The following is a 55,744-nucleotide window of genomic DNA, read 5'->3' as shown; positions in this document are numbered from 1 at the left end:
CAGCCCCGGATCGGGGTCGCAACACGCCTCACAGTTGGGAGTCGCGAGCGACCGCATCTGGGTCGGAGCCGCCGACAACGACCCTGTCTCCTACGCGCCCAATCCGATCGAGGATCTGAAGGGCAACTTCAATCAGCGGTGGTTCGGTACCGACCCGGCGAGCGGCGACTTCGGAGCCCACCGATTCGACGTCGCAGACGGTCCCGCCAACAGCTTCTCATCGCACTCGAACTACCTGGATCCGAGCGGCGGAAACTCGCTGTACAACATCGGTCAGATCGTGGCCGGCCACCCGGACAAGACGAGAGCACAGGTGCCGAGATGACCCACTGGCGCCGGATCTCGCTCCTGCTCGCGGCGACTCTCGCCACCGCCTGCCACTCCTCCGGTGCACCCGGGAACCCGACTGCGAAAGCGACTGCCGTGCTGAGCCCGTACGAAGCGAAGGCCAAGCTCCAAGGCATGCTTGACGACACATTCGAGGCCATCGTTCCGGACATGAAGTTCCGAGAAGGCTGGCCGAGCGTCACGGAGAACGATCAGCCTCCCGGTACCGCCAATGTCGCCCTCGATCGCTACGTCATGACGCGGGTCTCGGCCGCCAAGTACGGAGCGCTCCTCGGCGTGGTCGAACGCCACTGGAAGGCACGGGGCTACGTCATCGAGAGCGTAAACGCCGACCCGACGATGCCCGCCATCTTCGCCCAGTCCGCTGACGGCTCGTCACTCAGTCTCCGAGTGGGATATCCCGGCAACATCACCATCGGAGCCGACGTCAATCCCATCAATTCAACCGGCAATCCATTCGGCCCCCAGCCGCCCCAGCCCACCCTCCCCAACGGCAATCCCGACATCCTCCCCACCATCGACGACCCCTTCTGGTCCCACTAACCCCCCGCCCTCAACCTCGCCCGCACCAGCGCCAGATACGGATCCCGCGGTGCGGGCAGTCCCGGGCAGACGTCCCAGTGGACGACCCGGCAGCGGGCCTCCGAACCGGTCTCCGGAGGGTGGACCACCGTGCCCAACCGGTCCAGTTGCCAGCGGCGGGTGCGGGGAACGCTGTCCACTGGATGCTCCCCGGGGTCGAGCATGATCCAGCGGCCGCGCTCGGTGAGGTGCCAGGTGGCCTCGCTGCGGCAGCGGCGGCAGCGGCCGACGGACTCGTACCCCACGGCCAGCGCCCGGCCCCGGTTGGCCAGGAAGCGCTCGACCGCGAGCACCGCCTCCCGTACCGGCACCGGCTCGCGCACCTCCCGACCGGCCGCCGGCACCCGCACCACGCACAGCCCGCACAGCACGGCCCGCGCCCCCAGGTGCCAACTCCCGCCGGCCCGCCCGCACCACCAGCAGGCCGTGAATGCCTCGCTCCGCTCCTGACCACCCATCACTCCGCCCTCACCGGCGGGCGCCGGCCTCCTCCGGCGACAGCCCGCCCGGACGATGTAACGACGGGTCGAACACAAACGACACGGCCGGCCCATGAGCGTGCCGGCACAGACGACAGTCGGGGCCGTCCACCGAAGGGTGAACGGCCCCGACTGACATCACCTCACCCTTGCGGGTCGCGGTACGGGTTGTCAGCGGGAGGCGGCGGCACCTGGTACTGCGGCGGCCCGGGCTGGGGGTAGGGCTGATGCTGCACGGGCTGCTGGGACGGCATCGACTGGCCGTACTGGGGGGGCTGGAACGGATACGGCTCCGCAGCGGGCGGCAGCGGTACGGCCTTCTTGCGGCGTGCCAGGAAGAAGACGGCACCGCCGATGACCACGACCGCCAGCACCGCACCACCGATGATCATCGGCAGATTCGACGAACCGGAGGTCGAGGAGGCCGACTTCGCCGGTGCCGGAGCAGCGCTGCCAGAGGCGGCAGAGGAGGGCGCGCCCGAAAGCGGAGCAGGTGACTGGGCGGCCGGGCCCGAAGGCGATGCGGACGGGGAGATACCAGTGACCTTCGAACCACCGGCGAAGTCCGACGCGGGAGGCGTGACACTGATCCCCGCCTGCACCAACGGGTTGACGTCAGCCGGGCCGGGGTCACCGGTGTAGCGGACCGCCGTGCGGACGCTGATGTTGCCGTAGCCGATGAAGTTGCTGTGGCTGGAGCCGTCGTTCGGCTTGTTGGCGGTGCTGATCAGCACCCGAAGGACCTGGTTGCCGGTCCAGGTGGGGTGTTCCGAGAAGAGGATGGCCGCTGCTGCGGAGACCATGGCCGTGGAGTCGGAGGTTCCATGGGTCTGGCAGTACCCGGAGGGACCGGTGCAGGCGTTCACCACATCCGCTCCCGGCGCAGCGAGAGCGACATACGGGCCGTTCTCCGACTCCACGGTGCTCTGCCCACTCTGGTTGTGAGCCGCAATCGCCATCACACCGGCCGCATCGGCCGGATACATGACCGGATTGCCTTCCTGCCCGCTGTTACCGGCGCCTGCAACGATCAGACTTCCGTGGCTGATCGCGTAGTTGACGGCGTTCTGCAGCGCGGCGACATCAGTCGGCGAGATGTCGAAGCTGCGGATGGCCTGGGAGATGTTGATGACCTTGGCGCCCTGGTCAGCCGCATAGGTGATGGCCTGATCGAGTTGCTTCAGATAGTCCGGCGACGAAATCTGCGTTTTGGCATCCGAGGTCGCGTTCACCTTGATCGGAAGGATCCGTGCGCCGGAGGCCAGCCCGATCACGCCATTGCCGCTGAAGCCCTTGCCCGAACCAGCGATGATGCTCGCCATACCCGTGCCGTGCCCGTCAGGGTCGGTGTCGGCTCCACCGGGCAAGCCGCTGAAGTCCTTGCCCGGCAGGAGCTGACCGACCAGATCGGGGTGGTCGGCTTTCACCCCGGTGTCGATCACTGCGACAGTCACGCCCTTGCCGTTGGCCACCTGCCAGACATCGGACATGTGCAAGGCATCGAGGTACCACTCGCCCTGTCGCGGATTGTCCAGTGCCTGCGCCGCGGGAGCGAACACGCCGCCCAAGGACAGGCCCACCGCGAGCAGAGCCGCCGTGGTCAGCGCTCGCATCCTCGCGCCGGTTCGCCGCATCACGCTCTCCTCCATCGCCATGGCTCCCCCGAACAGAGCTGCCCGGCCGCTGGGGCTGGCCCAGTGGCCGGGCAGAAGGTCCGGTCCCTACTCAATCACGTCCGGATTGCTCTGCGGAGTTCCCTCCGTCCACGTCTCCTCGTCCTCGACGAGGTAGTCCGCGCGGTTGCGACGGTCCTTGCTGCGCTTCCGCGCCGAACCGAGGCCGCCGCCGGGCATCATGCCGCCGCCGTCGCCCTCGGCTGCTCGGGCCTCGGCAGAGGCCGCCCGGGCCTCGGCGGAGGCCGACTTGCCCAGACCGCTGCCGCCCTGGGTGAACTCGCCCTCGGCCACCGGACCGCGCCGGCCGCCGACCTCGCCGCCGGGCTTCGAGACCAGGCCCCGGCCGCGGCCGACGCCACCGCCGGCACCGCGGCCTCCGAGGCCACCGCCACCGCCGCCACCGGGCATGCCGCCCTGCGCGTAGCCACCACCGCCGCCTCGGCCCTCGGCGGCCGCAGCCTCCTCGGCACCGATCGCGTGGGCGCCCAGCTGGCTGCGGCCCGACACGGCGCCAGGCCGGCTCGCGCCGCCGGTGATCCCGTCCTCGGCGGGCAGGCCGCCGAAACGGCCACCGCCGCGGGAGCCGCCGTAACCGCCCTCGGACCCGCCGACACCGCCGCCGCCCTTGACCCCGCCGAAGGAGGTGCCGCCGGACCTGCCGTACGGGCTACCACCGTAGGAGCTGCCGGGCAGGCCACCGGGGTAGCCGCCGGGCGGCGTGCCCGGACCGCTTCCACCGGGCCCGCTGTACGGACCGCCGCCGCCCGGCAGCGTGCTGGTCGGGCCGCCCGGGCCCGGCAGCGTCGGCGCGGGCGGGTTGGTGCTGTCCAGCCCCGTGCTGGGCGGCGCCACCGGAGTCGGGGTGGGCGTCGGAGTCGGGTTCACCGGAGAAGGAACCGGCGTCGGGGTGGGCGTGGGCGTAGGCGTCGGGGTAGGAGTGGGCGTCGGCCTGGGGGACGGCGGGCCGGGAGGCGGGGTGGGCGACGGCGGGGGCGGGTCGACCGGTGTCGGTCGAGTGATCATCCGGGGCGGGGGGACGGTGGTCTTCCCACCGCCGGTGCCACCACCGGACGGGCCGGCGGAGCCGCCAGAACCACCGCCGAAGTTCAGGTCGCTGCCGCCATAGACGGTCTTCGGCGGCGGCCCCATCACATCCGTCGGGCTCGGCGGGAAGAGCGGCGGCGTCTGCCCCTGGATCGTCTGCGAGGACGACTGGTACGCCTGCGACAGCTTCACCATCGCGTCGACGGCTTCGTTCTTCGCGTTGGTGATCACGGTCTGCGCCTGGTCGGCCTGAGTGCGGGTCACCCAGTTGGGGTCGACCGCGGCCCTCGCCGCGTCCTCCTGGGCACTCATGTAGTCCGCGTTCTGGGCCTTGCGGCGCGCGACGATGTTCATCTGGTCCGTCGGCACGGTGGGCATCGCCCGCGCCGTGCCGAGCGCGTCGCCGGCCTGCATGATCTGCGTCGAGGTGGTGGACGCGTAGGTGCTCAGGCTGCTGGTCGCGTCCGACACCTGCTTCAGCCAGGTGCGGAAGCTGTCGGCCGCCGGGCCGGTCCACTCCAGGGACTGCGAGTGCGAGGCCAGCGCGCGGCTGATGTCGCCCAGTGTGGTGGCCGCGCTGTCCAGGGAACCGCCGCGGACCGAGAGCGAGCTCGGGTCGGCGTTCTTCACCATGTCGAACAGCTGCTCGTGCGGCAAGCCGTCGAAGTAGGAGTACAGATCGTCTGTCCTTGGCGTGGGCACTAGCTTCTCCCCGTTTCAGTACGCTGCCCGGTCCGATCCTCGGTCCTGCTCATCCGGTGGTGCTGCCGCTTCCGGTCTGGTTCGCGCTGGAGACAGCGCTGGGCGAGTCGCCGTTGGACGAGACGGAAGTCGGCCCCGCCGGCGGCTGGACCGCACCCGTCGAGCTCACCCCGGCGGTGTACTGGGTGTTCGTCTGGTTGTGGATCTGCCACAGGTTCTGGCGCTGCGTGTCATCAACGTTCTGGTAGCCGTTGATGTTGATGTTCATCGCGATGCTCATCGCCTCGATCTGGTTCGAGAGCGTCTGCGAGAGCGCCTGCAGGTTCTGGTGCGCCAGCGAGTAGGCCGAGTGCAGGTCGTCGGCGGAGCTGAAACCGCTGCCGACCCACGCCGGGTCCACGCTCTGCCGGCTGACCGTCGTCGGCGCCGCCTGCGAGTTCCCCAGGTCGACGAGCATCCCGTCGACCTTCTTCTTGAAGTCGCCCAGCGTCTCCATCTCGACCGCGAGGTTCTGCGTGCCCACCTCGCCGGCGAGTTGCCGCATCTCGTAGATGTTCTTGGCCGCCAGTGCGCCGTACTCGCCCGGAATCGCGTTCATCGAACTGCACCTCCCCCGTGCACAGGCCGGCCTGTGCCGCCGTGCCACACCACGTCATCAACGTCGAAGTCCCGTTACGTGCGCCGGCCGCCCGGTTACGGACAGCCAGTAGTCGCCGGTTCACATCCTAGCGACCGCCCCTGTCGCTCCGGCAGACCCCTTGGTGCGCTTGGCCGTTATCGGTACGGAGTTGTCACGTACGGCCCGAGGGCCCGTAACACCGGGCCATCAGAATGGGGGCAGAGATCAGCAAACGGGGCGGTGTGGCAGCGTTGACCGAGGTGACGAGCAGCGAATCCCCCTGGTGGGCCCGGGCCGTGCGGCCCGCGCGGCCGGCGTTTCCCGGGGTGCTGGTGGCCCGGGCGGCGGTCGGGATGGCGGTGCCGCTCTGCGCGGGGCTGGCGGCGGGGCGGCTGGATCTCGGGGTGTACGCGGGGCTGGGGGCGATGCACGCCACCCTGAGCGACCGGACCGAGCCCGCCCGGCGGCGGGTGCTGCGGATCGGGGCGGCGGTGGGCGCCTCGGCGCTGGGGATGCTGGTCGGCGGGGCGGTGCTGCGCTGGGGGCTGCCGACGGCGGTGGCGGTGCTGGTGTTCACGGCGGTGGGGTTCGTCTCCGGGGCGCTGAGCGCGGCCGGGCCGCGCGGGTCGGCGGCCGGGATGCTGCTGCTGGTGTCGGCGACGCTGGGCGCGGGGATGGCGCCGCCGGACCCGTGGTGGGCGGCGGGGCCGATGGTGCTGGCGGGCGCGGCGGTGGTGCTGCTGCTCGGAATCCCGCTCCCCAGAACGGCCCGCACGGCGTCCGACCCCCGCCGGCGCGCGGTGGCCGAGGTGTACCGGGCGCTCGGCGGGCTGCTCCGCGAGCTGGGCACCGATCAGGGCCCGGCGGCCCGGCGGCGGCTGACGCAGCAGTTGAACCTGCTGCAGGACCAGCTGCCCGCACCCCGCCCGGGCGTCCGCGAGCCGGCCGGCACGGCCGAGCTGCGGCGCGCCTACGAGGGCGCCCTCGCGGTGACCGAGGCGGCGAACGGCCTGCTCTGGGCCCGCCGGCCGGTGCCGCCCGAGGTGGCCGCGGTGCCGGCGGAGCTGGCCCGGGCGCTGGAGCAGCGGCGGACCCCGCTGCCCTGCCCGTCCTGGGAACCGGACACCCCGGCCCGCCGGGCGCTGGGCGCGGCGCTGCGCTCCGCGGTGGACGCGGTGGCGAGCCGCCCGGCCGACCCGGCGACGGCGGTGCGCACCGCGCCGGTACCGCCCCCGCCGCCCTGGCGGCTGCGGGTGCGGCGGACGGCGCCGCGCTCGCTGCGCTACGGGGCCCGGGTGGCGCTCTGCACCGGGGTGGCCGAACTGGTCACCGCCGGCGTGCCGCTGACGCGCGGCTACTGGGTGCCGATGACGGTGGCCTTCGTGCTCAAGCCGGACCTGGGCTCGGTCTTCCTGCGCGCGGTCAGCCGGGCGGTGGGCACGGTGCTTGGGGTGGCGCTGACCGCGGGGGTGCTGGCGCTGACCACCGAGCGCTGGCTGCTGGCGGGGATCGTGGCGCTCTGCGTGGCGCTGCTGCCGTACGCGGGGGCCGCGCACTACGGGCTGAACACCACGCTGATGACGCCGATGGCGCTGGTCCTGGTGCAGCTGGGCGGCGGCAGCGGGGCGGCCGAGTTCTGGCCCCGGGTGCTGGACTCGCTGCTGGCCAGCGGGATCGTGCTGCTCTTCGGCTACCTGCTCTGGCCGGAGCGGGCGCCGCACCGGATCGAGCCCCGGCTGGTGGCGGCGGCCGGGTCGCTCCGTGCCTACCTGGCCTCGGTGAGCGTGCTGCCGGCCGACGGCGGGGGCCCGCAGGCGCAGGTCTGGCTGCGCCGGACGGCCTACCGGGCGCTGGCCGACGCCCGCACCGAGGTGCAGCACGGGCTGGCCGAGCCTCCGCCGGCCGGGCGCCGGGCGGCGGCCTGGCTGCCGGCCACGGCGGCGCTGGAGCGGCTGACCGGCGCGGTGGCGGCCTACGCGGCGCAGCTGCGGTACGGCGGCCGGCGCAGCGACCCGGCGGAGGTGGCCCGGGTGCTGGCGGCGCTGGACCGGCTGGAGGCGGCGGCCCGGGCGCACCGCCCGCCGGCCGGCCCGGCCACCCCGCCGCAGCGCCCGCACAACCCGCAGCGCAGCGCGCTGGCCCAGGCCGCCGGCGAGCTGGAGGAGCTGCTCACCAAGGCCTGAAGGGGCGTCAGGAGTCGGCCAGCTCCAGCCAGGCCATCTCCAGCTCCTCCTTCTCCTCCCGCACCTTGCGCAGCTGCCCGTCCAGCTCGGCGACCTTGCCGAAGTCGGCGGCGTGCTGGGCCAGCTGGTCGTGCAGCTTGGCCTCCTGCTGCTCCAGCTTGGCGATCTGGCGCTCGATCCGCTGCAGCTCCTTCTTCGCGGCCCGGGCGTCGGCCCCGGACTTCGCCGGAGCGGCCTCCACCGGAGCGGCGGCGGCCGGCGCGGTCGCGGCCGCGACGGCCGCCCGCCGCTCCAGGTACTCGTCCACCCCGCCGGGCAGCATCCGCAGCCGCTTGTCGCCGAGCAGCGCGTGCACCACGTCGGTGGTGCGCTCGATGAAGAACCGGTCGTGGCTGATCACGATCATCGAGCCGGGCCAGCCGTCGAGCAGGTCCTCCAGCTGGTTGAGGGTCTCGATGTCGAGGTCGTTGGTGGGCTCGTCGAGGAAGAGCACGTTGGGCTCGTCCATCAGCAGCCGCAGCAGCTGCAGCCGGCGGCGCTCACCGCCGGAGAGGTCACCGACCGGGGTCCACTGCTTGTCCTTGCTGAAGCCGAACTGCTCGCAGAGCTGGCCGGCGCTCATCTCCCGGCCCTTGCCCAGGTCCACCCGGCCGCGGATCTGCTCGACGGCCTGCAGCACCCGGGTCGCCGGGTCGAGCTCGGCGATCTCCTGGGAGAGGTAGGCGAGCCGGACGGTCTTGCCGACCTTGATCACGCCGCTCGCGGGCTGCACGTCGCCCTGCGAGGCGTAGGCGGCCTGCATCGCGCGCAGCAGCGAGGTCTTGCCGGCGCCGTTGACGCCGAGCAGGCCGATCCGGTCGCCGGGGCCGAGGTTCCAGGTGAGGTGCTCGAGCAGCAGCTTGTCCCCCGCGCGGACGGTCACGTCCTCGAGCTCGAAGACGGTGCGGCCGAGCCGGGCGTTGGCGAACTTCATCAGCTCGCTCTTGTCCCGGGGCTCGGGCACGTCGGCGATCAGCGCGTTGGCGGCCTCGATCCGGTAGCGCGGCTTGGAGGTCCGGGCGGGGGCGCCGCGGCGCAGCCAGGCGAGCTCCTTGCGGGCCAGGTTCTGCCGCTTCTGCTCCTCGGTGGCCTCGATCCGGCTCCGCTCGGCGCGGGCGAAGACGTAGTCGGAGTAGCCGCCCTCGTACTCGCGGACCTCGCCGCGCTGGACGTCCCACATCCGGGTGCAGACCTGGTCGAGGAACCACCGGTCGTGGGTCACGCAGACCAGCGCCGAGCGGCGGTTCTGCAGGTGGCGGGCGAGCCAGGCGATGCCTTCGACGTCGAGGTGGTTGGTGGGCTCGTCGAGCACGATCAGCTCGGGCTCGCCGAGCAGCAGCTTGGCCAGCGCGATCCGGCGGCGCTCGCCGCCGGAGAGCGGGCCGATCACGGTGTCCAGGCCCTCGGCGAAGCCGGGCAGGTCGAGGCCGCCGAACAGGCCCTCGATGATGTCGCGGATCCGGGCGTCGCCGAGCCACTCGTGGTCGGCCCGGTCGGCGATCACCTCGTGCCGGATGGTGGCCTTCGGGTCCAGCGAGTCGTGCTGGGTGAGCACGGCCATCCGCAGGCCGCCGTTCCAGGTGACCCGGCCGCCGTCCGGCTCCTCCAGCTTGGCGAGGATCCGGACCAGGGTGGTCTTGCCGTCGCCGTTGCGGCCGACCACGCCGATCCGGTCGCCCTCGCTGACGCCGAGTGTGACGGCGTCCAGCAGGGCCCGGGTTCCGTAGACCTTCGAGACGGACTCGATGGTGGCGAGGTTGACTGCCAAGTGCGCTGCGCTCCTGATGTGTGGTCGGGCCGGTGGAACTGCCAAGCCTAGACGGCGGCGGCCGGCCCTACGGTGTCGAGGGGCCGGGCTCCGGGCACCGGGCCGTGGGTGGGGTGGGCGGCCCGGCAGGTGCCGGAGGCGGCGAGCGCCTCGGCGACGGCCTCGGCGCCGGCCGCGTCCTTGGCGAGGAAGGCGCAGGTCGGTCCGGAGCCGGAGACCAGCCCGGCCAGCGCGCCCGCCTCCAGGCCGGCCCGCAGGCAGTCGGCCAGTTCGGGGCGGAGCGAGAGCGCGGCCTGCTGCAGGTCGTTGGAGAGCGCCTCGGCCAGTGCCACCGGGTCGCCGGCGGCGAGCGCGGCCAGCAGCTCGGCGGAGGGGTCGGGGGTGGGCACCCGGTCGGCGCCGGAGCCGGTGCCGTCGGCCTCCCGCAGCCGGTCGCACTCGCGGAAGACGGCGGGGGTGGAGAGGCCGCCCTCGGCGACCGCGAAGACCCAGTGGAAGCTGCCGGCGACCGGCAGCGGCTCCAGCAGCTCGCCCCGGCCGCGGCCCAGCGCGACGCCGCCGAGCAGCGCGAACGGCACGTCGGAGCCGAGTTCGGCGGCCAGCTCCAGCAGCACCGGCAGCGGGGTGTCCAGGCCCCAGAGCGCGTCGCAGGCGACCAGCGCGGCGGCGCCGTCGGCGCTGCCGCCGGCCATCCCGCCGGCCACCGGGATGGCCTTGGCGATCGCCAGGTGCACGTCGGCCTCGATGCCGTGCCGGGCGGCGAGCAGCCGGGCGGCCCGGGCGGCCAGGTTGCTGCCGTCCAGCGGCACCTGGTCGGCGTCGGGGCCGGTGCAGGCGAGGGTGACGCCGCTGCCGGGGGCGCCGGCGGTGGCGGTCACCTCGTCGCCGAGGGCGACGGCGAAGAAGACGTTGGCCAGGTCGTGGAAGCCGTCGGCCCGCAGGCCGCCGACGCCGAGCTGGACGTTGACCTTGGCGGGCACCCGGACGGTGATCACTTGGACGGCCCCTCGGGCTTCTGTTCGGCGATGGCGGCGAACTGCTCCACGGTGAGCATCTCACCGCGCAGGGTGTGGTCGATGCCCGCGGCGGCGATCGCCTGCTCGGCGGCGGCCGGCGAGCCGGCCCAGCCGGCCAGCGCGGCCCGCAGGGTCTTGCGGCGCTGGGCGAAGGCGGCGTCCACCACGGCGAAGACCTGGGCCCGGGTGGCGGTGGTGCGGGGCGGGTCGCGGCGGACCAGCGAGACCAGCCCGGAGTCCACGTTGGGGGCGGGCCAGAAGACGCTGCGGCCGATCGCACCGGCCCGCTTGACGTCGGCGTACCAGTTGGCCTTGACCGAGGGCACGCCGTAGATCTTGTTGCCGGGCTTGGCGGCCAGCCGGTCGGCGACCTCGGACTGCACCATCACCAGGGTGCGCTCGATGCTGGGGAAGGTGGCCAGCATGTGCAGCAGCACCGGGACGGCGACGTTGTAGGGCAGGTTGGCGACCAGTGCGGTGGGCGGCGGGCCGGGCAGCTCGGCGACCTCCATGGCGTCGCTCAGCACCAGGTCGAACCGGTCGGCCCGGCCGGGCAGCCGGCGGGCGACGGTGCCGGGCAGGTGCTCGGCCAGCACCGGGTCGATCTCCACGGCGGTGACGTGCGCGGCGGTGTCCAGCAGCGCCAGGGTGAGCGAGCCGAGCCCGGGCCCGACCTCGACCACCGCGTCCTCGGGCGTCACCTGGGCGGCCCGGACGATCCGGCGCACGGTGTTGCCGTCGATGACGAAGTTCTGGCCGCGCTGCTTGGTGGGGCGGACCCCGAAGGCGTCGGCCATCTCGCGGATGTCGGCGGCGCCGAGCAGGAAGCTGTCGGAGGCGGTGGGGTCGGTGGTGCTCACCGGGCAAGGCTACCGGCCCGGTGAGCCCCGTACCGTTCAGTAACCGAAGGCGCGCGCGGTGTTGGCGGCGATCGCGGTGCAGAGCTCGTCCACGCCCAGGTCCAGGGTGGCGGCCATCGAGCGGACCGTGACCGGGATCAGGTAGGGCGCGTTGGGGCGGCCGCGGTAGGGGTGCGGGGTGAGGAACGGGGCGTCGGTCTCGACCAGGATCCGGTCCAGCGGCGTGACGGCCAGGGCGTCCCGCAGCGGCTGGTTGGCCTTGAAGGTGACCGGGCCCGCGAAGGACAGGTACCAGCCGTGCTCGGCGCAGGTCTTCGCCATCGCGGCGTCGCCCGAGTAGCAGTGGAAGACGGTGCGTTCAGGGGCGCCCTCGGCGAGCAGCACGTCGATCACGTCCTGGTGGGCCTCCCGGTCGTGGATGACCAGGGCCTTGCCGTGCCGCTTGGCGATCTCGATGTGGCGGCGGAAGGACTCCTGCTGGATCTCCACGCCCTCGGGCCCGGTGCGGAAGTAGTCCAGGCCGGTCTCGCCGACGGCCCGCACCTGCGGCAGCGCGGCCAGCCGGTCGATCTCGGCCAGCGCCTCCTCCAGGGCGGCGCTGCCGCCCGGGCCGCGCTTCTGCCCGGACCAGGTGTCGGGGTCGCCGAGCACCAGCCGGGGCGCCTCGTTGGGGTGCAGCGCGACGGCGGCGTGCACCTGCTCGTGCGCGGCGGCCAGCTCGGCGGCCCAGCGCGAGCCGGGCACGTCGCAGCCGACCTGGACGACGGTGGTGACGCCCACCGCGGCGGCCTTCGCCAGCGCCTCGGCCGGGGTGCCGGACTGCATGTCCAGGTGGGTGTGCGAGTCGGCCACCGGCACCGCGAGCGGGGCGGGCGGCGGGGGCGGGGTGGAGCGGTCGTCGTCCTTGGCAGCCATGGTGCAGAGCCTAGACGGGACCCGGACCCGGCCCGCCGCACACGGCGGGCCGGGTCCGGTCGACGGGCTCAGGAGCCGGGCAGCCAGAACTGGTACCAGTGCTGCCGGATCCGGTGCTCGCGGGGCTCCCTCGGCTGCTCGGGCTCGGCCGGCTCCGCGTACGGCGCGTAGCCGGGCGCCACGAACCGGCTCCTGGTGGAGGCCACCCGGCCCTCGCGCATGATCCGCACGGTGTGCCCGCCGCAGCCGGGGCAGCTGGGCTTGAGCAGCGGCGAGGGGACCCGCACGCCGTTGGCTCGGTACTGGATCACCAGGTGTCCGTCGCGGTCCCGGTGGTGCTCGATGTCGTACCCCTGCTCCCAGCCGTAGCCGCAGTTCAGGCAGGCGAAGGAGTAGGCCTCGTGGACCGTGGGGACGGGGTTGTGCGCGATCCCCCGGCCGAGGGCCGGGGCGGGGTCGGCGGTCTGCTTCAGCAGGCCGGTGGCCGGGGTGCCGCCCAGCGGGCTACCGATTGTGTCGCTCATCGCGGTCTCCCTGCGCCCGCCGGACGTTCGTCCGGATCGGGTCTTTCCATCCGATGGAATGCCCAAGCGGCCCGTCCCGATGCCCGACTTGCCGAGACTTGGCGGGGAGTTGGGAAAACCTGTACGAACCACCGGCGAAACCCCAGCTCAGCCGGTGTTCTCCGGGTGCGGGCTTTACCTTTCCGGCGGGCCCGCGCGGCGGTGCGCCGGTCCGCGGCGCGGGGTCGCTGTCGTCGGGAGTCGAAGGCACCGGCGCACGCCCTGGGACTCGTCATTCCACGGTACGCGCGAGGGGCGGATGGGGCGAGGCTCCGTTCAGGCCCCGCAGCCGGGCGTCACGGGGTGTGCTTGGCGGCCACCACCGCGTCGAAGACCTCGCGCTTGGGCAGCGCCAGCTCGGCCGCTACCGCCGCGATGGCCTCCTTGCGGCGCTCCCCCGCCGCCTCCCGCCCGGCCACCAGGGCAGCCAGCTCGGCGGGCGTCAGCTGGGCGGGCGGGGCCGGCGGAGCGCCGCCGACCACCACGGTGATCTCGCCGCGCACCCCTTCGGCGGCCCACTCGGCCAGCTCGCCGATCGGGCCGCGCTTGACCTCCTCGTAGGTCTTGGTGAGCTCCCGGCAGACCGCGGCGGGCCGCTCGGGGCCGAAGGCCCGGGCCATCGCGGCCAGCGTCTCGGCGATCCGGTGCGGGGCCTCGAAGAAGACCATGGTGCGCGGCTCGGCGGCGATCTCGGCCAGCGCCCGGCCGCGGTCGCCGGCCTTGCGGGGCAGGAACCCCTCGAAGGTGAAGCGGTCCACCGGCAGCGCGGACAGCGCCAGCGCGGTGAGCACGGCGGACGGTCCGGGCACGGCGGTGACCCGGATGCCGGCCTCGACGGCGGCGGCGACCAGCCGGTAGCCGGGGTCGGAGACCGAGGGCATCCCGGCGTCGGTCACCAGCAGCACCCGGGCGCCGCCGGTCAGCGCCTCGACCAGCTCGGGGGTGCGGCCGGCCTCGTTGCCCTCGAAGTAGGAGAGCACCCGCCCGGCCGGGGCCACCCCGAGCGCCTGGGTGAGCCGGCGCAGGCGCCTGGTGTCCTCGGCGGCGATCACGTCCGCCTGGGCCAGCTCGGTGAGCAGCCGGGGCGGGGCGTCCGCGACGTCGCCGATGGGGGTGCCTGCGAGAACGAGTACTCCTGTCACCCCGCCATCCTGTCAGGCCGGACGCCCGGCCCCCGGCCCGGACGGCCCCGGCGGGGCGGCGGGTGTCCGACCGGTGGGCCGCGGCCCGCCGACAATCGTGATGATTCGGGCAGCTTGTCGGCAGGGGCTTCTGCTTTCACCGGCCGCCCCTACGATGTGGCGGGTGACTGGCGAGACGGCGGCCGAGGCGGCAGTGGTAGAGACCACTGTGGAGACCGGCCCGGTGGACGAGCAGGACCCGAGCGGCGCCGCGATACCCGGCCCCCGCCCGGAGGACCGGCGTGCCCCATGGGTGCGCCGGCTGGCCGCCCACGGCTACCGGGCCCCGGAGCGCCTGTCGCTGCAGGAGCGGCTGGTGCCGCCGATGCCGGACGGCCCCGGGGTGACCCCGAGCCCGGCCAGGCCCTCGCCGCTGATGCTGCGGGCGGGCCTGAGCGTGCCCGAGGAGCTGTGGACCTGGCTCTGCCGCTGGTCCGGCTGGCTGGGCCCGCTGGCGGTGGCGCTCTTCGGCGGCCTGCTGCGGTTCTGGAAGCTCGGCAGCCCCGGCGGGATCATCTTCGACGAGACCTACTACGCCAAGGACGCCTACGCGCTCTGGCAGGGCGGCTACGAGACCAACTGGGCCGACACCGCCAACAGCCAGATCCTCGGCACTCCCCAGGTCATCCCGTACAAGACCGACCCGGCCTTCATCGTCCACCCGCCGGTCGGCAAGTGGATCATCGGTATGGGCGAGCAGCTGTTCGGCATGCACCCGCTGGGCTGGCGGTTCATGCTGGCGCTGCTCGGCACCGCCTCGATCCTGATGATCGCCCGGATCGGCCGCCGGCTCTTCCGCTCCACCCTGCTGGGCTGCGTGGCCGGCCTGCTGCTCTCGGTGGACGGCCTGCACTTCGTGATGAGCCGCACCTCGCTGCTCGACCTGATCGTGATGTTCTGGATCCTGGCCGCCTTCGGCTTCCTGCTGCTGGACCGGGACCGCACCCGGGCCCGGATCGCCCGCATCCTGGACGGGGCGGCCGACGCGGCCACCGCGCACCGGATGCGGCTGGGCCTGCGCCCGTACCGGCTGGCGGCCGGGGTCTGCGTCGGACTGGCCTGCTCCACCAAGTGGAGCGGGATGTACGTGGCGGCCTTCTTCGGGCTGCTGACGGTCTTCTGGGACCTGGGCGCGCGCAAGCTCGCCGGGGCCCGCCACCCGTACTGGTCGGTGCTGCGCCGGGACGGCCTGCCGGCCTTCGCCTCGATCGTGCTGGTGGCCGCCGGCACCTACGTCGCCTCCTGGTCCGGCTGGCTGGCCAGCAGCACGGCGCCCGGCAAGGGCGGCTACGGCCGCGACTGGGCGGTCGGCCGGCACGGCATCTCCACCGAGTACGTCACGCTGCCGGTGCTGGGCCGGGTGAAGATGCCGTTCCAGGTGAGCATGGACTGGGTGCCCGCCGGGCTGCGCTCGCTCTGGCACTACCACTCGCAGATGTACGACTTCAACGTCAACCTGCACAGCCCGCACCTCTACCAGTCCAACCCGTGGAGCTGGCTGGTGCTGGGCCGGCCGGTCTCCTTCTACTACGAGTCGCCCAAGTACGGGCAGAGCGGCTGCAAGGCCAGCGAGTGCGCCTCCGAGGTACTGGCGATCGGCACCCCGCTGCTCTGGTGGGCGGGCGTGATCGCGCTGGCCTACTGCCTGTACCGCTGGGTGCTGCGCCGCGACTGGCGGGCGGGTGCGGTGCTCTGCGGGCTCGGCGCCGGGCTGCTGCCCTGGTTCGAGTACCAGCAGCGCACGATCTTCCTGTTCTACGCGGTGGCCTTCGTGCCGTTCATCGCACTGGCGGTGACGATGCTGGTCGGCGCGCTGATCGGCCCGGCCCGGGCCACTCCGGAGCGCCGGCTGGTCGGCGGCGCGGCGGCGGGCGTGCTGGTGCTGCTGATCGTCTGGAACTTCCTCTACTTCTTCCCGCTGTACACCGGCCAGGTGATCCCGATGCAGGACTGGCGGGCCCGGATGTGGTTCACCAGCTGGATCTGAGGCCGGTCGATCGGGCCCGATCCAGGGTGATCGGCAAACGGACGGGTCTGTACCAGCTCTGTCACGAGCCGGGTCGTTGAGCCGGTCGGCGCAACGGCTCGGCTTAGGCTGTGCTGACTCCATTCGTCCTACCTCCGGGGGAGCAGCATGCGTCAGGGGCCCAAGGCCGCCGTCATCACCACCGTCGCGGTCGCCATGCTCGCGGCCGGCGGCTACGCGGCGTACTCACTGGTCGGCTCCGGCAGCGACGGCAAGAAGGCCTCCGCCGCGCCGGCCCAGCGCCACGTGGTGGCCGGCACGCCGGCCGCCGATCTGGCCGCCGCCGGGGAGAAGGACTTCCTGACCGCCTGGTCCTCCGGCGACCTGGCCGCGGCCAGCAAGCTGACCGACGACCCGGCCGCCGCGCTGACCGCGCTGACCGCCTTCAAGGACCAGGTGAAGCCGAGCGCGGTGACCCTGACCGCCGGCGCGCCGACCACCCCGACGGCCTTCGCCTCGGCCACCACCGGCCCGACCCCGGCGGCCTCGGCCTCGGCCAAGCCCTCCCCGTCCCCCTCCGCCGCGGCCTCCGGCTCCGGCTCCCCGTCGGCGGCCGCCTCGCCGTCCGCGGCGACCGTGCCGTCCGACGCCGCGCTGATGACCTTCAAGTCGCACGTGGAGTTCGCCGGCACCACCAACGTCTGGGACTACACCGGGTACCTGGGCATGGTGAAGATGAGCGACGGCAAGGCCGCGGTGCACTGGGTGCCCAGCGTGGTCCACCCGCACCTGGGTCCGGGCGAGACCATGACCACCACCCAGATCTTCAACCCGCCGACCAAGGTGACCGACCGGAACGGGCAGCCGCTGGCCGCGTACCACTCGCTCGACCAGGTCGTGCTGAAGTACCAGACCGCCACCACCGCGGGCGACCCGGCGGACGCCGGCACCGGCGTGGTGATCACCGACGACGCGGGCAAGAACAAGCCCGAGCCGCTGTTCACCATCGTCGACCCCAAGCCCGGCAAGCCGTTCAAGCTGACCATCGACGCCAAGCTGCAGGCGGCGGCCGAGCAGGCGGTCAACGAGCAGTACGCCAAGAGCCAGAACAAGACCCCGGCCGGCATGGTGGCGATCGAGCCGAGCACCGGCAACGTGCTGGCGATGGCCAACGCCCCGGCCACCGGGCAGAACCTGGCCTTCCTCGGCCAGACCGCGCCGGGCTCGACGATGAAGATCGTCACGGCCACCGCGCTGCTGGAGGCCGGGATCGACCCGAACGCCACCATGCCGTGCCCGGCCACCATCAGCCCCGGCACCACGTACAAGAACGACTTCGACGGCGACTTCAACGACTACACCTTCGCCCAGGACTTCGCGAAGTCCTGCAACACCGCCTTCATCAAGCAGGGCCTGACCAGCCTGAAGTCGGGCGACCTGGCCAAGGTGGCGCAGGACGTCTACGGCATCGGCCCGGCCTGGAAGACCGGCATCACCAGCGCCGACGGCAGGATCCCGGGCCCGGGCCAGACCAAGGACGAGACGGCCGGCGAGTTCATGGGCCAGGGCAAGATCCTGATGAACCCGCTGGCGATGGCCTCGATCGCGGCCACCGTGGAGAGCGGCACCTTCAAGCAGCCGATCCTGGTTCCCGGCATGCAGCAGATCCCGGCGGCCCGGCAGCTCAGCCCGGACGTGCTGGGCAAGCTGCGCACCCTGATGAACGGTGTCTTCACCAACAACATGGGCACCGCCTACGGCGCGATGAACGGGGTCAGCGGCACCCTGATCGGCGGCAAGACCGGCACCGCCGAGACGGCGCCGAACGCCCCGACCAACAGCTGGTTCACCGGCTTCCGGGACAACCTGGCGGTCTCCGCCGAGGTGCTGGGCGGCGGCTTCGGCGCGGACTCGGCGATGCCCGCCGTGGTCGAGGTGCTGAAGGTCGGCAACGGCTGACGGAGCCCGACGCGCGAACGCCTGACGGCCGGTCTGCGGACCGGCCGTCAGGCTTTCGGGTCACTTGGTCCCGTAGACCTGGGCCACGTTGTCCTGCGGCGGATGCGCCTTGCCGGCCGGGCCGGCCGCGAAGGCCTGCAGCAGGGTGGTGGTGACCTGGGTGGTGAGCGCGCCGGTCTGCGCGTTCATCGCGTGGTCGTTGCCGTTGCTGCCGTCGCCGGTGGCGTCCAGCGACTCCACCCAGCGCATGGTGCCGCTGGCGAACACCCCGGCCCCGCTGGGCGCGGCGTAGAAGGCGGTGTCGCTGAAGCTCCGGCGGCCCTCGCAGGTCACCGGGGAGTGCGCCAGGATCTCGATCGGCCGGGGTGTGTCGAAGCCGGTGTTGACCCGGTCGTACTCCACCCCGACCAGGTGCGGGAAGCTGTCGCCGGCCTTGGCGCCGGTCCCGGCGAAGAGCCAGTGGTCGGGGTCGGTGACCACGTAGGGCTCGTCCACCGGGTAGCCGTCGTAGATCACGCCGAGCAGCGAGCTCTCCGGGTCGGCACCGGGCGCGACCCGGTAGTCGTTGGTGGCCGGCTTGCCCTGCTTGAAGCCCGGGTCCTCCTGGTAGGAGGTCTTGTAGCAGACCACCTGCCGGTCCGGGCCGGTCGGCGAGGGCTCGTAGCGGACCCGGCGGAAGCAGCAGTTGGCGCCGAGGACGGCCAGGTTGGTGCCGGCGTCCCGGGCCGCGGCGACATGGGCCCGCTGCTCGGGCGACCAGTACTCGTCGTGGCCCAGCGAGAGCACCGCGAGGGCGCCCTTGAGCAGGTCGGGCGAGCCCGCCAGGTCGGTGCTGGTGGTGTAGGCGAGCGGCAGGCCCAGCTTCTCGGCCAGCGCGATCAGCGGCGTCTCGTAGACCATGAAGAGGCCGGCGCCGTCGTAGGTGTCGTACGGGCGGTCGAAGGAGGCCACCAGCGAGCGGGTCGGATAGCCGCCGGTCGGGCCGTTGTAGAGGTTGTAGCCGCCCCACAGGTTGTAGGCCTGCCAGGTGGCGACGGCGTTGACCACCACCAGCTTCCCGGCGGTGGCGGCGGAGCGGACGGTGACCGGCACGTACCGCTGGCCGGCGCCCCCGTCGGCGTCCAGCCGCAGCAAGTAACTGCCCTCGGGCCAGCCGGTGGTGTCCACGGTGGTGCCGACCGGCCAGTCGGTGGAGACCATCCGGGTGGCCTTGTCCACGGTGGCGGCGGACTGCCTGCTGCCGGGCAGGTGGTCGGACTGCCAGACCTGGCGGCCGCGGGCACCGCCGTAGTAGCCCATCCGGTAGGCGGTCACCCGGTAGCCGGGGGCGGTGGTGGAGACGTGCAGGCCGAACTTCTCGCCGGGCAGCACGCTGACCCGGTCGGCCCAGCCCTCGATCGCCCGGTCGGGGCCGGCGTTGCCGATCCGCCAGTCGGGGTTGCCGGGCTTGTCGTTCTCCTTCTGCGCGGCGGAGGCGGAAGCGGTGGCCGAGGGCGAGGCCGGCCCGGCGGCGGGCGCCTCGGGCGGGGCGACCGCCGCCGAGGCGGCCCCGCCCTTCGAGCCGCCGTCCGAGCCGCAGGCGGCCAGCCCCGCGCCGGCGGCCGCGATCCCGGCGGCCGCGCCGCCCGCCAGGCCGAGGAAGGTGCGGCGGCCGGGCCGGGAACCGCCGCGCTTGCGGTGGCCGGCGGCCGGCTCCTCGGAGCGCTTCGGGTCGCGGCGGTGCTCGCCCATGCGGGTTCCTCCTGGTTCTACGGCGGGGTCGGAGAAGTCGGCGCCATACTCCCCTACGATCCGTCAGACTCCCCCGGCGGGTGACCGCGACGCACCCGCCGTCCACCGAACGCGCGCGCCCGACCGGTGCGCCGCCGCGCGCTGGGCCAGCCGGGGCCAGCAGACCAGCACGGCGGGCAGCGCCAGGTAGCCGAACCGCCCGGCGGGGGCGAGCAGGAAGGCGGTGGTCAGCCCGGCCGCCAGCCGGTCGGCGGCGGCCGCCGCGGTGGCCGGCGGGCGCAGCAGCAGCCAGCCGCCCACGGCCAGCCCGCCCGCCAGCATCAGGGCCAGCGCGGCGGTGTGCCCGGCCGGTCCGAGGTCGGCGAGCAGCTTGCCGGGCAGCGGGCTGCCGGCCGGGGTGCGCACGGCGGTCAGGCCCAGCGGGTAGCGCACCACCTGGAGCCAGAGGTCCCGCGGGCGCTGCAGCGCGAACGGCAGGATCACGGCGGCCGAGAGCGCCGCGCAGACCGCCGCGGCCCGCAGCGCGGCCCGGCTGCCGTGGCGGCGGCGCAGCAGCAGCACGGCCACCGGCAGGGCCGGCCAGGCCGTCCACTTGAGCGTGCAGGCCAGTGCCAGCACCAGTCCGGCGGCGATCGGGCGGTTGTCGGCGGCCAGCGCCAGGGCCAGGCAGCAGACGCCGATCAGCGGCAGGTCCACCCCGCCGACGGCCAGGCTGAGCGCGATCAGCGGGGAGCCGGTGAGCACGGCGAGCGGCAGCAGCGGCGAGTCGGCCGGGTCGGTCCTGACCAGGCGCCAGCTGACGGCCAGGCAGGCGAGGAAGGCGGCGGCGAACCAGAGCCGGGCGTCGCCGGCCAGCAGCGCGGCCCGGCTGCCGCGGCCGAGCAGCGCCCGGGGCAGTCCGAACAGGGCCATGCCGGGCAGGTAGGGGTCGAAGTCGGTGACGGCGGCCGGGTGCGGCAGGTAGGGCGTGCCGGTGTGCAGCAGCAGGGCGGCGGAGCGTTCGACCACGCCGACCTCGGACTGCGCACGGCTGTGCACGGCCAGCAGGGTGAGCGGCAGCAGCACCGCGCCGCCCAGGGTGAGCAGCGCGGCGGCCCGCCCGGCGAGCCGCCGGGGCAGCACCAGCACGGCCAGGCCGGCCAGCAGGTAGGCGGGCGCCGCGGTCTCGCCCCAGAACCGCTGGTTGGCCAGCCGGGAGACCAGGGGGAAGCAGCCGGCCCAGCCGGCCGCGACCAGGCAGGCGAGCAGCCGCACCGCCCGCCGCCCGCCGAGCGCGGCGACCCGTCCGGCCGGCTCCGGCCGGGCGGCCGGCCCGAGCGGCGGCCCGCCGGTGCGTTGGCGCGGCACTTCCGGCGCGAGGGGGCGGCCGCGGGTCGGAGCGTCGGGCTGACGGTGGGTCACCATGCCTGGAAGATTAGGCCGGTGGGCGTGTCACGACGTCACCGTTGGGCCGTTCGGGTTCAGCGGTGCAGCGCCTGCGCCGGCTCCTCGGCGCCGCGGGCCAGCCGGGAGTGCCGGATGCCGTAGCCGAAGTAGGCGGCGGCCGCCAGCAGCAGGGCCGCCCCGAAGAAGCCGAAGGTCAGCGGGTGCAGCCCCTTGATCAGGTAGGCGCAGAAGCCGACGCTGAGCAGCGGGGTGACCGGGTAGCCGGGCACCCGGAAGCCGCGCGGCAGCCCGGGATTGGTCCGGCGCAGCACGATGACGCCGATGCTCACCACCGAGAAGGCCGCCAGGGTGCCCATCGAGGTCAGGTCGGTCAGCACGTCCAGCGGCACCACCGCGGCCAGCAGCGCCACGCCCGCGCCGACCACCAGGGTGTTCCAGACCGGGGTGCCGGTGCGCGGCGAGACGGCGGCGAACCGGGCCGGCAGCAGTCCGTCGCGGCCCATCGAGAAGAGGATCCGGGTCTGCCCGTAGATCACCACCAGGGTGACGCTGAAGATCGACACGATCGCGCCGAGCGCGAACATCAGGGCCGGCCAGGTCTGCCCGGTCAGATCCTGGAGGATCTGCGCCAGCCCGGCCTCCTGGCCGTCGAACCGCTGCCAGGGCTGGGCACCGACCGCGGCCAGCGCCACCCCCACGTAGAGCAGGGTGACCACGACCAGCGAGATGACGATGGCCAGCGGCAGGTTGCGGCGCGGGTTGCGGACCTCCTCGCCGGCGGTGGAGACGGCGTCCAGGCCGATGAAGGAGAAGAAGATGCTGGAGGCGGCGACCCCGACGCCGGACCAGCCGAACGGCATGAAGTCGTGCAGGTTGCCGGAGCGGAAGCCGGTCAGGCCGATCGCGATGAAGAGCAGCAGCACCACGATCTTGATCCCGACCATGACCGCGTTGACCCGGGCCGACTCGCTGACCCCGCGCACCAGCAGCAGGCAGACCAGCGCGACCAGCACCACGGCGGGCAGGTTGACGTAGCCGCCGTGGCCGGGCGGGGCGGCCAGCCAGTCCGGCACCCGGCCCACCCCGATCGTCCTGGCGAAGGCGAGTTCGGCGAACTTGTTGAGGTACTGCCCCCAGCTGACCGCGATCGCCGAGGCGGCGACCGCGTACTCCAGCAGCAGGCAGACGCCGACGCCGAACGCGGTGGCCTCGCCCAGGGTGGCGTAGGCGTAGGAGTAGGAGGAGCCGGAGACCGGGATCGCCGAGGCCAGCTCGGCGTAGCAGAGCGCGGTCAGCCCGGCGGTGACGGCGGCCACCACGAAGGACACCACCACGGCGGGCCCGGCCTCGGGGACGGCGGCGCTGAGCACGAAGAAGATGCCGGTGCCGATGGTCGCGCCGATGCCGATGGAGGAGAGCTGCCAGAGCCCGATCGAGCGGCGCAGGTGCCCCTCTTCCGACTGGCTGCCGTCGCTCTCGGCGATCAGCGTGGCGACGGGCTTCCGCCGCAGCAGGGCCTGGCCGAGGGTGGGGGTGGTGCTCACGGTGCCGCTTTCTACCTATTTATAACATTAACCGCATAAATATACCTCAGCTGCCGCCGAGCACGGCCTGCATCACCGAGCGGGCGATCGGCGCGGCCAGTCCCCCGCCGGTCACATCGGTCGCCGCGCTGTCCGCGATCACCACGGCCACCGCCACCGGCGGCACCCTGGTGGAGCCGGCCGGGCGGGCCCAGGAGATGAACCAGGCGTAGGGGATGCCGCTGTTGTCCACCCCGTGCTGGGCGGTGCCGGTCTTGCCGCCGACCTGCGCGCCGGGGATCGCGGCGTTCGAGCCGGTGCCGTTCTGCACCACGTCCGTCATCAGCTGCTGCACCTGGCCGGCCACCGCCGGGCTGACCGCCTGCTTGTAGGACTGCGGGTGCATCAGCTGCACGGTGCTGCCGTCGGACTTCGCCAGTTTGTCCACAAGCTGGGGATACATCACCGTGCCGTTGTTCGCGATGCCGGCCGCGACCATCGCCATCACCAGCGGGGTGGCGGCGGTGTCGAACTGGCCGATCGAGGAGAGCGCGAGCTGGGACTGGTTCATCGCGGTGTCGAAGTTGCTCCGGGCGGCCCGCACCGGGGTGTCCAGCCTGGCGTCGTTGAAGCCGAAGGCCTGCGCGGTGGCGGCCGTCCTGTCCAGCCCGGTCTGCACCCCGAGGTAGCCCAGCACGCTGTTGCAGGAGAGCGTCATGGCCGTGTCCAGGTCCATGTTCGGGGTGTCGCAGGCGCTGCTGTCGTTGACCAGCGTGGTGGTGGTGCCGGGCAGCACGTACGGGGAGGGCGCGGTGGTGGGCGCGTGGATGTCGGTCACCACGCCGTTGGCCAGCGCGGCCGCGGCGGTCACCACCTTGAAGGTGGAGCCGGGCGGGTAGGTCTGCCGCAGCGCCCGGTTGAGCATCGGCTGGTCGCTGTCGGCCTGCAGCCTGGTCCAGGCCTCCTGGTCGGCGGTGGCGGAGCCGGCGAAGCTGCCCGGGTCGTAGGAAGGAGTGCTGGCCAGCGCCAGGATCCGCCCGGTGGCGGGTTCGATCGCGGCCACCGCGCCCTTCTGGCCGCCCAGGCCGTTCATCGCGGCCTGCTGGGCGGCCGGGTCGATGGTGGTGTACACCTGCCCGCCCGGGTTCTGCTGCCGGCTGATCGCGTCCCAGAGCGCCCAGCCGGCCAGCCGGCCGTCGGTGCCGCTGAGCAGCGCGTCCTCGGTGCCCTCCAGCTGGGTGTTGCCGTAGATCTGCGAGGAGAAGCCGGTCACCGCCGCGTAGAGCGCGCCGTCGGGGTAGCTGCGCTTGTAGGCGTAGCGGCCGCCGGTCGGGGTGGAACCGGTCACCGGCCTGCCGCCGACCAGGATGGGGCCGCGCGGCTGCCCGTAGCGCTCGATCGCCTTGCGCTGGTTGGCCGGGTTGTTGTCGTACCCCTTGGCCTGGAAGTACTGCACCCGGGTGGCCTGGGCCGCCAGCAGCACGCTGAGCAACAGGCAGAAGGTGCCGGCCCGGCGGCCGGTGACGGCCACACCGGGTCGTTGGTCTCCGGGGCGCCGGCTCATGCGGGCTCCCCCTGCGGCCGACGGGCCAGGTCGCTCATCCGGACCAGCAGCGCCACGATGATCCAGTTGGTCACCACCGAGGAGCCGCCCTGGGCGATGAACGGCAGGGTGGCGCCGGTCAGCGGGATCAGCGCCAGCACCCCGCCGGCCACCACGAAGACCTGCAGCCCGATCACGGTGGCCAGGCCGATCGCCAGCAGCCGCCCGAACGGGTCGCTGAGCGCGATGCCGGTGCGGTAGCCGCGGCCGACCAGCAGGGCGTAGAGCAGGAAGAGCGCCAGCAGCCCGGTCAGCCCCAGCTCCTCGCCGATGGTGGCGAGCACGAAGTCCGACTTGGCGGCGAACCCGATCAGGATCGAGTGCCCCTTGCCCAGCCCCTCGCCGAGCAGCCCGCCCCAGGCGAAGGCGAAGAGCGACTGGGCGATCTGGTTGGCGCCCTGGCCGGCCTGGATCGAGGCCAGCGGGTGCAGCCACTGGTCCACCCGGGAGTGCACGTGCGGCGAGAGCCAGCCGACCGCGGTGACCCCGGCGGCGGCCAGCACCAGGCCGATCGCGATCCAGCCCAGCCGGGCGGTGGCCACGTAGAGCATCACCACGAAGATGCCGAAGTAGAGCAGCGACATGCCCAGGTCGGTCTCCAGCACCAGCACTCCGACGAAGGCCGCCCAGACCAGCAGCACCGGCCCGAGCACCCGGCCGGGCGGCAGCCGGAACTTCCAGATCTGGCGGCCGGTCAGCGCCAGCGCGTCGCCGTTCGCACCCAGGTAGGCGGCGAAGAAGACCACCAGCAGGATCTTGGCGAACTCCCCGGGCTGGATGGAGAAGGAGCCGACGGTGATCCAGATCCGCGAGCCGTAGACGGCCGGGAAGAAGATCGGCACGATCAGCAGCACCAGCGCCACCAGCGCCCCGCTGTAGGCGTACCGGCTGAGCCGCCGGTGGTCCCGCAGCAGCACGGTGACCAGCAGGAAGAGGCCCACCCCGAGGGTGGACCAGAGCAGCTGGGTGGGCGCCGCCGAGCTGTGCGGGGTGGCCCGGTCCAGCCGGTAGATGACGACCAGTCCGATGCCGTTCAGCAGCACCGCGAGGGGCAGCAGCAGCGGGTCGGCGTAGCGGGCCTTCCAGCGCACCAGCAGGTGGGCGACCAGGGCCAGGCCGCCGAGCGCGGCGCCGTAGCGGGCGGCGTCGGCGGGCGGGCGGCCGTCGATGTTGACGCCGACCTCGACGTAGCCGAAGACCGCGATCGCGACCGCGCCGATGACCAGCAGGAGTTCGGTGGTCCGGCCGGTGCGGCGGGGCCGGAGGGCCGGCCCGGGCCGGCTGGCCGCGACGGCGGCGGGGGTGGCCATGCGGCGGCTCCGGCGTGGGATGGAGTGGCTGCGGGTCCGGTGCGGCGGCGGCGCGTCAGACGGACGGCCGGTCCGCCGCCGCGCCGACGGCCCGTCAGGCGGGCTGCTGCGCCCGGGCCTGGACCAGCTCCTTCAGGTGCTCCTCCTCCTCGGTGGAGAGCGAGGTCTGGATGATCTGGCCGCCGAACCGGGCCAGCGCCGGGACCACCTTGTCCGCGGTGGCCCGGCGGACCAGCAGGAAGACGGCGGCGGCACCCGGCCGCAGGTGCTCGCCGACCCGGCGCATGAAGTCGTCGTCCACGCCCACGTCGGTGGAGGCGCCGACCGCGGCGCCGGTGGCACCGCCGACCGCCGCGCCGATCAGCGGCATGAAGAAGAGCAGGCCGATCACCCCGCCCCAGAGCGCACCGGAGGCCGCGGCCACGCCGGTGGTGCTGGTGGCCTGGTGCAGCTTGATCCTCCCGTCCTGGCGGCGCTCCACCACGACGATGTCCTCGAGTTCGATCAGCGACTGCTTCTGCAGGTCCAGCGCCTCGTTGCGGACTTGCTGGGCCGTGGCGAGGTCCGGGTACGCGATCGCGAAGAGGTTGCTCACGGGTGGGTCCTTCCGACTCGGCGGGCATGCTGTCGCCACCGTAGTGAGCATTTAGCCTATTTATCCACGACCTGTGACGGTGTGTCCGCTTTTCTCCCCGCGCACCGCGGGGTCAGTCGCAGACCGACTCCGGCCAGCGGCCGGCCAGCAGCCGGCCGAGCATCCCGTGCAGCTGCTCCTGGCCGCCGGGGCCGAGCTGGGCGAAGAACGCCTCCTCGGCGGCACTGGCGACCGCCTCCACGGCGGTCAGCGCCTCGCGCCCCGCCTCGGTCAGCCGCAGGATGTAGCGCCGGCGGTCGGCCGGGTTGCGGTGCCGCTCGACGTGGCCGGTCCGCTCCATCTCGTCGATCAGCGCGACCACGGTGGTGGGGTCGAGGTTGACCACCTTGCTCAGGTCCTGCTGGGAGAGCTGGGCCTCACCGGCCAGTGCGGAGTAGACCATGAAGTGCCGCAGCGTGTAGCCGGCCTCCTGGAAGGCCTGTTCGGCCAGCTCCTGGATCAGCAGTCCGGCCTTGAAGAGCAGCACGCCGGTGTGCCCGGCCAGCAGGAAGTCGGCGCGCAGTTCCATGGCACAGCCCTCTCATCATCGGATTCCCCATTATCGGCGAAACCGACCCTCGGCAGAACGGGCGGTCCGGCCGGCCGCGCGGGCGGCCGGCCGGACCCGCCGCTCAGCCGTGCTCGGCGCCGGCCAGCGCGCTCTCGTGCAGGTCGCGCCGGCGGATCAGCAGGAACCCGCAGACCGCGGCGGCCGCCGCCACCGATCCGCAGAGCACCAGCACATCGGTCAGCCCGTGCACGAAGGCCGCCCGGGCCGCCTCCCGGACCGGGCCGGCCAGCTCGGCGGGCACCGACTTCGCCAGGTCGCCGCCCGCTCCGGCGGCCACCGCCCGGCCGCCCGCCGTGGCGCCCGCGCCCAGCGCGCTGCCCGCCGGGGAGGCGGCGAAGCCGTCGGTCACCCGGTGCTGGAAGAGCGCGCCGAAGCCGGCGATCCCGATCGCGATGCCGACCTGCTGGAAGGTCTCGCCGATCCCGGCGGCCATGCCCGCCTTGGCCGGCTCGGCCACCCCGATCGCCAGCGAGGCGCGCGGCGGGTTGAACATGCCCATCCCGGCACCGGTGGCCACCATGCTCGGCAGCAGCGCCGTCCAGCCGCTGCCCGGGTGGACCAGGGTGACCAGGAAGAGGCCGGCCGCCATCAGCGCGGTCGAGGTGCCGACCAGCAGCCGCGGCGCCACCCGGACGGTCAGCGAGCCGGTGACCGCGGCGACCACGAAGAGCACCAGGGTGAGCGGCAGGAACCGCAGGCCGGTGTCGAGCGGCGAGAAGCCCAGCTCGTTCTGCATGTAGGACACCTGGAGGAAGATCGCCGACATGCCGGCCGCGTTGGCCAGCAGGGTGGCGGCCGAGATCCCGTTGAAGGTCAGGTTGCGGAACAGGCCCAGGTCGAGCATCGCGGCCTCGCCGAGCCGGCGCTCGATCAGCCAGAACGCCACCAGCAGCACCGCCGAGCCGGCGAACATCCCGATGATCGCCGCGCTGCCCCAGCCCAGCGCCTCGCCGCGCAGGAAGCCCAGCACCAGCAGGGTGAGCGCCCCGGAGAAGGCCAGCAGACCGGCCCAGTCCACCCGGTGCGCGGCCGGGTCCCGGGACTCGCCGATCCGCAGCGCGCCGAGCACCATCGCGACCACCCCGATCGGCACGTTCACCAGGAAGATCCAGCGCCAGCCGACGCCGTCGGTGAGCGCGCCGCCGATCAGCGGGCCGAAGGCGATCGCCAGGCCGGAGACGCCGCCGAAGACGCCGAACGCCAGCCCGCGGTCCTTGCCGCGGAACTCCTGCCCGATCAGCGCCGGGCCGACCGCGAAGAGCACCGCGGCGCCCGCGCCCTGCACCCCGCGCGAGATGTTCAGCGCGAGGATGCCGCCGGCCGCACCGCAGGCCAGCGAGGCGGCGGTGAAGAGCGCGAAGCCGGCCAGGTAGATCCGCTTGCGGCCGAGCCGGTCGGCCAGCGAGCCGCCGGTGAGCAGGAAGGCGGCCAGGGTCAGGGCGTAGGCGTCGAGCACCCACTGCAGGGCGGAGAAGTCGGCGTGCAGCGCGGTCCGCAGGTCGGGCAGCGCCACGTTCACCACGGTCAGGTCGAGCATCAGCATGAACGTCGCGATCGAGACGATGCCGAGCGTCCACCAGCGGCCGGCACCCCGGGGGGCGGGGGCCGTGGCGTCCCGGGCGGGCGGCGCGTCGAGCTTTGGTGCGGTGGACATGGCGAAACCCCCAAGTGGTTAATCATCGAAATCTCGATGATTTGAGAATCGTCCATCGGTAGTCCGATCGTCAAGTGGAGGACGGTCGAAGAGCAACCGAAGAGCGGCCGACATCCACCTGACAGGGCCACCCCGGTCGCTGTGACATGGCGAAGGGCCGCCGATCCGTGGATCGACGGCCCTTCGCCCCGCGGACTACCGGCTCACTCCGTGCGGCGCCCCGCCAGCACGACGGAGGCCGCCACCGCCGCGGCGGCCAGCAGCAGCGCGCCCAGCAGCCCCGCCACCGGCAGCTCCACCCGGGCCGCCTCGGAGCCGGTGACCAGCGCCCGCACCGCCGCGTTGCCCGGCAGGCCCGGCGCCACCAGCGCCAGCGCCGAGAGCCCGAGCACCCCCAGCAGCCCGTACCCCGCCCGCAGCAGCACCGGCCGGTGGCAGAGCGCCCCGACCGCCAGCCCGGTGAGCACGCAGGCCAGCCCGGCCAGCAGACCGGCGAGCAGCGCCGGCGGGACCGGCACGCTCTTCCTGGGGTCGTTGACGGTCTGTCCGCTCAGCGCCCAGACCGCGCCGGTGCCGAGCAGCATCAGCACCGTCCCGGCGAGCAGCGCCGCCAGCAGCGAGGCCAGCTGCACCCGGGCCGCCCCGCGCGCGGCCACCAGCACCGTCCGGGCCTGCGGAGGGTCGGCGGTGACGGCGCAGCGCACCCACCAGGCGGTGATCGGCACCAGCAGCGCGGCGCCCAGGCCCAGCCCGTCCAGCAGCGCGCTGCCCTCCTGCATCCCGATCGCCAGCAGCGCCGCGTAGCCGAGGAACGGCGGCAGCCAGCGCTGCGAGCGCAGCAGCAGCTCCAGTTGATAGCGGATCAGTGCCGTCATGGCGTCTCGCTCCGCACCTCGACGATGTGGGCCGGGCCGGCCAGCAGCCGGCGCAGCAGCGCGTCCGAGTGCTCGCCGGCCACCCGCAGCAGCACGGTGCCGTCCGGCCCGGGCTCGCGCCCGGGGTCGCCGGGCAGCAGCTCGGGCAGTTCCCCTGCCGCGACCACCACCCGCACCGGCGGCAGTGCGACGGCGGCGGTCGGCTGAGTCGGCGTCAGCCGACCCTCCGACACCCGGTAGGCCGCGGTGGCCAGGCCGGCCAGCCGATGGGGGTCGTGGTCCACGAAGAGCACCGTGCCGCCCTGCCGGGCCCGCTCGGCGGCGGCCTCGTCCAGCAGGGTCCGGGAGGCCTGGTCGAGCCCGGTCCAGGCCTCGTCCAGCAGCAGCAGGTCGGCCTCGGCGAGCAGCGCCTGGGCCACCGCGACCTTCTGGCAGCTGCCCTTGGAGAGCCGGCTCAGCGGGGTGCCGGCCCGGTCGGCGAGGCCGAACCGGTCCAGCCAGTGGTCGGCCCGCTCGGCGGCGGTGCGCGCGTCAAGCCCGTGCACGCCACCCACCCGGCGCAGGTAGCCGGCCGCGTCGAAGGGCAGCGCGGGCGGGAACCGCTCGGGCACGTAGGCGCGCCGCCCGGCCCGCTCCACCCGGCCCCGGCTCGGCGGTTCGATCCCGCCGGCCAGCTTCAGCAGGGTGGACTTGCCGCTGCCGTTGGCCCCCTCGATCCGCACCAGCGCGCCGGGCGCCAGCTCCAGCGCGAGGTCGCGCAGCACCCACGGCGCACCCCGCCGGTAGCGCTTGCCCACGCCGGTCATCCGCAGCCGCAACGTCCGCACCCCCGTTCGGAAAATCGCTCGCCAAGGCCCGGCCCGCACCGCAGACTGCACCGGTGAACAATCCAGTCAATCGTACGGTGACCGTCCTGCTGACCCATCGCGAAGGGGAGTTGGGGGCGGTCGGCCCGTTCCCGGTGGAGCGGCCCCGGTGGCACGAGGTCGGGCCGGTCACCGAGCACCTGGCCGAACTGCTGGGCGTCGCGACGGTGGTGCTGCGGCTGCTGGACGTGCACGGCGGCGGGGGCGGGCTCGGGGGTCTCGCGGTCTACCACGCGGAGGCGCTGGACGAGCCGGCCGACGGGGCCGGGCTGCGGCCGCTGACCGAGGAGGAGCGGGAGTCGCTGGCCCCGCACCCGCTGCGGGCCGGCTACGCCACCGCCGAGGGCGTCCGGGCGGCGCTCGACTGGGCCGGGCGGGCGCTGGCCGCCGCCGGGCGCCCGGTGACCGGCCCGGTGGCGCAGGTGAAGACCTGGAACCTGGCCGGCCTGTTCCGGCTGCCCACCGCCACCGGCCCGGTCTGGCTGAAGACCGGCCGGGACTTCGCGGTGGACGAGGCCGCCGTGATCGCGCTGTTCGGCGCCGTGGACCCGCGGCTGGTGCCGCCGGTGCTGGCCGCCGACCCGGAGCGCCGGCTGCTGCTGCTCGACCACGTACCGGGCGAGGACTGCTGGGGCCCGTCCGCCGAGGTGGTGGCGGACGCCGTGCCGCGGCTGGTCCGGGCGCAGGCCGCGCTGGCCGCCAGCTACCCGGGCGGCATCCCGGCCGGGCTGCCGGACCGCTCCCACGCCGCGCTGCTGCCCGCCGTCAAGGCGCTGCTGGACGGCCCGCCGGCCGCCGAGCTGACGGCCGGGGAACTGGCCCGGGCCCGGGCGATGTCCGACGCGCTGCCGCAGCTGGTCGAGCGGCTGGCCGCCTGCGGGCTGCCGCCGGTGGTGCTGCACGGCGACTTCCACCCCGGCAACTGGCGCTCCACCGGCACCGCCGCCGTGCTGGTGGACTTCGCCGACGCCTGCCAGGGCCACCCGGCGCTGGACGGCCTGCGGCCGCGCGACTTCTGCTCCGAGGAGCGCTGGGCGCAGGCGGCCGCGGCCTGGTGCGAGGCCTGGCGCACGGTGGTCCCGGGCAGCGACCCGGAGCTGGCGCTGCGGCTGGCCGCGCCGTTCGCCCACCTCGGCTACGCGGTGCGCTACCAGGAGTTCCTGGACGCGATCGAGCCCAGCGAGCACCGCTACCACGCGGGCGACCCGGCCGCCGAGATCCGCGCCGCGCTGACTGCCTTCGAGGCGCTCTGACCCGCAACGGCGGCACCCCGGTCCCCGCGCGACACGCGCCGGGGGCCGGGGTGCCGCCGTTCCGGCCGATCGAGCGCGGAGGATGAAACGGCATAATCCGGACAAAGGAGACCGCCGTGCGTCCCGTCCTGCTCCCGCCGCCGCCCGCGGTCGCCTTCACCTTCACCGCCGAAGCCAGCGGACTGGTCGCCGAGATCGAGGCCTACCTGGCCTCGCTGCCGGCCCCGGCCGCCGCCCGCCCCGTCCCCTACCTCTGCCCGCTCGGCACCGTCCGGCAGCCCTGGCACGCCGGCCACCCACTGCCCCGGCGCACCGCGCTGGACCGGCTGCTGCGCCGCCCCGCCCGCCCGGTGCCGGTCAGCGCCGCCGGGCACCTGGAGCTGACCTCCCGTTACCTGGCCCACGCGGGCTGGCTGCAGGGCGCGATGTGGGACGCGGCCGGCCGGGTCTGCCTGCTCGGCGCCCAGGCCGCCGTGCTGGCCCACGGCTACGGCACCGCCGGCACGGTGCGCACGGCCCGGGTCCAGGTGATGGAGGTGCTGCACGCCACCGGACGGCCCGTCAGCTCCCCCGACGAGTACAACGACCGCCCCACCACCCGGCAGGCCGACGTCCACCTGCTGCTGGAGCGCGCGGCGCTGCGGGCGCGACGGCTCGGGCTGTGACCTGTTGCACGGCCGTGACGGCCGCCCGACGCGATCAGGACGCGGTCGGCCCAGGATTGAGGCATCACCAACCGCTCGAACGATGCCTTCCGGGGGGAAGTTCCCATGGCCGTCCGCCGCCGCCGCTCCACCGCGTCCCTCGCCCTGACCGCCGCACTCGGCGTGAGCGCCGCCCTGCTGCTCTCGGCCTGCGGCCCGGACGAGGTGACCGCCGGCGGCACGCCCGCCAGCTCCGCCCCGGCCGTCCCGGCCACCCCGGCGGGCGGCGCCAGGCCGACCGCCGCCGGCAGCGCCAAGCCCACCGCCTCCGCCCCGACCTCCGCCGCACTGCCGGCGCACGGCACCGGCGTGCCGCACCTGACCCTCAGCAACGGCGGCAACCTGGTGCTGCTGGACAACGCGACGGTCGACTTCCACACCCAGGTCCGCGACTTGGCCTGGTCGCCGGACGGCAGCAAGGCGGTCTTCATCGACGGCCACGGCAACCTGGTCACCAGCAACCCCGACGGCACCGGCCAGCACACCCTGGCCACCAACCCGGGCGGCCAGACCTGGTCGCACCCGGCCTGGAAGCTGGAGCTGCCCTCCGAGGCCGCCAACGTGAGCAGCGACAACATCGTCTTCACCATCGAGAAGGGCGGCCACCCGGACCTCTACCAGGTGCCCGCCGACGGCGCGCCCGCCGCCCCGGCCCCGCTGCCGCTCGGCGTCGCCGACCCCTCGCTGCCGCAGCCGCAGCAGCACGAGAACACCTGGGCCAACGTGGCCGGCACCATGGGCCTGCTGGCCTACGAGAACACCGCCGACGGCCAGGTCTACATCCGCGACGACTACCTGCGGCTGAACACCTACAAGCTGACCGCCGGCTCCGAGCCCGCGCCCTCCCGGGACGACAAGGAGGTCGCCTTCGTCCGCTCGGTCGGCGGCCACGACCACCTGTTCGCCGTGGACCTGGCGACCCAGGCGCTCAAGGACGTGGACCTCACCCCGAACGCCACCACCGACTACACCGAGCCCTCCTGGTCCCCGGACGGCAAGCAGTTGGTCGCCCGCACCCCGGACGGCCTGGTCCTGCTGGCCGCCGACGGCTCCCAGGCCCCGCACAAGGTGGCCGGCAACCTCCAGGGCCTGCCCGCCTTCCGGGCCTGAACCCCCGAACTGCCCCCGGCGGCCCGCGACCTGACAAAGCGGAGAGCCCGCCCCGGTCCTTGCGGACCGGGGCGGGCTCTCCGTTGGGTGGAGCTGAGGGGATTCGAACCCCTGACCCCCTCGATGCGAACGAGGTGCGCTACCGGACTGCGCCACAGCCCCAACGAGAAGAAACTCTAGCACCTTTTCGAGGGGGGCCGTGACCACCTCCCGCTGGTGGGAGGGGGTCACTCGTTGGCGGCCCGCGGGCGGGCCTGAGGGGCCGGGGTCTCGTACTGGTCGAAGAGCGGGGTGCGAGGGGACTCGGCGGTCGGGCGGCCGGAGTTCCAGGTGCCCGGGGTGTTCAGGTCCAGGCCGCGGGTGACCCGGGGCGCCACCGGGGCGGTGACGTAGGTGGGCAGCGGCACCGGGACCGGCTCCCAGGAGTCGGGGCCGGCGGCGGCGCGCTCGCGCAGGCCGTCCACCCACTCCTCGTGGTCGGTGGCCTCCACCAGGGCCTGCCGGGGCTCCGGGTCGGCGGCCGGCTCCGCCGGGGCGGCGGCGGGCAGCGGGTCGGCCGGCTCGGCGGGGACCGCCGCGCGCACCGTCTCGGCCGTCCTGGCCCGCTCCCGCTCGCGCTCGCGCACCGACTGGGCGGCGGACGCGGCCCGGGAGCGGTCCAGCTTGACCTCGAAGCGCTGGCGCTCCAGCCGGCGCAGGTGGCCGATGTAGAGGGTGAGCAGCGCCGCGGGCAGCGCCGGCACCCAGAGGAAGGCGACCCCGGCCACCGCCGCGATCACCGCGCCGAGCGCGAAGGCGGCGAAGAGCAGGGTGACCATCCGGCGCCGCCGGGCCAGCACCCGGGCCCGCCGGTCGGCGGAGTGCCCGGTGGCGGGCACCACGGCGGCCGACGGTGCGTCAGCGGGGCGGGCCGGCCGGGCCGGGGCGTCGTCGGACTCCCCGTCGGCGGGGCCGTCGCTACGGCCGTCGGCGGAGTGGTCGGCGCTGTCGTCGTCGCCGAGGGCCCGGGACGCCCGCCGCTCCATCGCCGACCGCCCTGCCAGCAGGCGGATGGCGGTGCTGAAACGTTCTGTCGGGCGCGATTCGTTGAGCTCGTCCTGCCTGCGGAGCCACATGGGCACCAGATAGGCAGCCCAGGCCCCCACGATGACCGCGTAGATGAGGCCGCTACTGCTCACGTTTCACACCGTACGGGCGCCGGGTAAGGGCGGTCAGCAATTTGGCACGGCGTGTCGCCCCGCCAAACTGATTCTCTGACTATTTTGCCGGTATTTGTGACCGCTTGGCCGGGTCCCGATGCCATATCGATATGAATTTCGAACACTTATTCAATTACCTTGTGCGCCACCGCCGGAGCAGCCCTTCCGGGACCTCCTCCGCGGTCAGCGCGTACACCAGGTGGTCCCGCCAGTCCCCGTCGATGTGCAGGTACCGCGGGCGCATTCCCTCGGAGCGGAAGCCGAGCTTTTCCACCACCCGCCGGCTCGGCCCGTTCTCCGGCCGGATGCAGACCTCGATCCGGTGCAGCCCCAGCCCGTGGAAGCAGTGGTCGGTGGCCAGCGCCACCGCGGTCGGCATGATGCCGCGACCGGCCACCGCCTCGTCGATCCAGTAGCCGATGTTCGCCGAGCACATCGAACCCCAGGTGATCCCACCCACCGTCAGCTGCCCGACCAGCTGCTCCTTGTAGGTCAGCACGAAGGGCAGCATCCGGCCCGCCGCGGCCTCGTGCCGCAGGTAGCGCACCATCTGGCGGTAGCTCGGCCGGGGGCCGGTGATCCGGCCGGGCGGGGTCGGCGGCACGGTGGCCTCCCAGCGCCGCAGCCAGTCCCGGTTGCGCCGGCTGGCCTCCTGCCAGGCCCGCTGGTCGCGCTGGCGGATCGGCCGCAGCCCGATCACGCCGTCCCGCAGCTCCACCGGCCAGCCCGCGCTCAGCTGGCACTCCCCTCGGGGCCGGCAGCCGGGCGCGGGTGGTCCCCGCCGGCCAGCTGGTCCACCGCGTGCGCCAGCAGCGGCTCCAGCACCGCCAGGCCGTCCTTCACCCCGCCGGTCGAGCCGGGCAGGTTGACGATCACGGTCCGCCCGGCCAGCCCGGCCAGGCCCCGGGAGAGCGCCGAGGTGGGCACCTTCTCCCGGCCGTAGGCCCGGATCGCCTCGGCGATGCCCGGGATCTGACGGTCGAGCACCTGCGCCGTCATCTCCGGCGTCAGGTCCATCGGCGAGATCCCGGTGCCGCCGGTGGTCAGCACCACGTCGTAGCCCTCCGCGACGGCCGCCCGCAGCGCCGCCAGCACCGGCTCGCCGTCCGGCACCACCCGCGGCCCGTCGGCCTCGAAGCCCATCCGGCGCAGGCCCTCGACCAGCAGCGGCCCGCCCTTGTCCTGGTACACCCCGGCCGAGGCGCGGTTGGAGACGGTGACCGCCAGCGCTCTCACGCGGCACCGCCGTCGCGCACCCAGTCGCCGCTCTTGCCGCCGGTCTTGCTGAGCACCCGGACGTCCTCGATCGCGGCCGCCTTGTCCACCGCCTTGACCATGTCGATCACGGTCAGCCCGGCCACCGCCACCGCGGTCAGCGCCTCCATCTCCACCCCGGTGCGGTCGGCGGTGCGCACCGTGGCGGTGATCTCCACCGCCGTGTCCGTCACCGCCAGGTCCACGGTGACGCCGGAGATGGCGATCGGGTGGCAGAGCGGCACCAGCTCGGGGGTCTTCTTGGCGCCCATGATCCCGGCGATCCGGGCCACCGCGAGCGCGTCGCCCTTGGGCACGCCCTCGCCGCGCAGCAGCTCGACCACCGTGGGCGAGACGGCCACCCGCCCGGCCGCGACGGCGGTGCGCACCGTGGTGCTCTTCTCCGAGACGTCCACCATGCGGGCGGCGCCGGTCTCGTCCACATGGGTCAGGCGGTCGCCGCCGGGGGGTGTGGTCACGTCAGTTCTCCAGCAGGACGGGGTGAATACCGCGCTACCGTACCGCTACCCGCCCGGCCCGCCGCGCCCAGCGGCCACATCGCGGACCGCGCCGCGCCACCGCCGGTCAATCGGCGAGCAGCACCACGTCCACCTGCTCGCCCGGCGCGACCGACTCGGCCCGCTCCGGCACCACGATCAGGCAGTCGGCCATGGCCAGCGCACCGACCAGGTGCGAGTCCGCCCCGCCGACCGGCGCCACCTCGCCGCGCTCGGCCAGGTAGCGCCCGCGCAGGAACTGCCGGCGGCCGGCCGGCGAGCGCAGCGCGGCCGTGCAGACGGCCCGCACCACCGGGCGGTGCACCTCGGCGGCGCCCAGCATGGTCCGGATCACCGGGCGGACGAAGAGCTCGAAGGAGATGTAGGCGCTGACCGGGTTGCCGGGCAGCGCGAGCAGCGGCACCCCGCCGATCCGGCCGAAGCCCTGCGGCTTGCCGGGCTGCATCCGCAGGGTGCGGAAGTCCATCCCGGCGTAGTCCTCGAAGACTTCCTTGACCACGTCGTAGGCGCCGACGCTGACCCCGCCGGAGGTGACGATCAGGTCGGCCCGGCCGAGCTGGTCGTCCAGCACCGCGCGCAGCCGCTCGGCGTCGTCGGGCACCCCGCCGACCCGGTAGGCGATCGCGCCGGCCTGCTGGGCGGCGGCGGTCAGTGTGAAGCTGTTGGAGTCGGAGATCTGGCCCGGGCCGACCGGCTCGCCGGGCTGCACCAGCTCGCTGCCGGTGGAGAGCACCACCACCCGGGGGCGCGGACGGACCGTCACGCTGCCCCGGCCGATCGCCGCGAGCAGGCCGAGCTGGGTGGGGCCGAGCCGGGTGCCTGCGGTCAGCACGGTGCTGCCGGCGGTCACGTCGCTGCCCGCCCGGCGGATGTGCGCGCCCTCCCGCACCTGCTGCCGGACCCGGACCTCCTCGTCGGCCCGGGCGGCGGTCATCGCCTGCGCCGCCAGGCCGCTGCCGGTGCCGCCGTCGGTCCACTCGACCGGCACCACGGCCTCGGCGCCCGGGGGCACCGGGGCCCCGGTCATGATCCGCACCGCCTGGCCGGGGCCGAGCCGGGGCAGTTCCCGGGCGCCGGCCGCGACCTCGCCGACCACGGCCAGCACCGAGGGGTACTGCTCGGTGGCGCCGACCGTGTCGGCGGTCCGGACGGCGTAGCCGTCCATCGAGCTGTTGTCGAAGGGCGGCAGGTCACCGGCGGCCGTCACGTCCTCGGCCAGCCGGCAACCCCGGGCGTCGAGCAGCTGCAGCTCGATCGCGGGCAGCGGGGAGACCTGGGCCAGCACGTCGGCCAGGTGCTCGTCGACCGTCCAGTACCGCCGGTCCGGGGCCTCGGTCGCGCAGGCGTCCGGCTGGTCCCCGTGCTGGTGCTGTCCGCTGGTCCCGCTGTCAGCGCTCATCCCGCTACCGCCTTCCGGCAGGCGCTCAGGCCTGCATCTCGCTCGCCACGAACTCCTTGAGCCAGCTGCGGAAGTCCGGACCGAGGTCCGCGCGCTCGCTGGCCAGTCGGACGATGGCGCGCAGGTAGTCGGCACGGTCGCCGGTGTCGTAGCGACGGCCGGAGAAGACCACGCCGTGCACCTGGCCGCCCTCGTCGGCGTTCAGCGTAGCCAGCGTGCGCAGCGCGTCGGTGAGCTGGATCTCGCCGCCGCGGCCGGGCTCGGTCTTCTTCAGCACCTCGAAGACCGCCGGGTCGAGCACGTAGCGGCCGATCACCGCGTAGTTGGAGGGCGCCTCGGCCGGCTCCGGCTTCTCGATCAGGTCGGTGATGTGGAAGACGTCGTCGCCGAGGCCGTTGGCCTCGACGGCGGCGCAGCCGTAGAGGTGAATCTGCGCGAGATCGACCTCCATCAGCGCCACCACCGAGCCGCCGAGCTCCTGCTGAACCTCGATCATCCGGGCCAGCAGCGGGTCGCGCGGGTCGATCAGGTCGTCACCGAGCAGCACCGCGAAGGGCTGGCCGGCCACGTGCTGCTCGGCCACCAGCACCGCGTGGCCGAGGCCCTTGGGGTCGCCCTGGCGCACGTAGTGCATGTTGGCCAGCGACACCGACTCCTGGACCCGGCGCAGCTTGTCCAGGTCGCCCTTGCGGGAGAGCAGTTCCTCCAGCTCGTAGGCCCGGTCGAAGTGGTCCTCCAGCGCACGCTTGTTGCGGCCGGTGACCATCAGTATGTCGGACAGGCCGGCCGAGGCGGCCTCCTCCACGACGTACTGGATCGCGGGCTTGTCGACGACCGGCAGCATCTCCTTCGGCGTGGCCTTGGTCGCGGGCAGGAAGCGGGTCCCGAGACCGGCAGCGGGCACAACCGCCTTGGTGACGGGCATACGGGCGTTCGTCGTCATGCGTTGACCTTACTGATGCGGATGGCCGCGCACTGAAAGCAAGGTTAATCGGCTATGAACGAACCTCGCCGGCGACAGGGACGGCCGCGACACTTCGGGCAGTGCCGGGGTGGGCGAGGGGGCCCGGGCCGGCACAGGGCGACAGATTACCGTGCCTTTGCGAACCGGAATCCCTGCCGTGGGCGGCCGCCGACTGCCGCTTGGCCGCCGCCAGCGCCCGGTCGGCGGCCCGCAGCAGCGGAACCGGGTGCCCGCCGTCGGCCGGCAGCACCGCGATGCCGGCGCAGGCCCGCAGGCCGTTGCCGCCGGCCCGGGGCGGCTCGGCGGACCCGGGCCCGACCGGATCGACCCGCCAGTCCAGCAGCCGGTGCCGGCGCACCGCCCAGCAGAGCCGCTCCGCGACCTTGGCCGCCCCCGCCTCCCCGGTGTCCGGCAGCACCACCAGGAACCCGGTGCCGCCGCAGTGCCCCAGCACGTCGGTGCGGCGCACCTCCACGGTGAGCCGCTGCGCCAGGTCGCGCAGCACCGCCTGCGACCGGCTGCGGCCGTGCTCGGCGGTGACCGCCTCGAAGCCCTCGATCTCCAGCAGCACCACGGCCAGCTCCGGCGCCGCCTCGCCCGGCTTGGTGCGGCGCTGGCAGCGCTGCACCTCGCGCTCCAGGGTCTGCTGGAGGTGGCGCTGGTTCCAGACGCCGGTGAGCGGGTCGCGGGCGGCCGAGCGGCCCAGCTCCTCGCACTGCACCTGCAGCCGGACCAGCCGGCCGGTCAGCTCCCCGATCCGCAGCTCGGCGCTGTGCCGGGCCCGCTGCAGCCGGTGGGCGAGGAGCCCGCTGAGCCCGGCGAGCGGGGCGCTGAGCAGGGCGAGGGCCGGCACCAGGGACGACATGGGACTCCGTACTCCGCGGCGGAGGGTGGCTGGGGCAGGATCGGGTGCGTGTCAGACGATCTCTTGTACAACGACAAGGCCGCCCTGCGGTCACGGCTGCTGGCCGACCGGCGGGCGCTGTCACCCGGACAGCGGGCGGCGGCGGCCGAGGCGATCGCCGAACGGGCGCTGGAGCTGCTGCCGCCCGACGCGCTGGTGGCCGCCTACGTCTCGGTGGGCGCGGAGCCCGGCACCCGCCCGCTGCTGGAGCGGCTGCACGGGCGCGGGGCGCGGGTGCTGCTGCCGGTGCTGCTGCCCGACAACGACCTGGACTGGGCCGCCTACGAGGGCCCGCAGGCGCTCGCCCCGGCCGGGCGCGGGCTGCTGGAGCCGGTCGGCGAGCGGCTGGGCCCGGCGGCGGTGACGCGGGCCCGGGTGGTGCTGCTGCCCGGGCTGGCGGTGGACCGGCGCGGGCTGCGGCTGGGCCGCGGCGGCGGCTCCTACGACCGGGTGCTGGCCCGGCTGGCCGCGGCGGGCGCCGAGCCGCTGCTGGCCACCCTGCTCTACCCGGGCGAGCTGCTGGACCGGGTGCCGGCCGAGCCGCACGACCGCCCGGTGCACGCCGTGGTGACCCCGGACGGCGTGCACCGGTTCTGACGGCCGGTCACGGCGTCACGGCGTCAGGGTGAGCTTGTTCTTGGTCGCCTGGTCCACCGCGGCACCGGAGTACGCCCAGTTCAGCAGCTTGCCCTGGCGCCACAGCTCGGTCTGGTCGTCGTAGTTGTCGCTGAACGCGTGGCCGGACTCGCCGCCCACGTTGATCCAGTGCGAGGCGTTGAAGTCGCTCAGGTCGACCACCATCCGCATCGACGGGATCCAGTCCACGTCGTAGCCGGCCGCCGCGGTCCACCCGGTGGCGTCCACCGCCGCCGAGCCGCCGGACATCTGGTACGGGCCGCGGTTGAGCAGCTTGTGCACCAGGCCGGAGGCGATCGAGGAGTCGTCGGTGCCGAGCGTCTGCTCCTTGAGGGTCAGCTGGTGCAGCCGGCCCCAGCTCCAGGTGTTGATGTCCTTGCCGAGGTGGGCGGTGAGGTCCTGGCGGGCGTCCTTCATCGCCTCCTTCAGCAGGTTGTCCAGGCCGTGCTGCTGCACGTGGTTGGAGTCGATGTAGTCCCACCACGGGCTGTTCGGGTTGGCGAGCTGCTGGCGGACCACCTCCATCCAGCGGTCGCCGCCGTCCGGCTGGGCCTGGCCGGGCTTGCGGGAGCCGCACTGGGTGACGATCTTGGTCTCGCCGCCGAGCGAGCCGGCCGGCTGGTTGGCGTCCGCCTTCTGCTCGACCAGCAGGCAGTCGCCCTGGGCGCGCACCGAGGCCGGGAACTTCTGCCCGAAGGCCAGGGTGAGCAGCTGGCGCCAGACGCCGTTGTAGTAGGCGGCGGCGGCCGAGTCGGCGTCCTGGTTGTAGTTCCAGTCCTTCAGCAGGTTCTGCGCGTCCCGCACGTAGGGGTCGCCGATCTGCTCCTTGAGCAGCATCGGCACCAGGGTCTGGGCCATCACGCTGGTGTTGTCCAGCTGCATCGACTGCATGTCGTCGGGCGAGATCTTGCCGCCGTTGGCGAGCTTGCCGTTGATCTGGTCGGTGATCTCCCTGGCCCGGGTGCCGTACTCCCAGTCCTTGGTCAGCAGCGGCTTGTAGGACTGGTCGGCGACCGGCTGGTTGGCGGTGACGATGTAGCCGGACGGCGGGTCAAGCTCGTAGGGCAGCGACTTGAAGTCCAGGGTGCCGGTCCAGTTGTAGCCGGAGTCCCAGCCGGGGGCGGGGTAGGTGCCGTCGCCCTTGCCGCGGACCGGGATGGCGCCCGGGGCCTGGTAGCCGATGTGGCCCTGGGTGTCGGCGTAGATCAGGTTCTGCGCGGGGACGGCGAAGTCCCTGGCCGCGGTGCGGAAGCCGTTCCAGTCGGTGGCGCGGTCCAGCTCGAAGACCGCGTCCATGGTCTTGCCGGGGCTGAGCGCGGTCCACTTGAGGGCCACGCCGTAGCCGCTGGTGCCGCGGTCGGGGGCGGCGTTGCCGACCGGCGCGTAGGTGCCGACGTTCTGCTGCTCACTGCTCTGGTCGGAGATCAGCGGACCGTTGTTGGTGGTCCGCACGGTGATCACCCGGTCCGCTCCGCCGGCCACCTTGATGGTCTCCCGGCGGGTGGTGAACTGCTTGTCCTGACCGTCCACCAGGTAGCTGTTCGGGCCGGTGATCTTCTCCAGGTAGAGGTCGGCGACGTCGGCGCCGAGGTTGGTGAAGCCCCAGGAGACCGACTGGTTGTGGCCGATCACCACGCCGGGCATGCCGGCGAAGGTGAAGCCGGTGGTGTCGTACGGGCAGGCCGCGCTGACGGTGCGGCAGTGCAGGCCCATCTGGTACCAGACGCTGGGCAGGCCGGGGCCGAGGTGCGGGTCGTTGGCCAGCAGCGGCTTGCCGGTGGTGGTGTGGCTGCCGGCCACCACCCAGGAGTTGGAGCCGATGCCCTGGCCCTGCGGGCCGAGCAGTTGCGGCAGCGCGGCGATCCGGCCGGACAGGTCGGTCAGGCCCGCGGTGACGGCGGTGCCCTGCTGGGTGCCGGCGGCGCTCTGGGTGGCCACGGTGCCGGCCACCGGGCCGGGCGGCTGGAAGATGCCGTTGGTGCCGAGCGAGCCGCCCTGCACGATCACCGGGTTCCGGTCGTACGGGTAGGAGGGGTAGAGCTGGGCCAGCTGGTCCTGGCTGAAGTCCTGGCTGAGCAGCGCCCGGTCGATCTCCTCCTGCACGTTGCCGGAGAGGTTCCAGGCCATCGCCTTGAGCCAGGCCACCGAGTCCACCGGGGTCCACGGCTCGGGCTTGTAGCCGCTGTTGACGGTGCCGAGCAGCGCGTACTCCAGCGAGGCGCTGGCCCCGCCGGGGTGCTTGGAGAGCCAGGCGTTGACCCCGTCCGCGTAGGCCTGGAGGTACTTCTTGGTGTCCGGGTTCAGCTGGGTGTCGTACTCCTGCTGCGCCACGTCGCGCCAGCCCATGGTGCGGATGAAGGCGTCGGTGTCCACCTGGCCGGAGCCGAACATCTCGGAGAGCCGGCCGGCGGTGATGTGCCGGCGCACGTCCATCTCCCAGAACCGGTCCTGGGCCTGCACGAAGCCCTGGGCCTTGAACAGGTCCTCGGGGGTGTTGGCGTAGACCTGCGGAATCCCCTGGGCGTCCCGCTTGACGTCCACCGCCGCGGACAGCCCCGACACCTGCACCGTCCCGCTGAGCTGCGGGAACGAGGCACGCACGGTGTTCACGGCGTACCAGCCGCCGGCACCCGCGCCGGCCACCAGGAGCACGACCAGAACGAGCAAGAGCAGTCGGGCGCGCCGGAACTTCTTCGAGCGGGGCGAGCGGGGCATCTCGGTCCTAGGTGCGGGGAGTGGAGCAACTGACCCCACGGACCCTACCCGGCGAGGCTGAGCCGCTTTGCCCGGGTTGGCTCGCACCCGCTGCCGTGCTGACCCCGCGTGAGGACGCATGCAAAGATCGGGTAAAATGTTAGCACTGGTAACGATTCACCAGCTGATCTTGTGTCATTCTGCCCGCCCGCACCCGGGTCACCGCCGACCCGTCCGAGTGCCGCCCCGGTGACCCCTCCCCGCCCATCAGAGACGTCGAGGTGCCCCTGCGTGACCGTTGACCACCTGAACAAGTTGCTGCTGGAGTTCTCCGCGATCCTGCTGGTCGCGGTGGTCGCGGTGCGCCTGGCCACCAGGTCGGGCCTGCCCAGCCTGCTGCTCTACCTCGGCATCGGGGTGGCGATCGGCCAGAACGGACTCGGCGTCACCTTCAACAACGCCGAGCTGACCCAGGTGCTCGGCTACGCGGCCCTGGTGGTGATCCTGGCCGAGGGCGGGCTGAAGACCAACTGGCAGGAGATCAAGCCGGTGGTGCCGGCCGCCACCGTGCTGGCCACGGTGGGCGTCGGGATCAGCGTCTTCGTCACCGCGGCCGGCGCCCACCTGCTGGTCGGGCTGGACTGGCGACTCTCGCTGCTGCTCGGCGCGGTGGTCTCCTCCACCGACGCGGCCGCGGTCTTCTCGGTGCTGCGCACCGTGCCGCTGCCCTCCCGGCTGAGCGGCCTGCTGGAGGCCGAGTCCGGCTTCAACGACGCGCCGGTGGTGATCCTGGTGGTCGCCTTCGCCACCACCGGGCCGCTGGACTCCTGGTACGTGCTGGTCGGCACCATCGTGATGGAGCTGGCGATCGGCGCCGCGGTCGGCCTGGCCGTCGGCAGGCTGGGCGCCTACGGGCTGCGGCAGATCGCGCTGCCCGCCTCCGGCCTCTACCCGATCGCCGTGCTGGCGCTGGCCTCGCTCGCCTACGCGGGCGGTGCGCTGCTGCACGGCTCCGGCTTCCTCGCCGTCTACATCTGCTCGGTGCTGCTCGGCAACGCCAAGCTGCCGCACGGCCCGGCGGTGCGCGGCTTCGCGGACGGGCTGGCCTGGATCGGGCAGATCGGCATGTTCGTGCTGCTCGGCCTGCTCTGCACACCCGCCACCATGGGCTCCGCGGTGGTGCCGGCGCTGGTGATCGGGCTGGTGCTGGTGCTGCTGGCCCGGCCGCTCTCGGTGCTGCTCACCCTCACCCCGTTCCGGCTGCCCTGGCGCGAGCAGGCGCTGCTCAGCTGGGCCGGGCTGCGCGGGGCGGTGCCGATCGTGCTGGCCACCATCCCGCTGGTCTCCGGCATGCCGCACGCCCGGGACGGCTTCAACATCGTCTTCGTGCTGGTGGTCGTCTTCACCCTGGTGCAGGGCCCGACGCTGCCCTGGCTGGCCCGCCGGCTGCGGATCGGCGAGGGCGCGCTCGGGCAGGACCTGGGCATCGAGTCGGCCCCGCTGGAGCACCTGCACGGGCGGCTGCTCTCGGTGACGCTCTCCGCCGAGTCCCGGATATCCGGCGTCGAGGTGAGCGAGCTGCGGCTGCCCGCGGGGGCAGCCGTGACCCTGGTGGTGCGGGCGGAGAGCAGCTTCGTGCCGGACAAGGCGACGGTGCTGCGGGCCGGCGACGAGCTGCTGGTGGTCACCACGGACGCGGCGGGCGAGGCCACCGAGCAGCGGCTGCGCGCGGTGGACCGCGGCGGCAAGCTGGCGGGCTGGCTGCACGCCTGAGGTCGGGAGCCGGTGGGACGGGTGGGACGGAATTCACGGGATGTACTCGTGGATTCCAAGGCCTTTCCCGCCCGTACCCCTAGTAACATGGTCTCCGATCTACCAACACTTGCACTTTCTGCCTGATGCAGAGTTGGCGCGACCGCTCGGCGGCCGTGGCCCGCTCCGCGGCCCCGCTTCCAGAGCCCCTGTTCCACTGGGGGACGGCCGCCGAACGGACCCGGTATCAACCCCGGTCCACGCGCGAGAGGACGACTCTCGGCGCCGTCCCGGGGCTCACCCTCGCCCCGGCGGGCGCTACCAGGCAGCAGGAAGGACCGACCGTGGCGGCCCGCCCGACGGTCGACGACACCCCCACCACCGCGCCCCCGGCGCGGATCGGCTACCCCGCACTGCTGCGCACCCCCGGTGCCTGGCGGTTCCTGACCCCCGCCTTCGTGGCCCGGCTCCCGTACGCGATGCTCAGCATGGGCATCGCGCTGCTGGTGCTGGACACCGACGGCTCCTACGGCATCGCCGGTGCCGTCGCGGCCACCGCCGCCACCGCCCAGGCCGTGGTCGGCCCGCTGACCGGGCGGCTCGCCGACCGGATCGGCCAGGCCCCCGTGCTGGTGCCGGTGGTGCTGGTGCACGCCGTCTCGGTCGGCCTGCTGATCGCACTGGCGCTCGGGCACGCGCCGGCCTGGACGCTCTTCCTGGCCGCCGCGCCGGCCGGAGCCAGCGTGCCGCAGATCGGCGCGATGGTCCGGTCCCGCTGGCTGACCCGGCTCTCCGACCGGCCGGCCCACCTGGGCACCGCCTTCGCCTTCGAGTCGGTCACCGACGAGCTGACCTTCGTGGTCGGACCGGTGCTGGCGGGCGCCATCGCGAGCACCGTCGCACCGGCCGCCGCGCTGATCACCGAGGCCGCGCTGACCGTGGCCGGCGGCCTGCTCTTCGCCGCCCAGCGGGCCAGTGCGCCGGTGGTCCGGCGCGCCGCCGGGGCCGGCGCCCGGCCGGCCTCGGCGCTGGTCTCGCCCGGGGTGCGGCTGCTGGCGGGCTGCTTCCTGGGCGTCGGCACGGTCTTCGGCGGGATGCAGGTCTCGGTCATCGCCTTCGCCGAGCAGGCCGGCCAGGGCGGCCTGTCGGGCGTGGTCTACGGCGTCTTCGCCGGCGGCTCGATGCTCGCCGGGGTGGCCTACGGCATGGCGAACTGGCGGCGCTCCGCCCAGCAGCGGCTGCTGGTCAGCTACGCGCTGCTGGTGCTGGGCTGCTCGGTGCTCTGGGCGATGCCGAACCTGACCGCGCTGGCGGTGGCCGGGCTGGTCTGCGGGCTGGCCATCGCGCCCACCCTGATCAGCGGCTACACGCTGGTCGAGACGCTGGCCCCGGAGGGTGCCAAGACCGAGGCGTTCACCTGGCTGACCGGGGCGATCGGGCTCGGGCTGGCGATCGGCTCGACCGTGGCCGGGCAGCTGATCGACCGGTCCGGGCCGTCGCTGGGCTTCCTGGTGCCGGTGGCCGGCGCCGGGGCCGGGCTGGTGGCACTGGTCACGATGCGGCGGCTGCTCACCGCCAGGGGGTCCGCGGGCCGTACCGTTGCCAGGGGCGGGAGCACGGCTCCCGCGCTGGCAGGGTCGGCGGTTGACTGACCACGCTGGACTGATTCGGCGGAATGCCGCATCATGGACCGTCGTTAGCACTCATCAGCCGAGAGTGCCAGGAGGAAGACACAGTGCCCACGTACCAGTACCAGTGCACCGAGTGCGGCAACGGCCTCGAGGTGGTGCAGAAGTTCACCGATGACGCGCTGACCGTATGCCCGCAGTGCCAGGGGAAGCTGCGCAAGGTCTTCTCCGCGGTGGGCGTTGTCTTCAAGGGCTCGGGGTTCTACCGGACCGACAGCCGCTCCTCGTCCAGCAGCACGGTGGGGTCGGCCTCGTCCTCCTCCGCCGGCTCGGCCGCGCCCTCGGGCTCCTCCTCGACCGCTTCGTCGGCCCCCTCCTCGTCCTCGTCGTCCACCTCGAGCTCGTCCTCGACGTCGACCTCCGCGAGCTGAGGCTTCCGCGGGCCGGGGCTTTCACGAGCCGAGGCTTCCGCAGCAGTCGCCATTCGTCGCCGAAGGCCTCCCGGGTCCGCCCGGGAGGCCTTCGCGTTTCTGCGGTTGTCACTCGTCGGGGTTGTCCACAGCCCCGGGGTTGTCCACAGGTTCCGGGTTCCCGCTTCCCGCTCCGGCGGCCGGCCCCGACGCTGGGGCCATGAACGCGACCAGCACTCCCCGTCACCGCCGTACCCACCAGCGTCCGCCGGCTCCGCTGCCCGGCCCGCTGCCGCCGCGCCGCCCGGTGCCCGAGTTCCGGCCCATCCGCCGGGGCGGCGGCGGGCGCCACCGGCTGCGACAGGCCGTGCCGCACCGCCCGGGTGCGGTGCTCGCCGGCCTGCTGCTGTGCACCACCGCCGCGCTGGCGGCCGACCCGCTCTCCGCGGTGCTGCCGGCCCCGCCGCCGTTGCGCTGCGCCACCGCCCCGCCGGGCCGGCCGGGTGCGCCGTGAGGGCGCCGCGCTCAGCCGTGGTGCGGCGGCCGCTGGCTCAGGTACCAGTCCAGGCCCCGGCCGCCGGCGGACTCGCCCCAGGCGGCGTCGGTGTCGTCGCTGGTCTGCTGCGCCAGCGGATCGGTGAAGACGATCTTCGCCGCGGCCGGCTCGGCCTTCGCCTGCTCCGGCGCCTGTTCCTGCTGTGCCTGTTCGGCTCGCTGCTCGGTCATCCGTCCAGGGTAGGACGGCCGCCGGGGGCCGGGCGACGGCCCGGCCCCCGGCGGGGGCGGTGTGCGGCGGGGTCAGCCCAGGGCGGCGGTCAGGAAGCCCGCGCCGTTGTAGGAGCCCCAGCCGGTGACCTTGTCGTAGCCGGTCGCCGCGCTGTAGGCGCCGTTGCTGCCGGACTTCACGTCGTGGAAGGCCGAGGCGTAGGCGGAGGAGCCGGCCAGCGAGTAGATCCGGCTGTTGGCGAAGCCGAAGCCGGCCTTGCCCTTGGCGCTCGCCGCGGAGTTGAAGTCGGCCGCGAAGGCGGCCCAGTTCGGCGCCGCCGCGCTGGTGCCGCCGAACTCGTACCAGGCGCCCTGGGTGTAGATCGCCCAGCCGCTGGCCGGGTCGGCGTCGGCGGCCACGTCCGGCACGGTGCGCTTGGCGCCGCTGTTCACCGGCGACTGGAAGCTCGGGGTGGCGAAGGAGGAGGAGATGCCGCCGCCGCTGCCCGACCAGGCGGTCTCCTTGCCGTAGGCGCCGCCGGAGAGGGTCAGCGTGGTGCCGCCGGTGCCGGTGGTCCACGGATCGGCGGCCGGGAAGTCGACCGAGGTGCCGCCGTTGCCCGCGTCGTCCGAGCCGCTGTCGCCGGAGGCGGCGAAGACGGACTGCCCCTGCGCCGCCGCCTCCTTGAGGTCGGTGTCGACGGCGGTGCGGTTGCTCGCGGTCTCGCCGGACTCGTAGATGCCCCAGCTGATCGAGACCACCGGCACGTCGTCGCTGACCAGCTTGGCGTAGACCGCGGTCTCCCCGGCGTCGCTGTTCGGGGCCTCGTAGACCTTGATGGCGGCACCGGGGGCCAGCGCCTGGACCACCTCGATGTCCAGCTCCACCTCGTCCTGGCCGGAGAGGTCGGTGGTGCCGCCGCCGGCCGCCACCACGCTCGGGGTGCCCGCCGAGAGGCCGTAGTACTTGTCGTAGGCGTTGATGTTGGACTGCTGGAAGGCCGAGAACTCCAGCAGGCCGACGGTGCTGCCCTTGCCGTTGGCGCCCCCGCTGATCGTGGAGGCGAGGTTGTAGGCGGCCCGGGCGGTGGTCGGGTTCAGGCCGGTCGGGGCCTTGGGCGAGGCGTTCGGGCGGGCGGTGGCGAAGTGCTGGTACTTGGCGTAGTCGTTCAGCCCGGAGACGTCGGTGACCACGCTCGCGATGTCGGCGGGCAGCACCGGGGCCGCGGTGTTGGCGAAGTAGGCGTGGCCGTCCTGACCGTCCCGGTAGGTGGCCAGGGTGGTGCCGAAGGCCCGCTGCACCTGGGCGGCGGTGCCGCTGGCCTCGATGGTGAGCCGGTTGGCGGTCACCTCGCCCACCTGCAGCCCCTGGGCCTTCAGGTAGCCGCTGACCCTGGCCACCGTCGCGGGGTCGGCGCCGAACCGGTCGGCGAACTGGTCCACCGTCAGGTAGTGCTGGTACTGCGCCGAGGCGGGGTCGGTCACCTGGGCGAGGAACCGGTCGAGCCCGGCCGGGTCGCGCTGGGCGAGCCCGACGGCCACGGATATCCGCTGGTCGGCCGCGACTTCGCCGGTCCGGGCGGAGTGTCCGACGGCCGCGACCACATCGCCCCGCACCGCGGCGGTGGCGGGCGCGGCGGCGAACGCGGGGGTGGCGGCGAGGGCGATGACGGGCAGCGGGGCGGCCAGCAGGCCGATGATCGGACGGATGCGGGACTTCACCGGGATCCTCCAGGATCGGGGAGTGAGAAGCCGTCCCACGGCGGCGAGTTGCTCGGCACTCGGCGCGGCGGGGAGCGGCCCGGGGTTGGATGCCCCAACCGTAGATTTGTCGAGCCACCGTCAAAAGAGGGGTATCCCCTGCACCTCGGATGTCAGCGCGGTGTCCTCCGGTGTCGCCCCGCGTCGGCCCTCCCCTCCGCCGGGAATCCGCGCACTCCTCCCCCGGCCGGCCGACGCCGGGTCAGAATGGTCGGATGGGAACCAACGCCGCCGTGCACCGGCTCGACCTCGGATACTTCATCCGCCCCGGCTCCGAGACGGCGGACGGCCGGCCCCGGGTCGAGCCCGTGCTCGGCTACGCGGTGCGCCACGAGGCCGGCCTGCTGCTCTTCGACACCGGCCTCGGCGATGCCGGCGCCGAGACCGAGGCCCACTACCGGCCCCACCGGCGTCCGCTCGCTGCCGCCCTGGCCGCGATCGGCGCCGACCCGGCCGAGGTCGCGCTGGTGGTCAACTGCCACCTGCACTTCGACCACTGCGGCGGCAACCCGCTGCTGGCCGGCGTGCCCGTCCTGGTGCAGTCCACCGAGCTGGCCGCCGCCCGGCAGGAGGGCTACACCGTCCCCGAGCTGGTCGACTTCCCCGGCGTGCGGTACCAGGAGCTCACCGGTGAGGCCGAGGTCTGGCCGGGCGTCCGCATCCTCCCCACGCCGGGCCACACGGACGGCCACCAGTCCCTGGTGGTCGAGCGCCGCGACGGCACCGTCGTCCTGGCCGGGCAGGCCCATGACCTCGCCTCGCACTACGCCGCCGACCAGTTGGCCCGCCGCGCCCGGCTGGACGGCCTGCCGGAACCCCTCCCCGGCTACCTCCCCTGGCTCGACCGCCTGGCCGAGTTCGACCCGCGCCGGGTCCTCTTCGCCCATGACGCCTCGGTCTGGGAGCCGCTGGGCGCCTGACGGACCGTCGTCCGGCGGCTCAGGAGATCCAGAGCAGCATCGCGTGCCCGTCCCGGGCCGCCGCCGCGAAGTAGCCGGTCAGCGCCCGGTAGTGCTCCAGCGCGTAGCGCAGCATCTCGGCGGTCTCGCTCGGGCCGCTCGACGGGTAGAGCTCCGCCGCGGGCAGCTCCGCGTCGGTGACGCCCGCCACCAGCCGCTCGCCCGGCAGGGCGGCGAGGGCCGCCGCCGCGGTCGCCACCTGCTCCGGCGTCAGGTAGCCGGGCGGGCCGTACCCCCAGTCATCGGCGCCCGGGAGCCCCGCCTCGCCGTTCACGATGTCGAGCGGGAACCCCGCCCGCTCCAGCAGCCAGTGCAGCAGGCCCCAGGCCTTGTCGGTGTCGAGGCAGCGCGGCTGCCCGGCCGCGGGGCCGTCCGGGTCCGCATCCGCCTGCGGGTCGGTTTCCATCAGCTCGTGGACGTACTCCGAGGCCCACTGCGGGTCCTGGAAGGCGCGCGCCAACTCCCCGGGCGTCAGCCGGGCGTATTCACCGATCATGCTCATCACCCGGACGGTAGCCGCACCGACCGACATTCCCCGTGCGCCACCGGTGAGTTCCGGGCGCGCCGATCGTCCATCCGTCGAGATCCCGCCGCAGGACCGAAGCCGAAGGAGCCGAGCATGACCGCGACACCGCCGATCGTCGACCGGGAGACCTGGCAGCGCCAGGTGGACGCCCTGCGGGCCCGGGAGAAGGCGCACACCCGGGAGGGTGACGCGATCGCGGCCGCCCGCCGGCGGCTGCCGATGGTCGAGGTCGACCCGGCGACGCCGCTGGTCGGCGCGGCGGGCGAACTGCCGCTGATCGAGGCCTTCGAGGGCCGGCCACAGCTCTTCGCCTCGTTCCACATGTGGCACCGGGGCCGCAGCGCCGCCGACCAGTGCGAGGGGTGCACCTTCAACTCCGGCGCGGTGCTGGAGCTCTCCTACCTGCACTCGCGCGGGGTCGGCTTCGCGGTGTTCTGCCAGGGCCCGTACCCGGAGTCGGCCCGGTACCGCGCGTTCATGGACTGGCCGATGCCCTGGTACTCGGTGCCCGAGGGGTCGGTGGACCGGCTCGTCGCCGGGCGCCACTTCGGCATGAAGGTCTGCTACCTGCGCGAGGGCGACCGGGTCTTCGAGACCTACTGGACCACCGCCCGCGGCTGCGAGGTGATGGGCAGCAGCTACGGGATGCTCGATCTGACGGTCTACGGGCGCCAGGAGGGCTGGGAGGACTCCCCCGCGGGCTGGCCGCAGCCCTTCGGCACCGGTCCCGGCGAGCCGTTCCGCACCGGCGGCCGCCCGATCTCGCAGTGGCCCCGGCTCGCGGCCGGCCGCTCCGACGACCTGGGCACCGACCCCGAGACCGGGTCCGGCGGCGGCTGCTGCCACTGAGCGCCGACCGCGGGCGGGCGGCGGCGCTCAGTGCCGGCAGCCGCCGCTCACCCGCTCCGGGGCAGCCGTCAGCCGGTCTTCACCTGGCACGGGCAACTCGCCATCAGCGCCTTGACGTTGTTGACGTAGCTCGGGTTGGGGATCACCTCGGTGCCGACCACGGCGCCGCTGGTCGGGTCGGTCGCGGTGGTGTAGTGCACCGAGCCCGCGCCGGCGTTGTAGGCGGCGATCACCAGGTCGAGCAGCGGGGTCTTGCCGGTCACCGGGTCGGGCGAGAGGTCGTACTTTCCGCCGAACGAGGAGTCGCCATAGTAGGCGACCAGTTCGTCGAGCAGTTCCGCGCCCAGGTCGGTGTTGCCCGCCAGGGTGTTCACGTCGTTGCTGGTGCCGAACTTGCCGTTCATCCAGGTCGCCGTGGCGGGCATGATCTGCATGGTGCCGATGCCCTTGTCGCAGGCCAGGATCGCCGACTGCCAACCGCTCTCCTGCCAGGCGATGGCCTTGACCAGGCTGACCGGCAGCGGCGGCATGGTGTCGGTGCCGCCGCTGCCCAGGTGGAGCGTGCGGGTCTTGCCCGCGGCGGCGGCGAGCGCGGCGGAGACGTCCGCGGTGCTCGCATTGGTGCCGGTGAAGGTCGGCTGGCAGCTGGCCGGCGCCGGAGCGGGCGGCGGCGGGGGCGGCGGCGCGACCGGCCCGGGCTTGGGGGTCGGCGGGGGCGGCGCGGTGGCCGCCTGCGGCTGGGCGCTGGGCACGCTCGGCGCCGTACTCGGCTGCCCGCCGCCGGTGCCCGCCGGCGTGGTCGGGGCTCCGGCCGGGCGGCTCGGGCTCGCCGAGGCCGAGCGCGTGGGGCCGGCACTGCGCGAGGGCGAGGCGGAGGCGGACCGCGAAGCGGAGGCCGAGGCCGACGGCGACGCCGAGAGGGAGGCCGAGGCGGAGGGCGACGGGGAGCCGGAGGCGGACGCCGCCGCGCTGGGCGAGGCGGTCACCGCCCCGTCCAGCGCGGCGGCCGAGGCCGGCGCGTCCGCGACCGTCACCCGGGTCGGCCCGCCGTTCCCGCCGCTGCCGGAGAGGGCGTAGGCGCTGCCCCCACCGACCACGGCCAGCGCCAGCAGGCCGCCGGCCGCCACCTTCTGTCCCTTGGTGATCCGCATGGTCCCCCCGTTACTCGAAAAAGTCGGTTCAGCCTACCCACGGGTTCTCCGCGATCTTCAAGAGCCTGTCCACAGCCCGCTGCCGTTCTGCCGGCCAGCCCGTCGCGCCAACCGGTCAGGAATCGAGAAGCAGTGGTCAGCGCCCCCGAAATACCTTGAGGACATGGCACTCATCGACTCCATCACCCTCGAGGTGGCCGACCTCTCGGCCGCCGCCCGCTTCTACTCCGCCGCCTTCGGCCTGGACTGCGACTCCCCCTCCGCCCCGCTGCACCTGCGGGCCGCCGCCGAGCCGACCGCCGGCTTCCGCGGCTACACCCTCTCGCTCACCGTGGCCCAGCCCGCCGACGCCAACGCCTACCTGAACGGCGCGATCGAGGCCGGCGCCACCGTGCTGAAGCCCGCGAGCAAGTCGCTCTGGGGCTACGGCGGCACCGTGCAGGCCCCGGACGGCGCGATCTGGAAGGTCGCCACCTCCAACAAGAAGGACACCGCCCCGGCGGCCCGCCGGTTCGACGCCATGGTGCTGCTGCTCGGTGTGGAGGACGTCACCGCCACCAAGACGTTCTACCTGGACCACGGGCTCACCGTGGCCAAGAGCTTCGGCCGCAAGTACGTCGAGTTCGAGGCCGGCGACGGCCCGGTCAAGCTCGGCCTCTACCAGCGCCGCGCGCTCGCCAAGGACGCGGGCGTCGCCCCCGAGGGCAGCGGTTCGCACCGGCTGGCGATCACCGGTACCACCGGCGCCTTCACCGACCCGGACGGCTTCGCCTGGCTGGCCGCCGCACCGGCACTGGCGCACCCTGCTCAGTAGGTCAGCGCCCGGTGCTCCGGCAGGTAGCCGTACCGGCCGCCCGCCAGCGCGTCGGCGAACTCGCGCAGCAGGCCGAGCCAGTTCTCGGCCTTCACCCGCACGGACTGCGCGATCCCCTGGTCCACGTGGATCACCTGCCCGCGCACCCCGGCCGGGCCCGGATCGAGGTCCAGCGCGATGATCGACCCGTCCGGCTCGTAGGAGATCTCCAGCCAGCCGGCCCGCCAGTCGTCGTCGGTCCAGCGGACCTCCCCGGTCGCCTCCTCCCAGCCCCGCCCCTGCCCGATCCCGTCCGGCTCCTCGGCCGACTGCCCCGGGCGCGCCGACAGCGTCATCAGGTCGTCGTGCTCGATGTCGAACCCGGCGGCCCCGCCGAACCCGACGCTGCGGTGCCGGGCGCAGGAGGCGGCGAAGTCCACGGGCAGGCGCATGCCCAACCTCCCTTCCAGCTCGGCGATCTCCGCCGCCGTCGCCGGTCCGCCCAGCTGCTCCAGCACGCCCGGGGCCTGCTGGGCCAACTGGTCCTCGATCCGCTGCCAGACCCGGGCCACCTCGGCCCGCAGTTGGCCGTCCGTCAGCTGCCGGCGCCCGCCCGGCCCGGCACCGCGGAGCCGGGACCGCTCCAGCCACTCCTCCGCCGCCGCGCGCTCGGCCTCGCCGAACTCGCGGATCCTGGTCGCCGCCCGCCGTCTGATGGCGAGCTGCGCCGTCTCGTCCCGGACCAACGCCCAGAGGGAGGCCAGTACTTCGTCACTGCACTGCGGCCCGGCCGCCCGCACCGCGCTCACCGCGTCCTGCCAGGCGGCGGCATCGGTGCCGATGAAGGTCCAGCTGTCGTACCGCATCGAGGTGATCGCCACGTGCACGGCGTTCGCCAGCTGCGCCGGGTCGAGCGCGGTCAGCGGGTTGGCGAGCAGGCCGAGCGCCCAGCCGCGCTCCAACAGGCCGTCCAGGGCGGCACGGACCTCCCGGTGCTGCTCGGCGGGCAGCCGGACCAGGTAGCGGGCGGCGACCCGGGCGGTGTGGATGTCCTGCTGCCCGTACCCGGCCAGCCTGGCCACCGCCTGCCGCCCCTGCTCCGGCCCGAGCCCGGCATAGGGGGCGGCCGCCACGAAGGCCTCGTTGATCTCGGCGCGGGCGTACTCGGCCTCCGCCACCGGGAGCCAGCTGCGGTCCAGGTGGGCGAGGGTGATCAGGCCGCAGACCCGCTCCCAGGGCTCCGGCGTCTCGACCAGCGCGGGATCGGCGGCCACCAGCGGATCGCTCCGCCGGTCCGCGAGGTAGCCGGCGATCCTGGCCTGCGCCTGGGCCACCTGCTCCGGCGCGAGCCTCACCAGCGCCTGCGCCACGGCGGGCCGGGTGAGCAGGTCGTGGTCGAGCAGGTGCAGCAGCACCCGGCGCACCAGCGCCCGCCCGTCGGCGTCCCCGACCGGCACCTCCCAGGCGGCGTCCACCACCCTGGCCAGCACCTCCTCCGCCCGCCCGGCGGCCCCCTCCGGGCCGACCAGCAGGGGCACGGGGCACTCCGGACAGTCCGGTCGCGCGTTCATGGCGAGCCCACCTCTTGTCTCTCGGTCCTGGTCCGCGGATCCTGCCGCACCGCGCCGACAGGGTCGGTCGCGCTGGGTCACTCTGGGGATACGGGGCCGGGTGCGGGGACCGTTCAAGGGGCGCGGGATGCGCACGGGATGGCCACGAATCCACCGAACTCTCTCCTGACACTCCGTCAGTCCTTCTTCTCACCAGGCAGCTTGGCGACCCTCCGAAACCTCTCCCGCCGAGCGCGATGAGTTCCCGCTCCGCCGCCGGTACGTACTCCCGAGAGCTCGCCGGAAGACCTCGGCGGCCCGATCACGAGGGAGAGTCCGATGTCAGACAGTCGTGCGGCAGACGTGACCGCGATCCAGGCCGTGCTGGCCGACTCCTACCGGGCCTGGGACGGCGGCGATGCCACGGCCATGGTCGCCGACTACACCGAGGACGCGACCGTCCTCATGCCCGGCACCTACCACCCCGACCGCGAGGCGATCCGCGCCGGCATGGCGGCGGCCTTCGCCGGCCCGCTCAAGGGCACCTCGACGTCCAACGAGCGGATCAGCCTCCGCTTCCTCGGCGCCGACGCGGCGATCGCCCTCATCGAGTCCGGCATCCTGTTCCCCGGCGAGACCGAGGTCCCGGCCGAGCGCAGGGTGAACGCGAGCTGGGTGTTCGAGAAGCGCGACGGCCGCTGGCTGGTCGCGGCGTACCAGAACTGCCCGGTCCTGACGCCCGGCCAGTGAGCCCCCGGACCGCAGAGGGCTGAGCCGGTCGGCGGAAGTCGGCGGGGTCGACTTCGAGGGTCTGCGGTCGGGGTGATGAGGGTGGTGGCGTGGGGCCGACCTGATCGAGGGCCCCCCCCCCCCCCACACAGTGCGCCAGAGCCCCCAGTAACGCCAACCCCACGCCCGGCGCCAACCCCACCAAGTCGGCGCCCGCCCAGGCCCCGCGCAGCGGCGGCCACG

Annotated in this window: 51 protein-coding genes and 1 tRNA gene (1 of these 52 cut by a window edge); 18 read left to right on the top strand and 34 right to left on the bottom strand. The window is 73.9% G+C overall.

Features of this window, described 5'->3' with window-relative positions:
• Together ACFYNO_RS19680 and ACFYNO_RS19675 are read left to right on the top strand one after the other, a co-directional pair.
• A protein-coding gene (locus tag ACFYNO_RS19680; RefSeq protein WP_388013489.1) for an alpha/beta hydrolase crosses the window boundary here: on the top strand, positions 1-325 show its final stretch. The gene continues 1,319 nt to the left of window position 1, outside the view; 325 of the gene's 1,644 nt are visible here — the last part of the coding sequence; its start codon lies off the left edge, out of view; the stop codon is at positions 323-325.
• Positions 322-891, top strand: coding sequence for a hypothetical protein (locus ACFYNO_RS19675; RefSeq protein ID WP_388013486.1), 570 nt, complete (start codon positions 322-324; stop codon positions 889-891). Before ACFYNO_RS19680 ends, ACFYNO_RS19675 begins: the two co-directional genes overlap by 4 nt.
• Here the strand turns inward: ACFYNO_RS19675 and ACFYNO_RS19670 are convergent.
• The 4 genes from ACFYNO_RS19670 to ACFYNO_RS19655 form a co-directional block, all read right to left on the bottom strand.
• Positions 888-1,388, bottom strand: a complete 501-nt coding sequence (locus ACFYNO_RS19670) for a DUF6083 domain-containing protein (protein ID WP_388013483.1) — start codon at positions 1,386-1,388, stop codon at positions 888-890. The two genes, ACFYNO_RS19675 and ACFYNO_RS19670, sit on opposite strands and share 4 nt — an antisense overlap.
• Before the next feature lie 164 nt (positions 1,389-1,552).
• Positions 1,553-3,064 (bottom strand): S8 family serine peptidase, encoded by a 1,512-nt coding sequence (locus tag ACFYNO_RS19665; RefSeq protein ID WP_388013480.1) that lies wholly within the window; start codon positions 3,062-3,064, stop codon positions 1,553-1,555.
• Positions 3,065-3,130: 66 nt separating this feature from the next.
• A complete protein-coding gene (locus ACFYNO_RS19660; protein WP_388013477.1) occupies positions 3,131-4,831 on the bottom strand; it encodes a hypothetical protein in 1,701 nt (566 codons plus the stop codon).
• A gap of 49 nt (positions 4,832-4,880) precedes the next feature.
• Positions 4,881-5,429: a hypothetical protein gene (locus ACFYNO_RS19655; RefSeq protein WP_388013473.1), complete on the bottom strand. Its 549-nt coding sequence runs from the start codon at positions 5,427-5,429 to the stop codon at positions 4,881-4,883.
• Between the two features lie 281 nt (positions 5,430-5,710).
• Here ACFYNO_RS19655 and ACFYNO_RS19650 point away from each other — a divergent pair, with 281 nt between their 5' ends.
• Positions 5,711-7,633 (top strand): FUSC family protein, encoded by a 1,923-nt coding sequence (locus tag ACFYNO_RS19650; RefSeq protein ID WP_388013470.1) that lies wholly within the window; start codon positions 5,711-5,713, stop codon positions 7,631-7,633.
• A gap of 7 nt (positions 7,634-7,640) precedes the next feature.
• On the opposite strand, the gene ACFYNO_RS19645 is transcribed toward ACFYNO_RS19650, so the two are convergent.
• The 6 genes from ACFYNO_RS19645 to rsmI all read right to left on the bottom strand — a co-directional run bounded on the left by ACFYNO_RS19645 (position 7,641) and on the right by rsmI (position 13,936).
• Positions 7,641-9,440, bottom strand: coding sequence for an ABC-F family ATP-binding cassette domain-containing protein (locus ACFYNO_RS19645; protein WP_388013467.1), 1,800 nt, complete (start codon positions 9,438-9,440; stop codon positions 7,641-7,643).
• 47 nt (positions 9,441-9,487) lie between these two features.
• Positions 9,488-10,435 (bottom strand): 4-(cytidine 5'-diphospho)-2-C-methyl-D-erythritol kinase, encoded by a 948-nt coding sequence (locus ACFYNO_RS19640; RefSeq protein WP_388013464.1) that lies wholly within the window; start codon positions 10,433-10,435, stop codon positions 9,488-9,490.
• Positions 10,432-11,316, bottom strand: coding sequence for a 16S rRNA (adenine(1518)-N(6)/adenine(1519)-N(6))-dimethyltransferase RsmA (rsmA, locus tag ACFYNO_RS19635; protein WP_388013461.1), 885 nt, complete (start codon positions 11,314-11,316; stop codon positions 10,432-10,434). Before rsmA ends, ACFYNO_RS19640 begins: the two co-directional genes overlap by 4 nt.
• A gap of 36 nt (positions 11,317-11,352) precedes the next feature.
• Positions 11,353-12,231 carry a TatD family hydrolase gene (locus ACFYNO_RS19630; protein ID WP_388013458.1) on the bottom strand — a complete coding sequence of 293 codons (879 nt, stop codon included), beginning with the start codon at positions 12,229-12,231 and terminating at the stop codon, positions 11,353-11,355.
• Between the two features lie 68 nt (positions 12,232-12,299).
• Complete coding sequence (locus ACFYNO_RS19625) at positions 12,300-12,755, bottom strand: hypothetical protein (RefSeq protein WP_388013455.1); 456 nt, start codon at positions 12,753-12,755, stop codon at positions 12,300-12,302.
• 335 nt (positions 12,756-13,090) lie between these two features.
• Entirely contained in the window at positions 13,091-13,936 is an 846-nt protein-coding gene (gene rsmI / locus ACFYNO_RS19620; protein ID WP_388013452.1) for a 16S rRNA (cytidine(1402)-2'-O)-methyltransferase, read from the bottom strand.
• A 154-nt stretch (positions 13,937-14,090) separates the two neighbouring features.
• Between rsmI and ACFYNO_RS19615 the strand changes: the two genes are divergently transcribed.
• Both ACFYNO_RS19615 and ACFYNO_RS19610 read left to right on the top strand, forming a co-directional pair.
• On the top strand, positions 14,091-15,962 hold the full coding sequence (locus ACFYNO_RS19615) for a dolichyl-phosphate-mannose--protein mannosyltransferase (RefSeq protein WP_388013449.1): 1,872 nt from the start codon (positions 14,091-14,093) through the stop codon (positions 15,960-15,962).
• A 147-nt stretch (positions 15,963-16,109) separates the two neighbouring features.
• Entirely contained in the window at positions 16,110-17,900 is a 1,791-nt protein-coding gene (locus ACFYNO_RS19610; RefSeq protein WP_388013446.1) for a penicillin-binding transpeptidase domain-containing protein, read from the top strand.
• Positions 17,901-17,960: 60 nt separating this feature from the next.
• On the opposite strand, the gene ACFYNO_RS19605 is transcribed toward ACFYNO_RS19610, so the two are convergent.
• From ACFYNO_RS19605 to ACFYNO_RS19560, 10 genes are all read right to left on the bottom strand, one after another.
• Positions 17,961-19,631, bottom strand: coding sequence for a N,N-dimethylformamidase beta subunit family domain-containing protein (locus ACFYNO_RS19605; protein WP_388013443.1), 1,671 nt, complete (start codon positions 19,629-19,631; stop codon positions 17,961-17,963).
• Between the two features lie 63 nt (positions 19,632-19,694).
• A complete protein-coding gene (locus tag ACFYNO_RS19600; protein WP_388013440.1) occupies positions 19,695-21,035 on the bottom strand; it encodes a glycosyltransferase 87 family protein in 1,341 nt (446 codons plus the stop codon).
• A 56-nt stretch (positions 21,036-21,091) separates the two neighbouring features.
• On the bottom strand, positions 21,092-22,561 hold the full coding sequence (locus tag ACFYNO_RS19595) for an APC family permease (protein ID WP_388013437.1): 1,470 nt from the start codon (positions 22,559-22,561) through the stop codon (positions 21,092-21,094).
• A gap of 46 nt (positions 22,562-22,607) precedes the next feature.
• Positions 22,608-24,104 (bottom strand): penicillin-binding transpeptidase domain-containing protein, encoded by a 1,497-nt coding sequence (locus ACFYNO_RS19590; RefSeq protein WP_388013434.1) that lies wholly within the window; start codon positions 24,102-24,104, stop codon positions 22,608-22,610.
• The gene (locus ACFYNO_RS19585) at positions 24,101-25,453 is read right to left on the bottom strand and encodes an FtsW/RodA/SpoVE family cell cycle protein (RefSeq protein ID WP_388013431.1); all 1,353 of its coding nucleotides are present in this window, start codon (positions 25,451-25,453) and stop codon (positions 24,101-24,103) included. The genes ACFYNO_RS19590 and ACFYNO_RS19585 overlap by 4 nt, the downstream gene beginning before the upstream one ends.
• A gap of 94 nt (positions 25,454-25,547) precedes the next feature.
• On the bottom strand, positions 25,548-26,048 hold the full coding sequence (locus ACFYNO_RS19580) for a DUF1269 domain-containing protein (protein ID WP_388013428.1): 501 nt from the start codon (positions 26,046-26,048) through the stop codon (positions 25,548-25,550).
• A gap of 112 nt (positions 26,049-26,160) precedes the next feature.
• Positions 26,161-26,616: a MarR family winged helix-turn-helix transcriptional regulator gene (locus ACFYNO_RS19575; RefSeq protein WP_388013425.1), complete on the bottom strand. Its 456-nt coding sequence runs from the start codon at positions 26,614-26,616 to the stop codon at positions 26,161-26,163.
• A gap of 103 nt (positions 26,617-26,719) precedes the next feature.
• Entirely contained in the window at positions 26,720-28,312 is a 1,593-nt protein-coding gene (locus ACFYNO_RS19570) for an MFS transporter (protein WP_388013422.1), read from the bottom strand.
• A gap of 203 nt (positions 28,313-28,515) precedes the next feature.
• Positions 28,516-29,187, bottom strand: a complete 672-nt coding sequence (locus ACFYNO_RS19565) for an ABC transporter (RefSeq protein WP_388013419.1) — start codon at positions 29,185-29,187, stop codon at positions 28,516-28,518.
• The gene (locus ACFYNO_RS19560; RefSeq protein WP_388013416.1) at positions 29,184-30,014 is read right to left on the bottom strand and encodes an ATP-binding cassette domain-containing protein; all 831 of its coding nucleotides are present in this window, start codon (positions 30,012-30,014) and stop codon (positions 29,184-29,186) included. The genes ACFYNO_RS19565 and ACFYNO_RS19560 overlap by 4 nt, the downstream gene beginning before the upstream one ends.
• 77 nt (positions 30,015-30,091) lie before the next feature.
• Here ACFYNO_RS19560 and ACFYNO_RS19555 point away from each other — a divergent pair, with 77 nt between their 5' ends.
• From ACFYNO_RS19555 to ACFYNO_RS19545, 3 genes are all read left to right on the top strand, one after another.
• On the top strand, positions 30,092-31,306 hold the full coding sequence (locus ACFYNO_RS19555; RefSeq protein ID WP_388013413.1) for an aminoglycoside phosphotransferase family protein: 1,215 nt from the start codon (positions 30,092-30,094) through the stop codon (positions 31,304-31,306).
• 116 nt (positions 31,307-31,422) lie between these two features.
• Positions 31,423-31,971, top strand: coding sequence for a hypothetical protein (locus tag ACFYNO_RS19550; RefSeq protein WP_388013410.1), 549 nt, complete (start codon positions 31,423-31,425; stop codon positions 31,969-31,971).
• 105 nt (positions 31,972-32,076) lie between these two features.
• Entirely contained in the window at positions 32,077-33,120 is a 1,044-nt protein-coding gene (locus ACFYNO_RS19545) for a hypothetical protein (RefSeq protein ID WP_388013407.1), read from the top strand.
• A gap of 88 nt (positions 33,121-33,208) precedes the next feature.
• Here ACFYNO_RS19545 and ACFYNO_RS19540 read toward each other — a convergent pair.
• The 8 genes from ACFYNO_RS19540 to ACFYNO_RS19505 form a co-directional block, all read right to left on the bottom strand.
• Positions 33,209-33,282: transfer RNA gene (locus ACFYNO_RS19540), tRNA-Ala, on the bottom strand.
• A gap of 65 nt (positions 33,283-33,347) precedes the next feature.
• A complete protein-coding gene (locus tag ACFYNO_RS19535) occupies positions 33,348-34,298 on the bottom strand; it encodes a hypothetical protein (protein ID WP_388013404.1) in 951 nt (316 codons plus the stop codon).
• 154 nt (positions 34,299-34,452) lie between these two features.
• Positions 34,453-35,037, bottom strand: a complete 585-nt coding sequence (locus ACFYNO_RS19530; protein ID WP_388013401.1) for a GNAT family N-acetyltransferase — start codon at positions 35,035-35,037, stop codon at positions 34,453-34,455.
• Positions 35,038-35,051: 14 nt separating this feature from the next.
• Positions 35,052-35,555, bottom strand: coding sequence for a molybdenum cofactor biosynthesis protein B (locus ACFYNO_RS19525; protein WP_388013398.1), 504 nt, complete (start codon positions 35,553-35,555; stop codon positions 35,052-35,054).
• Complete coding sequence (gene moaC / locus ACFYNO_RS19520; RefSeq protein WP_388014033.1) at positions 35,552-35,992, bottom strand: cyclic pyranopterin monophosphate synthase MoaC; 441 nt, start codon at positions 35,990-35,992, stop codon at positions 35,552-35,554. Before moaC ends, ACFYNO_RS19525 begins: the two co-directional genes overlap by 4 nt.
• Before the next feature lie 166 nt (positions 35,993-36,158).
• On the bottom strand, positions 36,159-37,490 hold the full coding sequence (gene glp / locus ACFYNO_RS19515) for a gephyrin-like molybdotransferase Glp (RefSeq protein WP_388013395.1): 1,332 nt from the start codon (positions 37,488-37,490) through the stop codon (positions 36,159-36,161).
• 25 nt (positions 37,491-37,515) lie between these two features.
• Positions 37,516-38,433: a UTP--glucose-1-phosphate uridylyltransferase GalU gene (galU, locus tag ACFYNO_RS19510; protein ID WP_388013392.1), complete on the bottom strand. Its 918-nt coding sequence runs from the start codon at positions 38,431-38,433 to the stop codon at positions 37,516-37,518.
• Positions 38,434-38,485: 52 nt separating this feature from the next.
• Positions 38,486-39,319 carry a GGDEF domain-containing protein gene (locus tag ACFYNO_RS19505; RefSeq protein WP_388013389.1) on the bottom strand — a complete coding sequence of 278 codons (834 nt, stop codon included), beginning with the start codon at positions 39,317-39,319 and terminating at the stop codon, positions 38,486-38,488.
• A gap of 48 nt (positions 39,320-39,367) precedes the next feature.
• Between ACFYNO_RS19505 and ACFYNO_RS19500 the strand changes: the two genes are divergently transcribed.
• Positions 39,368-39,955: a 5-formyltetrahydrofolate cyclo-ligase gene (locus tag ACFYNO_RS19500; RefSeq protein ID WP_388013386.1), complete on the top strand. Its 588-nt coding sequence runs from the start codon at positions 39,368-39,370 to the stop codon at positions 39,953-39,955.
• A 15-nt stretch (positions 39,956-39,970) separates the two neighbouring features.
• On the opposite strand, the gene ACFYNO_RS19495 is transcribed toward ACFYNO_RS19500, so the two are convergent.
• Positions 39,971-42,709: a penicillin acylase family protein gene (locus ACFYNO_RS19495; protein WP_388013383.1), complete on the bottom strand. Its 2,739-nt coding sequence runs from the start codon at positions 42,707-42,709 to the stop codon at positions 39,971-39,973.
• A gap of 270 nt (positions 42,710-42,979) precedes the next feature.
• On the opposite strand from ACFYNO_RS19495, the gene ACFYNO_RS19490 reads away from it, so the two are divergent.
• The 4 genes from ACFYNO_RS19490 (at position 42,980) to ACFYNO_RS19475 (ending at position 46,992) form a co-directional block, all read left to right on the top strand.
• The gene (locus tag ACFYNO_RS19490; RefSeq protein ID WP_388013381.1) at positions 42,980-44,461 is read left to right on the top strand and encodes a potassium/proton antiporter; all 1,482 of its coding nucleotides are present in this window, start codon (positions 42,980-42,982) and stop codon (positions 44,459-44,461) included.
• A gap of 323 nt (positions 44,462-44,784) precedes the next feature.
• Positions 44,785-46,092: an MFS transporter gene (locus ACFYNO_RS19485; RefSeq protein WP_388013378.1), complete on the top strand. Its 1,308-nt coding sequence runs from the start codon at positions 44,785-44,787 to the stop codon at positions 46,090-46,092.
• Between the two features lie 83 nt (positions 46,093-46,175).
• Entirely contained in the window at positions 46,176-46,499 is a 324-nt protein-coding gene (locus ACFYNO_RS19480) for an FmdB family zinc ribbon protein (RefSeq protein WP_388013375.1), read from the top strand.
• A gap of 199 nt (positions 46,500-46,698) precedes the next feature.
• Complete coding sequence (locus ACFYNO_RS19475) at positions 46,699-46,992, top strand: hypothetical protein (protein WP_388013372.1); 294 nt, start codon at positions 46,699-46,701, stop codon at positions 46,990-46,992.
• Between the two features lie 11 nt (positions 46,993-47,003).
• Here the strand turns inward: ACFYNO_RS19475 and ACFYNO_RS19470 are convergent, their stop codons facing one another.
• Both ACFYNO_RS19470 and ACFYNO_RS19465 read right to left on the bottom strand, forming a co-directional pair.
• Positions 47,004-47,204, bottom strand: coding sequence for a hypothetical protein (locus tag ACFYNO_RS19470; RefSeq protein ID WP_388013369.1), 201 nt, complete (start codon positions 47,202-47,204; stop codon positions 47,004-47,006).
• 72 nt (positions 47,205-47,276) lie between these two features.
• Positions 47,277-48,905, bottom strand: a complete 1,629-nt coding sequence (locus ACFYNO_RS19465; RefSeq protein ID WP_388013366.1) for a protease pro-enzyme activation domain-containing protein — start codon at positions 48,903-48,905, stop codon at positions 47,277-47,279.
• Between the two features lie 254 nt (positions 48,906-49,159).
• On the opposite strand from ACFYNO_RS19465, the gene ACFYNO_RS19460 reads away from it, so the two are divergent.
• Positions 49,160-49,864, top strand: coding sequence for an N-acyl homoserine lactonase family protein (locus ACFYNO_RS19460; RefSeq protein WP_388013363.1), 705 nt, complete (start codon positions 49,160-49,162; stop codon positions 49,862-49,864).
• Between the two features lie 19 nt (positions 49,865-49,883).
• On the opposite strand, the gene ACFYNO_RS19455 is transcribed toward ACFYNO_RS19460, so the two are convergent.
• Positions 49,884-50,405, bottom strand: coding sequence for a YfbM family protein (locus ACFYNO_RS19455; protein ID WP_388013360.1), 522 nt, complete (start codon positions 50,403-50,405; stop codon positions 49,884-49,886).
• A gap of 117 nt (positions 50,406-50,522) precedes the next feature.
• Between ACFYNO_RS19455 and ACFYNO_RS19450 the strand changes: the two genes are divergently transcribed.
• A complete protein-coding gene (locus ACFYNO_RS19450) occupies positions 50,523-51,278 on the top strand; it encodes a DUF899 family protein (protein ID WP_388013357.1) in 756 nt (251 codons plus the stop codon).
• 68 nt (positions 51,279-51,346) lie between these two features.
• Here the strand turns inward: ACFYNO_RS19450 and ACFYNO_RS19445 are convergent, their stop codons facing one another.
• Positions 51,347-52,030, bottom strand: coding sequence for a lytic transglycosylase domain-containing protein (locus ACFYNO_RS19445; RefSeq protein ID WP_388013354.1), 684 nt, complete (start codon positions 52,028-52,030; stop codon positions 51,347-51,349).
• Between ACFYNO_RS19445 and ACFYNO_RS19440 the strand changes: the two genes are divergently transcribed.
• Positions 52,002-52,355, top strand: a complete 354-nt coding sequence (locus ACFYNO_RS19440; RefSeq protein ID WP_388013351.1) for a hypothetical protein — start codon at positions 52,002-52,004, stop codon at positions 52,353-52,355. The genes ACFYNO_RS19445 and ACFYNO_RS19440 overlap by 29 nt on opposite strands.
• 237 nt (positions 52,356-52,592) lie before the next feature.
• Positions 52,593-53,243, top strand: a complete 651-nt coding sequence (locus ACFYNO_RS19435; RefSeq protein ID WP_388013348.1) for a VOC family protein — start codon at positions 52,593-52,595, stop codon at positions 53,241-53,243.
• On the opposite strand, the gene ACFYNO_RS19430 is transcribed toward ACFYNO_RS19435, so the two are convergent.
• The gene (locus ACFYNO_RS19430) at positions 53,237-54,793 is read right to left on the bottom strand and encodes an SMI1/KNR4 family protein (RefSeq protein ID WP_388013345.1); all 1,557 of its coding nucleotides are present in this window, start codon (positions 54,791-54,793) and stop codon (positions 53,237-53,239) included. The two genes, ACFYNO_RS19435 and ACFYNO_RS19430, sit on opposite strands and share 7 nt — an antisense overlap.
• 318 nt (positions 54,794-55,111) lie before the next feature.
• Here ACFYNO_RS19430 and ACFYNO_RS19425 point away from each other — a divergent pair, with 318 nt between their 5' ends.
• Positions 55,112-55,522, top strand: coding sequence for an SgcJ/EcaC family oxidoreductase (locus tag ACFYNO_RS19425; protein WP_388013342.1), 411 nt, complete (start codon positions 55,112-55,114; stop codon positions 55,520-55,522).
• The last annotated feature ends 222 nt before the right edge of the window (positions 55,523-55,744 follow it).

Source organism: Kitasatospora sp. NPDC006697, assembly GCF_042869935.1.
Lineage (GTDB): Bacteria > Actinomycetota > Actinomycetes > Streptomycetales > Streptomycetaceae > Kitasatospora.
The sequence above is the reverse complement of the archived record's forward strand: the minus strand, read 5'-3'. Positions and strand labels throughout refer to the sequence as shown.

Excerpts from the sequence above, each read along its gene's own strand:
- ACFYNO_RS19565 (WP_388013419.1), bottom strand. The coding sequence starts at position 29,187 with ATGACGGCACTGATCCGCTATCAACTGGAGCTGCTGCTGCGCTCGCAG.
- moaC (WP_388014033.1), bottom strand. The coding sequence starts at position 35,992 with ATGGTGGACGTCTCGGAGAAGAGCACCACGGTGCGCACCGCCGTCGCG.
- ACFYNO_RS19575 (WP_388013425.1), bottom strand. The coding sequence starts at position 26,616 with ATGGAACTGCGCGCCGACTTCCTGCTGGCCGGGCACACCGGCGTGCTG.
- ACFYNO_RS19470 (WP_388013369.1), bottom strand. The coding sequence starts at position 47,204 with ATGACCGAGCAGCGAGCCGAACAGGCACAGCAGGAACAGGCGCCGGAG.
- ACFYNO_RS19625 (WP_388013455.1), bottom strand. The coding sequence starts at position 12,755 with ATGAGCGACACAATCGGTAGCCCGCTGGGCGGCACCCCGGCCACCGGC.
- ACFYNO_RS19600 (WP_388013440.1), bottom strand. The coding sequence starts at position 21,035 with ATGGTGACCCACCGTCAGCCCGACGCTCCGACCCGCGGCCGCCCCCTC.
- ACFYNO_RS19665 (WP_388013480.1), bottom strand. The coding sequence starts at position 3,064 with ATGGCGATGGAGGAGAGCGTGATGCGGCGAACCGGCGCGAGGATGCGA.
- ACFYNO_RS19425 (WP_388013342.1), top strand. The coding sequence starts at position 55,112 with ATGTCAGACAGTCGTGCGGCAGACGTGACCGCGATCCAGGCCGTGCTG.
- ACFYNO_RS19570 (WP_388013422.1), bottom strand. The coding sequence starts at position 28,312 with ATGTCCACCGCACCAAAGCTCGACGCGCCGCCCGCCCGGGACGCCACG.
- ACFYNO_RS19615 (WP_388013449.1), top strand. The coding sequence starts at position 14,091 with ATGTGGCGGGTGACTGGCGAGACGGCGGCCGAGGCGGCAGTGGTAGAG.
- ACFYNO_RS19475 (WP_388013372.1), top strand. The coding sequence starts at position 46,699 with ATGAACGCGACCAGCACTCCCCGTCACCGCCGTACCCACCAGCGTCCG.
- ACFYNO_RS19655 (WP_388013473.1), bottom strand. The coding sequence starts at position 5,429 with ATGAACGCGATTCCGGGCGAGTACGGCGCACTGGCGGCCAAGAACATC.
- glp (WP_388013395.1), bottom strand. The coding sequence starts at position 37,490 with ATGAGCGCTGACAGCGGGACCAGCGGACAGCACCAGCACGGGGACCAG.
- ACFYNO_RS19505 (WP_388013389.1), bottom strand. The coding sequence starts at position 39,319 with ATGTCGTCCCTGGTGCCGGCCCTCGCCCTGCTCAGCGCCCCGCTCGCC.
- ACFYNO_RS19435 (WP_388013348.1), top strand. The coding sequence starts at position 52,593 with ATGGCACTCATCGACTCCATCACCCTCGAGGTGGCCGACCTCTCGGCC.
- ACFYNO_RS19585 (WP_388013431.1), bottom strand. The coding sequence starts at position 25,453 with ATGGCCACCCCCGCCGCCGTCGCGGCCAGCCGGCCCGGGCCGGCCCTC.
- ACFYNO_RS19675 (WP_388013486.1), top strand. The coding sequence starts at position 322 with ATGACCCACTGGCGCCGGATCTCGCTCCTGCTCGCGGCGACTCTCGCC.
- ACFYNO_RS19605 (WP_388013443.1), bottom strand. The coding sequence starts at position 19,631 with ATGGGCGAGCACCGCCGCGACCCGAAGCGCTCCGAGGAGCCGGCCGCC.
- ACFYNO_RS19630 (WP_388013458.1), bottom strand. The coding sequence starts at position 12,231 with ATGGCTGCCAAGGACGACGACCGCTCCACCCCGCCCCCGCCGCCCGCC.
- ACFYNO_RS19610 (WP_388013446.1), top strand. The coding sequence starts at position 16,110 with ATGCGTCAGGGGCCCAAGGCCGCCGTCATCACCACCGTCGCGGTCGCC.
- ACFYNO_RS19670 (WP_388013483.1), bottom strand. The coding sequence starts at position 1,388 with ATGGGTGGTCAGGAGCGGAGCGAGGCATTCACGGCCTGCTGGTGGTGC.
- ACFYNO_RS19450 (WP_388013357.1), top strand. The coding sequence starts at position 50,523 with ATGACCGCGACACCGCCGATCGTCGACCGGGAGACCTGGCAGCGCCAG.
- galU (WP_388013392.1), bottom strand. The coding sequence starts at position 38,433 with ATGACGACGAACGCCCGTATGCCCGTCACCAAGGCGGTTGTGCCCGCT.
- ACFYNO_RS19460 (WP_388013363.1), top strand. The coding sequence starts at position 49,160 with ATGGGAACCAACGCCGCCGTGCACCGGCTCGACCTCGGATACTTCATC.
- ACFYNO_RS19545 (WP_388013407.1), top strand. The coding sequence starts at position 32,077 with ATGGCCGTCCGCCGCCGCCGCTCCACCGCGTCCCTCGCCCTGACCGCC.
- ACFYNO_RS19430 (WP_388013345.1), bottom strand. The coding sequence starts at position 54,793 with ATGAACGCGCGACCGGACTGTCCGGAGTGCCCCGTGCCCCTGCTGGTC.
- ACFYNO_RS19590 (WP_388013434.1), bottom strand. The coding sequence starts at position 24,104 with ATGAGCCGGCGCCCCGGAGACCAACGACCCGGTGTGGCCGTCACCGGC.
- ACFYNO_RS19495 (WP_388013383.1), bottom strand. The coding sequence starts at position 42,709 with ATGCCCCGCTCGCCCCGCTCGAAGAAGTTCCGGCGCGCCCGACTGCTC.
- ACFYNO_RS19455 (WP_388013360.1), bottom strand. The coding sequence starts at position 50,405 with ATGAGCATGATCGGTGAATACGCCCGGCTGACGCCCGGGGAGTTGGCG.